Source organism: Pseudomonas sp. MF7453, from assembly GCF_016405455.1.
GTDB lineage: Bacteria > Pseudomonadota > Gammaproteobacteria > Pseudomonadales > Pseudomonadaceae > Aquipseudomonas > Aquipseudomonas paralactis.
In genome coordinates this window covers 1-57671 of record NZ_JAEKCN010000003.1, presented here as the reverse complement: position 1 = coordinate 57671, position 57671 = coordinate 1, and the positions used below count along the sequence as shown (strand labels likewise).

50 protein-coding genes (1 of these 50 running past the window's edge) are annotated in these 57671 nt (G+C 60.0%); 26 read left to right on the top strand and 24 right to left on the bottom strand.

Annotated features, from left to right (window positions below; translation table 11 throughout):
- The 6 genes from dinG to JFT63_RS06080 form a co-directional block, all read left to right on the top strand.
- Window positions 1–879: the final stretch of an ATP-dependent DNA helicase DinG gene (gene dinG / locus JFT63_RS06105; protein WP_005785803.1), read on the top strand. The gene continues 1266 nt to the left of window position 1, outside the view; 879 of the gene's 2145 nt are visible here — the last part of the coding sequence; its start codon lies beyond the left edge, outside the window; its stop codon occupies window positions 877–879.
- Window positions 880–967: 88 nt separating this feature from the next.
- Window positions 968–3265, top strand: a complete 2298-nt coding sequence (locus JFT63_RS06100) for a beta-galactosidase (RefSeq protein ID WP_057701282.1) — start codon at window positions 968–970, stop codon at window positions 3263–3265.
- Between the two features lie 82 nt (window positions 3266–3347).
- Window positions 3348–4493: a serine hydrolase domain-containing protein gene (locus JFT63_RS06095; RefSeq protein WP_198843596.1), complete on the top strand. Its 1146-nt coding sequence runs from the start codon at window positions 3348–3350 to the stop codon at window positions 4491–4493.
- A 142-nt stretch (window positions 4494–4635) separates the two neighbouring features.
- The gene (locus JFT63_RS06090) at window positions 4636–5781 is read left to right on the top strand and encodes an OmpA family protein (RefSeq protein WP_186562787.1); all 1146 of its coding nucleotides are present in this window, start codon (window positions 4636–4638) and stop codon (window positions 5779–5781) included.
- A 27-nt stretch (window positions 5782–5808) separates the two neighbouring features.
- Entirely contained in the window at window positions 5809–6456 is a 648-nt protein-coding gene (gene pdxH, locus JFT63_RS06085; RefSeq protein WP_057701280.1) for a pyridoxamine 5'-phosphate oxidase, read from the top strand.
- A 263-nt stretch (window positions 6457–6719) separates the two neighbouring features.
- A complete protein-coding gene (locus JFT63_RS06080) occupies window positions 6720–7184 on the top strand; it encodes a glycine zipper 2TM domain-containing protein (RefSeq protein ID WP_003189251.1) in 465 nt (154 codons plus the stop codon).
- 102 nt (window positions 7185–7286) lie between these two features.
- Here the strand turns inward: JFT63_RS06080 and nhaA are convergent, their stop codons facing one another.
- Entirely contained in the window at window positions 7287–8471 is a 1185-nt protein-coding gene (nhaA, locus tag JFT63_RS06075) for a Na+/H+ antiporter NhaA (RefSeq protein ID WP_198706995.1), read from the bottom strand.
- A gap of 215 nt (window positions 8472–8686) precedes the next feature.
- Between nhaA and JFT63_RS06070 the strand changes: the two genes are divergently transcribed.
- The gene (locus tag JFT63_RS06070) at window positions 8687–9781 is read left to right on the top strand and encodes a PLP-dependent cysteine synthase family protein (RefSeq protein WP_198843595.1); all 1095 of its coding nucleotides are present in this window, start codon (window positions 8687–8689) and stop codon (window positions 9779–9781) included.
- Window positions 9782–9843: 62 nt separating this feature from the next.
- Here JFT63_RS06070 and JFT63_RS06065 read toward each other — a convergent pair whose 3' ends face one another.
- Both JFT63_RS06065 and JFT63_RS06060 read right to left on the bottom strand, forming a co-directional pair.
- Window positions 9844–11457, bottom strand: coding sequence for an NAD(P)/FAD-dependent oxidoreductase (locus JFT63_RS06065; protein WP_057701277.1), 1614 nt, complete (start codon window positions 11455–11457; stop codon window positions 9844–9846).
- Between the two features lie 106 nt (window positions 11458–11563).
- The gene (locus tag JFT63_RS06060; RefSeq protein ID WP_057701276.1) at window positions 11564–12235 is read right to left on the bottom strand and encodes a COG3650 family protein; all 672 of its coding nucleotides are present in this window, start codon (window positions 12233–12235) and stop codon (window positions 11564–11566) included.
- Between the two features lie 136 nt (window positions 12236–12371).
- Here JFT63_RS06060 and JFT63_RS06055 point away from each other — a divergent pair, with 136 nt between their 5' ends.
- Window positions 12372–12761, top strand: a complete 390-nt coding sequence (locus JFT63_RS06055) for a hypothetical protein (RefSeq protein ID WP_198706996.1) — start codon at window positions 12372–12374, stop codon at window positions 12759–12761.
- A gap of 34 nt (window positions 12762–12795) precedes the next feature.
- On the opposite strand, the gene JFT63_RS06050 is transcribed toward JFT63_RS06055, so the two are convergent.
- Entirely contained in the window at window positions 12796–13395 is a 600-nt protein-coding gene (locus JFT63_RS06050) for a short chain dehydrogenase (protein WP_198843594.1), read from the bottom strand.
- Between the two features lie 212 nt (window positions 13396–13607).
- Between JFT63_RS06050 and JFT63_RS06045 the strand changes: the two genes are divergently transcribed.
- A complete protein-coding gene (locus JFT63_RS06045; RefSeq protein WP_057701273.1) occupies window positions 13608–14516 on the top strand; it encodes a LysR family transcriptional regulator in 909 nt (302 codons plus the stop codon).
- Here JFT63_RS06045 and JFT63_RS06040 read toward each other — a convergent pair.
- The 9 genes from JFT63_RS06040 to JFT63_RS06000 form a co-directional block, all read right to left on the bottom strand.
- Complete coding sequence (locus tag JFT63_RS06040; protein WP_186562777.1) at window positions 14513–14998, bottom strand: DoxX family protein; 486 nt, start codon at window positions 14996–14998, stop codon at window positions 14513–14515. The genes JFT63_RS06045 and JFT63_RS06040 overlap by 4 nt on opposite strands.
- Window positions 14995–15771, bottom strand: a complete 777-nt coding sequence (locus JFT63_RS06035; RefSeq protein WP_198843593.1) for an HvfC/BufC N-terminal domain-containing protein — start codon at window positions 15769–15771, stop codon at window positions 14995–14997. Before JFT63_RS06035 ends, JFT63_RS06040 begins: the two co-directional genes overlap by 4 nt.
- Window positions 15768–16646 carry an MNIO family bufferin maturase gene (bufB, locus tag JFT63_RS06030; protein ID WP_186562774.1) on the bottom strand — a complete coding sequence of 293 codons (879 nt, stop codon included), beginning with the start codon at window positions 16644–16646 and terminating at the stop codon, window positions 15768–15770. The genes JFT63_RS06035 and bufB overlap by 4 nt, the downstream gene beginning before the upstream one ends.
- Before the next feature lie 23 nt (window positions 16647–16669).
- Window positions 16670–16966, bottom strand: coding sequence for a BufA1 family periplasmic bufferin-type metallophore (locus JFT63_RS06025; protein WP_198843592.1), 297 nt, complete (start codon window positions 16964–16966; stop codon window positions 16670–16672).
- Window positions 16967–17207: 241 nt separating this feature from the next.
- The gene (locus tag JFT63_RS06020) at window positions 17208–17909 is read right to left on the bottom strand and encodes an ABC transporter ATP-binding protein (RefSeq protein WP_057701268.1); all 702 of its coding nucleotides are present in this window, start codon (window positions 17907–17909) and stop codon (window positions 17208–17210) included.
- Between the two features lies 1 nt (window position 17910).
- Window positions 17911–18678, bottom strand: a complete 768-nt coding sequence (gene livG / locus JFT63_RS06015; RefSeq protein WP_057701267.1) for a high-affinity branched-chain amino acid ABC transporter ATP-binding protein LivG — start codon at window positions 18676–18678, stop codon at window positions 17911–17913.
- Window positions 18675–19928 carry a high-affinity branched-chain amino acid ABC transporter permease LivM gene (locus tag JFT63_RS06010; RefSeq protein WP_057701266.1) on the bottom strand — a complete coding sequence of 418 codons (1254 nt, stop codon included), beginning with the start codon at window positions 19926–19928 and terminating at the stop codon, window positions 18675–18677. The genes livG and JFT63_RS06010 overlap by 4 nt, the downstream gene beginning before the upstream one ends.
- Complete coding sequence (gene livH, locus JFT63_RS06005) at window positions 19925–20848, bottom strand: high-affinity branched-chain amino acid ABC transporter permease LivH (protein ID WP_003193535.1); 924 nt, start codon at window positions 20846–20848, stop codon at window positions 19925–19927. The genes JFT63_RS06010 and livH overlap by 4 nt, the downstream gene beginning before the upstream one ends.
- Window positions 20849–21075: 227 nt before the next feature.
- Entirely contained in the window at window positions 21076–22203 is a 1128-nt protein-coding gene (locus JFT63_RS06000; protein ID WP_003193533.1) for a branched-chain amino acid ABC transporter substrate-binding protein, read from the bottom strand.
- A 341-nt stretch (window positions 22204–22544) separates the two neighbouring features.
- On the opposite strand from JFT63_RS06000, the gene JFT63_RS05995 reads away from it, so the two are divergent.
- Window positions 22545–22856 (top strand): DUF2288 domain-containing protein, encoded by a 312-nt coding sequence (locus JFT63_RS05995; RefSeq protein ID WP_057701265.1) that lies wholly within the window; start codon window positions 22545–22547, stop codon window positions 22854–22856.
- A gap of 251 nt (window positions 22857–23107) precedes the next feature.
- Window positions 23108–27310: a dermonecrotic toxin domain-containing protein gene (locus JFT63_RS05990; RefSeq protein ID WP_198843591.1), complete on the top strand. Its 4203-nt coding sequence runs from the start codon at window positions 23108–23110 to the stop codon at window positions 27308–27310.
- A gap of 63 nt (window positions 27311–27373) precedes the next feature.
- Here JFT63_RS05990 and JFT63_RS05985 read toward each other — a convergent pair whose 3' ends face one another.
- Window positions 27374–29638: a putative bifunctional diguanylate cyclase/phosphodiesterase gene (locus JFT63_RS05985; protein ID WP_057701263.1), complete on the bottom strand. Its 2265-nt coding sequence runs from the start codon at window positions 29636–29638 to the stop codon at window positions 27374–27376.
- A gap of 138 nt (window positions 29639–29776) precedes the next feature.
- Window positions 29777–30145, bottom strand: coding sequence for a YkgJ family cysteine cluster protein (locus JFT63_RS05980; RefSeq protein ID WP_186562768.1), 369 nt, complete (start codon window positions 30143–30145; stop codon window positions 29777–29779).
- A 252-nt stretch (window positions 30146–30397) separates the two neighbouring features.
- Between JFT63_RS05980 and JFT63_RS05975 the strand changes: the two genes are divergently transcribed.
- Complete coding sequence (locus JFT63_RS05975) at window positions 30398–31744, top strand: spinster family MFS transporter (protein ID WP_198843590.1); 1347 nt, start codon at window positions 30398–30400, stop codon at window positions 31742–31744.
- A gap of 712 nt (window positions 31745–32456) precedes the next feature.
- Here JFT63_RS05975 and rapA read toward each other — a convergent pair.
- Entirely contained in the window at window positions 32457–35303 is a 2847-nt protein-coding gene (gene rapA / locus JFT63_RS05970; protein WP_057701259.1) for an RNA polymerase-associated protein RapA, read from the bottom strand.
- Window positions 35304–35522: 219 nt separating this feature from the next.
- Between rapA and JFT63_RS05965 the strand changes: the two genes are divergently transcribed.
- On the top strand, window positions 35523–35864 hold the full coding sequence (locus tag JFT63_RS05965) for an aspartate-semialdehyde dehydrogenase (RefSeq protein ID WP_198843589.1): 342 nt from the start codon (window positions 35523–35525) through the stop codon (window positions 35862–35864).
- Here the strand turns inward: JFT63_RS05965 and JFT63_RS05960 are convergent.
- The 3 genes from JFT63_RS05960 to JFT63_RS05950 form a co-directional block, all read right to left on the bottom strand.
- Window positions 35861–37042 (bottom strand): aminotransferase class V-fold PLP-dependent enzyme, encoded by a 1182-nt coding sequence (locus JFT63_RS05960; RefSeq protein WP_198843588.1) that lies wholly within the window; start codon window positions 37040–37042, stop codon window positions 35861–35863. The two genes, JFT63_RS05965 and JFT63_RS05960, sit on opposite strands and share 4 nt — an antisense overlap.
- Window positions 37039–37509 (bottom strand): RidA family protein, encoded by a 471-nt coding sequence (locus tag JFT63_RS05955; protein WP_057701257.1) that lies wholly within the window; start codon window positions 37507–37509, stop codon window positions 37039–37041. The genes JFT63_RS05960 and JFT63_RS05955 overlap by 4 nt, the downstream gene beginning before the upstream one ends.
- Window positions 37510–37600: 91 nt before the next feature.
- The gene (locus tag JFT63_RS05950; protein WP_057701256.1) at window positions 37601–38473 is read right to left on the bottom strand and encodes a LysR substrate-binding domain-containing protein; all 873 of its coding nucleotides are present in this window, start codon (window positions 38471–38473) and stop codon (window positions 37601–37603) included.
- 133 nt (window positions 38474–38606) lie between these two features.
- On the opposite strand from JFT63_RS05950, the gene JFT63_RS05945 reads away from it, so the two are divergent.
- Window positions 38607–38768 carry a hypothetical protein gene (locus tag JFT63_RS05945; RefSeq protein ID WP_003193515.1) on the top strand — a complete coding sequence of 54 codons (162 nt, stop codon included), beginning with the start codon at window positions 38607–38609 and terminating at the stop codon, window positions 38766–38768.
- A 143-nt stretch (window positions 38769–38911) separates the two neighbouring features.
- Window positions 38912–39028 carry a cytochrome c oxidase subunit CcoM gene (gene ccoM / locus JFT63_RS29945; RefSeq protein WP_019817835.1) on the top strand — a complete coding sequence of 39 codons (117 nt, stop codon included), beginning with the start codon at window positions 38912–38914 and terminating at the stop codon, window positions 39026–39028.
- Window positions 39029–39768: 740 nt separating this feature from the next.
- Here the strand turns inward: ccoM and JFT63_RS05940 are convergent.
- Together JFT63_RS05940 and JFT63_RS05935 are read right to left on the bottom strand one after the other, a co-directional pair.
- Complete coding sequence (locus JFT63_RS05940; protein ID WP_003189291.1) at window positions 39769–41244, bottom strand: inorganic phosphate transporter; 1476 nt, start codon at window positions 41242–41244, stop codon at window positions 39769–39771.
- A gap of 332 nt (window positions 41245–41576) precedes the next feature.
- Entirely contained in the window at window positions 41577–41777 is a 201-nt protein-coding gene (locus JFT63_RS05935; RefSeq protein WP_057701255.1) for a hypothetical protein, read from the bottom strand.
- A gap of 568 nt (window positions 41778–42345) precedes the next feature.
- Here JFT63_RS05935 and pcaR point away from each other — a divergent pair.
- The 11 genes from pcaR (at window position 42346) to pcaC (ending at window position 53280) form a co-directional block, all read left to right on the top strand.
- Window positions 42346–43188, top strand: a complete 843-nt coding sequence (gene pcaR / locus JFT63_RS05930; protein WP_032877325.1) for a pca regulon transcriptional regulator PcaR — start codon at window positions 42346–42348, stop codon at window positions 43186–43188.
- A 145-nt stretch (window positions 43189–43333) separates the two neighbouring features.
- Entirely contained in the window at window positions 43334–44674 is a 1341-nt protein-coding gene (locus JFT63_RS05925; RefSeq protein WP_198843587.1) for an MFS transporter, read from the top strand.
- 407 nt (window positions 44675–45081) lie between these two features.
- The gene (locus tag JFT63_RS05920) at window positions 45082–45939 is read left to right on the top strand and encodes a CoA transferase subunit A (RefSeq protein ID WP_198707009.1); all 858 of its coding nucleotides are present in this window, start codon (window positions 45082–45084) and stop codon (window positions 45937–45939) included.
- Window positions 45939–46718, top strand: coding sequence for a CoA-transferase subunit beta (locus JFT63_RS05915; RefSeq protein ID WP_057701252.1), 780 nt, complete (start codon window positions 45939–45941; stop codon window positions 46716–46718). The genes JFT63_RS05920 and JFT63_RS05915 overlap by 1 nt, the downstream gene beginning before the upstream one ends.
- Window positions 46715–47917 (top strand): 3-oxoadipyl-CoA thiolase, encoded by a 1203-nt coding sequence (gene pcaF, locus JFT63_RS05910; protein ID WP_186561225.1) that lies wholly within the window; start codon window positions 46715–46717, stop codon window positions 47915–47917. The genes JFT63_RS05915 and pcaF overlap by 4 nt, the downstream gene beginning before the upstream one ends.
- Before the next feature lie 17 nt (window positions 47918–47934).
- Window positions 47935–48639: a protocatechuate 3,4-dioxygenase subunit beta gene (gene pcaH / locus JFT63_RS05905; RefSeq protein WP_057701250.1), complete on the top strand. Its 705-nt coding sequence runs from the start codon at window positions 47935–47937 to the stop codon at window positions 48637–48639.
- Window position 48640: 1 nt separating this feature from the next.
- Window positions 48641–49207: a protocatechuate 3,4-dioxygenase subunit alpha gene (gene pcaG / locus JFT63_RS05900; RefSeq protein ID WP_057701249.1), complete on the top strand. Its 567-nt coding sequence runs from the start codon at window positions 48641–48643 to the stop codon at window positions 49205–49207.
- 190 nt (window positions 49208–49397) lie between these two features.
- Complete coding sequence (locus JFT63_RS05895) at window positions 49398–50693, top strand: MFS family transporter (RefSeq protein ID WP_005785878.1); 1296 nt, start codon at window positions 49398–49400, stop codon at window positions 50691–50693.
- Window positions 50694–50703: 10 nt separating this feature from the next.
- Complete coding sequence (locus JFT63_RS05890) at window positions 50704–52068, top strand: 3-carboxy-cis,cis-muconate cycloisomerase (protein ID WP_198843586.1); 1365 nt, start codon at window positions 50704–50706, stop codon at window positions 52066–52068.
- Between the two features lie 10 nt (window positions 52069–52078).
- A complete protein-coding gene (gene pcaD, locus JFT63_RS05885) occupies window positions 52079–52870 on the top strand; it encodes a 3-oxoadipate enol-lactonase (RefSeq protein WP_198843585.1) in 792 nt (263 codons plus the stop codon).
- Window positions 52871–52881: 11 nt separating this feature from the next.
- Window positions 52882–53280 carry a 4-carboxymuconolactone decarboxylase gene (gene pcaC, locus JFT63_RS05880; protein WP_003189316.1) on the top strand — a complete coding sequence of 133 codons (399 nt, stop codon included), beginning with the start codon at window positions 52882–52884 and terminating at the stop codon, window positions 53278–53280.
- 128 nt (window positions 53281–53408) lie between these two features.
- Here the strand turns inward: pcaC and JFT63_RS05875 are convergent, their stop codons facing one another.
- The 3 genes from JFT63_RS05875 to JFT63_RS05865 form a co-directional block, all read right to left on the bottom strand.
- Complete coding sequence (locus tag JFT63_RS05875) at window positions 53409–54308, bottom strand: polysaccharide deacetylase family protein (RefSeq protein ID WP_186561122.1); 900 nt, start codon at window positions 54306–54308, stop codon at window positions 53409–53411.
- 205 nt (window positions 54309–54513) lie between these two features.
- Complete coding sequence (locus JFT63_RS05870; protein ID WP_186561123.1) at window positions 54514–56013, bottom strand: M91 family zinc metallopeptidase; 1500 nt, start codon at window positions 56011–56013, stop codon at window positions 54514–54516.
- Window positions 56014–56336: 323 nt separating this feature from the next.
- Window positions 56337–57587 (bottom strand): OprD family porin, encoded by a 1251-nt coding sequence (locus tag JFT63_RS05865; RefSeq protein ID WP_198843584.1) that lies wholly within the window; start codon window positions 57585–57587, stop codon window positions 56337–56339.
- Window positions 57588–57671 lie beyond the last annotated feature (84 nt).

Sequence of the window (57671 nt, the reverse complement as noted above, 5' to 3'; positions counted from 1 at the left end):
TGGGAACTATGGACGGCCTTTACCGTGGAGGACCCGGAAGACAACCCGCCCATGGCCCGTTGGCTGACCCTGTCGGAAAGCGGTGCGCTGTTTGATATCGAGGTCAACGCCAGCCCGATCCTTGCCGCTGAAATGCTACGTCGCAACTTGTGGAACGTGGCCTACGGCTGCCTGGTAACGTCGGCCACGCTGACCGCTTTAGGCACCTTCGATCGCTTCCGTATGCGCGCCGGTTTGCCGAAAAAGGCCGTTACCGCTGTGGTACCGAGCCCGTTTCATCATGCCGATGCCGGTGTGCTGCGCGTGCCGGACTTGAAGGCCGACCCACGGGATGCTGCGGCCCACACCGCGGCGATCATTCGCGATTTGCCATCATTGGTGGAGGGTTCGCGCGGCACCCTGGTGCTGTTCTCGTCGCGCAAACAGATGCAGGACGTGTTCGACGGCCTTGACCGCGACTGGCGCAAACAGGTGTTTATCCAGGGCAACCTGTCCAAGCAGGAAACCCTGAACAAGCACAAGGCGCGGGTCGACGGCGGTGATTCCAGCGTATTGTTCGGCCTGGCAAGTTTTGCCGAAGGCGTGGACTTGCCCGGCGCTTACTGCGAACACGTGGTGATTGCCAAGATCCCGTTCTCGGTGCCGGATGATCCGGTCGAGGCGGCTCTGGCCGAATGGATCGAAGCCCGGGGCGGCAACCCGTTCATGGAAATCTCGGTGCCGGATGCTTCATTGAAGCTGGTGCAGGCCTGCGGGCGCTTGCTGCGTACCGAGCAAGACCGCGGCACCATCACCTTGCTGGACCGTCGCCTGGTCACTCAGCGCTATGGCAAGGCTATCCTTAATGCATTGCCGCCGTTCAGGCGCGAAATTTCTTAAGCCACCGTGGGCGAATTCGCCCACTTCGTGGTCTATCTCATCACTATCACCGGGTCATTCACCGGCCGTTTGGGAGAACCTTGTTCGTATGATTCGCACGCTGCCCGCTCTTTTTGCCTTGCTGTTCGCCGCGCCGTTGATGGCTGCGCCTGCCGGGCAACAAACGCTGTTCAACTTCGTCCGGCCTGCCGATGTGGTCAAGGTGGCGACTCAGGACGCCAGCCTGCCTCAATACAACGCTGAACAAACTCCCGAAGGCGAGGTGCTGCGTCGTATCACCTTCAACCCGGCCGCCGAGCCGAGCCTTGTGCTCAGCCCGCAAACCGGCGTGTGGGACTGGTCGCAATCAAGCGCCATGAGCTTGCGTATCCAGAGTGCGATGAACTGGGCTCTGACGCTCTACGTCAAGGTGCAGAGCGCCGACGGCAAGACCCTGGTCAGCCGCATCGACCTGCCGGCCGGGCCTGCGCAGACCTTGCTGGTGCCACTGCAAGCCAACTCGCCACTGAGCCAGGGCATGAAGGCGGGCCCGCCGATGCCGATGACCGTGGATGGCCAGCGCGTGTTGCTGGCCGGCAGTGCTGGCGAAATCGACCGCAGCCAGGTGGTGTCGGTGACCTTGTCGATGATCAAACCCAATGCTGCCCAAAGCATCCTGCTGGAGCGTTTTGGCGTGCAGGACAGCGAACCGGTGATCAAGGCCGCCTACAGCGAACTGGTCGACGCTTATGGCCAATCCACCCGGGCGCGCTGGCCGGAGAAGGTCAGCAGTGACGAGCAGCTCAAAACGTCGGCGGCCAAAGAGCAACAGCAGCTCAACACCTGGTTGGCTGAGCGAGGCAAATCCTCCCTGGACCCGTACGGCGGTTGGAACAAAGGCCCGGCGTTCGATGCCAGTGGCTTTTTCCGCACCGAGAAACGCGATGGGCGCTGGTATTTGGTGACGCCGCAAGGTCACCCGTTCTACTCCCTGGGGGTCAACACTGTGGCCCCGGACAACAGCCAGACCTACGTGGCCGGGCGTGAATGGATGTTCGCGGCGCTGCCCAAGGCCGGCGAACCCTTCGACAAGTATTACGGCAGCAGCGATAACCGCACCGGCAACGGTGCCGGCGAAGGTCGCGGCTTTGGCTCGGGGCGTTGGTACGATTTTTATGGCGCCAACCTGCAGCGCACTTACGGCGGCGAAGGTTTGGACCAGAAACGCTGGGTGACGCACACCCTGGACCGCCTGCAAGCCTGGGGCTTCAATACCGTGGGCAACTGGAGCGATGAGGACCTGGCCACTGCCGACCGCGTGCCGTACACCTTGCCGCTGTCTATTGTGGGTGACTACGCCAGCATCAGCACCGGCACCGACTGGTGGGGCGGTATGCCCGACCCGTTCGATCCACGTTTCGCTATGGCCACCGAACGCGCCGTGGCCATCGCCGCTCGCGATCACCGCGATGATCCGTGGTTGATCGGTTTCTTTGCCGACAACGAACTGGCCTGGGCCGGTCCCGGCGACGATGCCAAATCCCGTTACGCCCTGGCCTACGGCACCCTGCGCATGACCACCGATGTTCCGGCCAAGCGCGCCTTCCTCAAGCAGTTGCGCGACAAATATCGCAACGAAGAAGGTCTGTCCAAAGCCTGGGGCATACAGTTGGCTGGTTGGGAACTGATGGAAGATCCCGGCTTCGAGCCACCGATGCCCAGCGCAGAGCACCCGGAAATCGAAGCTGACTTCAAATACTTCCAGAAGACCTTCGCCGACGCGTACTTCAAAACCATTTCCGACTCACTGAAGTGGCACGCCCCCAACCAACTGTTGCTGGGCGGGCGTTTTGCGGTGAGTACCCCGGAAGCCGTGGCGTCGTGCGCGCAGTATTGCGATGTGCTGAGCTTCAACATGTACACCCTCAAACCCCAGGACGGTTATGACTTCGCCGCCCTGCGTGCGTTGGACAAACCGGTGCTGATCACCGAATTCAACTTCGGCTCGGCCGACCGTGGCCCGTTCTGGGGCGGCGTGACGCAACTGGCCCGCGAAGAAGATCGCGGTACGGCGTACGCCACGTTCCTCAAGCAGGCCATGGCCGAGCCGTCGATTGTTGGCGTGCACTGGTTCCAGTACCTGGATCAGCCGGTGACCGGGCGTCTGCTGGATGGCGAAAACGGTCACTTCGGCCTCGTGGGCATCACTGACCTACCGTTCCAGGGGTTTGTCGACAGTGTGCGCAAGAGCAACCTGGCGGCAGTCGACCAGTTGGGCCGTGAGGCACAAAAAGCCAAGGCGACCCGCACGGCGCGTGAAAGTGAAGGCGCCAAGCCGGGCCAGGGCGGCAAAGCCGCAGGGCAGGGCGCCGGACATGCCGGTGGGCACTCCGGCAACGGCCATTGATTCGTCGTGGACGGGTTCACAAAACCTACAATGGCTGAAAGAATGGCGACCACTTTTCATGGTGTTTTGCGAGGGGATTCAGGTGCAGATTCAGGGTCATTACGAGCTGCAGTTCGAAGCGGTACGCGAAGCCTTTGCCGCATTGTTCGATGACCCCCAGGAGCGTGGTGCCGGGCTGTGCATCCAGATAGGCGGGCAAACCGTCGTCGATCTGTGGGCCGGTACTGCCGACAAGGATGGTGCCGAAGCCTGGCACAGCGATACCATCGTCAACCTGTTCTCCTGCACCAAGACCTTCACGGCTGTCACTGCCCTGCAATTGGTGGCCGAAGGCAAGCTCAAACTTGATGCCCCGGTGGCAGACTACTGGCCGGAGTTCGCGGCGGCGGGCAAGGAAGCGATCACGTTGCGCCAGTTGCTTTGCCACCAGGCCGGGCTGCCGGCCATCCGCGAAATGCTGCCTACCGAAGCCTTGTACGACTGGCAACTGATGGTCGACACCCTGGCGGCCGAGGCTCCGTGGTGGACACCGGGCGAGGGCCATGGCTACGAGGCGATTACCTACGGTTGGCTGGTCGGCGAACTGCTGCGCCGTGCCGATGGGCGCGGGCCGGGGGAGTCGATCGTGGCACGGGTCGCACGGCCGCTGGGGCTGGACTTCCACGTCGGTCTGGCGGATACAGAGTTTTATCGTGTGGCCCATATAGCGCGCAGCAAAGGCAATATGGGGGATGAAGCCGCGCAACGGTTACTTCAAGTAATGATGCGCGAACCGGCGGCGATGACCACACGTGCATTTGCCAATCCACCGTCTATTCTGACCAGCACTAATAAACCCGAATGGCGACGCATGCAGCAGCCCGCGGCGAATGGTCACGGTAATGCACGCAGCCTGGCCGGGTTTTATAGCGGTTTGTTGGACGGTAGTTTGCTGGAAAGCGACATGCTCGAACAATTGACTCGCGAACACAGTATTGGGCCGGATAAAACCTTATTGACCCAAACCCGTTTCGGCCTGGGCTGCATGTTGGATCAACCGCAGCTGCCCAATGCCACGTTCGGCCTCGGGCCACGCGCTTTCGGGCATCCCGGTGCAGGAGGCTCGGTCGGGTTTGCCGACCCTGAACATGATGTAGCGTTCGGTTTTGTGACTAATACCCTGGGCCCTTACGTACTTATGGACCCACGCGCGCAGAAGTTGGTCGGAATATTGGCCGGTTGTCTATAAACCCCTTGCTGTTTCACAATTTTTTGTTACAAAGGCAAGTATAAAAAGATGCTGAACGACGTGTTGTAACTTGAATGTTCTTTAAGCGTCTGTTTAACGGGTCACCAGGCCCCCTGGTTTTTTCTCATTTTGTGGATATCTCATGTTATCGAACAAGTCCTTGGCACTCGCGCTGTGCCTCACTATTACTGGTTGCGCACAAACTCCACAAAATGATGCCGAAGGTGGGCATTGGTGGTCATTTGGTTCGGACAAGGCTGCGACCAAGGACGCAGTGACCCAAACCGACGCCAAGCCGGATGCCAAGCCAGCAGCAGGCGCCAAGCCTGTTGAACCTGTCGCCGCTGCTGCTGCACCTGCCCCGGCCGCCAAGGCTGATAGCGGCTACAGCTGGTGGCCGTTCTCCACCAAAAGCGCCGAAGAAAAAGCCGCCGATGCCAAGGCCGACCTGAAAGCCGACCTCAAGGCCGCAACCCCGTCTTCGGACGCGGCACCTGTCGTCGCCAAGACCGACGCCGAACCGCGCTGGTGGTGGCCGTTCGAAAGCAAGCCAAAGCCTTTGGCCAAGGTCGACGTGACCAACGTACCAATGCCTGACCCGAAAATCACCCAAGCCTGGCTGGACGACTACGAGCCACGCCTGCGCGCCGCCATCAAGGACAGCAACCTGCAACTTGAGCGTCGTGACAACGTGCTGGTAGTGATTGCACCGGTAGACGGCTCCTACAACCCAAAACGTCCGGCAATGCTGTTGCCGGTGACCCTGGGCCCGTTCACCCGTGTGGCCAAGGCCGTTGAAGCTGATCCCAAGACCGCCGTACTGGTTCTGGGTCACGTCGATGCCACCGGCAGTGCTCCTGCGAGCCAGGCGTTGAGCAAGGAACGTGCGCAGTCGATTGCGTCGATCTTCAGCCTCAGTGGTTTGAAGCAGGACCGCCTGATGCTGCGTGGCATGGGCGACCTTATGCCGCGTGCCGCCAACGACAGCAATCAGGGCCGTGCGCTGAACCGTCGCATGGAAATTATGTTCACTCAGCGTACAACGATGTTGGCACTGCTGAGCAAATACAATTCGGGCAAGACGCCGCCTGTTGCGGAAATGGTTGCCGTGCAGAGTGCTCCAGCCCCGGCACCGGCGGCAAAAGCACCCGCCAAGAAGGCCCCGGCCAAGAAAGCGGCCGCCAAGCCAGCGGCTAAAAAGGCCGCGGCCAAACCCGCTGCGAAGAAGCCGGCGGCAACCAAAGCCAAGGCTGCTGCACCCGCTTCGAACGACCAGGCGAAAAACTGAGCCGTTGAACCACAAGGATAAAGCCGCATGACCCAGGCACTGGCTGATATGCGCCGTGACTACACACGGGACGGTTTGAGCGAGGCCCAGGCCCCCGACGAACCGTTTGCGTTGTTCCACCAATGGTTTGGCGACGCGGTGAAAACCGAACAGCCGCCGGTGGAGGCCAATGCCATGACCCTGGCGACGGTCGATCAGGACGGTCGCCCGCACTGTCGCATCCTGTTGCTCAAGGGCCTGGATGCACAGGGCTTTACCTTCTTCACCAACTACCAGAGTGCCAAGGGTGAGCAACTTGCGGCGCGGCCGTTTGCGGCCATGACCTTCTTCTGGCCAACCCTGGAACGGCAGGTGCGCATTGAAGGGCGCGTGGTCAAGGTCACGCCTGAAGAGTCGGATGCCTATTATCAGGTGCGCCCCTTGGGCAGCCGCCTCGGCGCCTGGGCATCCCCGCAGAGCAAGGTCATTCGTGACCGTGAAGAGCTGCAGGACCTGCTCAAGGCGACGCAGCAGCGTTTCAGCGATACTCAACCTGATTGCCCCGAGCATTGGGGTGGGTACCGTTTGCTGCCCGAGCGCATCGAGTTCTGGCAGGGCCGCGCCAGCCGCCTGCATGATCGTCTCAACTACCGCTTGCAAGGTGCTCAGTGGGTCCGCGAGCGTTTGGCGCCCTGAGCATCACCTTTCGTCATCCCGTGTGAATCATGTCCATTGCGCCGACGTCCCTACTCAGAGACTTCGGCGCTTTTGGTTGTGCGGCTACAATGATCAAGCAGCGGATGGCACCGTTCGGCACCACGGTTAGACTACCGTTGGTCGTCTTTTCTGGTGCTGGCAGTCTGTACTCAGGCTGAATGAAAGCAACTTTCTGCCCGGCTTGCCGTGACAGGCGCCAAGCCACAGCGTTTAATGAATACCTGTCCTTTGGAGTTGATGCTATGCGTAAGTCCGTTTTACTAGTTGCCTGCTTTACCACCCTGTCGTTGCTGCTGGGTGGCTGCGCCTCGAGTCTGACCGGCGACTCGTACTCCCGTGATGAGGCGCGCCGCGTCCAGACCGTGCGCATGGGCACCATCGAATCCCTGCGTCCGGTGAAAATCGAAGGCACCAAGACCCCAATCGGCGGCGCTGCGGGCGCAGTCATCGGCGGCGTTGGCGGCAGCGCCATCGGTGGCGGCCGTGGCAGCATCGTCACTGCGGTGATCGGCGCAGTTGCGGGCGGCCTGCTGGGCTCGGCCACCGAAGAAGGCCTGACCCGTACCCAGGGCGTGGAAATCACCGTGCGCGAAGACGACGGCAGCATGCGCGCCTACGTACAAGCCGTGCAGGAAAATGAAATCTTCCGCATTGGCGACCGCGTACGCATCATGACCGTCGACGGTACCAGCCGCGTTACTCGCTAAGCGTTGAGCTACAGGCGAAGAAAAACCCCCAACCGGGTGACCGGTTGGGGGTTTTGTTTGTAGGAGCGAGCAAGCTCGCTCCTGCAACTGACTGACTTCAAATCATGCAACGACGGCTTTCTTGCGACTCGCCATTGCCGTCACCGCATACCCGATAAAAGCTGCCAGGATCGACCCGGTCAGAATCCCCATGCGGTCTTCACCGGCAAACTCGCTGGCACCCGGCACAAACGCCAGGGAGCCGACAAACAGGCTCATGGTGAAGCCGATACCGCACAGAATAGCCACGCCAAGCACTTGGCCCCAGTTGGCGCCGCTGGGCAGGGAAGCGATGCCGGTCTTGATCGCCAGCCAAGTGAGGCCGAATACACCGATGGTCTTGCCGATCAACAGGCCGGCGGCGATACCCATGGGCACGGAGTGGGTGAAGCTCTCCAGGCTCACGCCGGTGAGGGAAACCCCGGCATTGGCGAACGCGAACAACGGCAGGATGGCGTAGGCCACCCACGGATGCAGGGCGTGTTCCAGCGTCAGCAGCGGTGAAGTTTCAGCGTTCCGCGTGCGCAGTGGAATGCAGAATGCCAGGGTCACGCCGGCCAGCGTGGCGTGCACGCCGCTTTTGAGCACGCACACCCACAGGATCAGGCCGATGATCAGGTAAGGCCCTAGCTTGATCACGCCCAGGCGGTTCATCGCAATCAAGGCAATCAAGCAAGCCCCCGCGCCCGCCAGGGAAGCGCCGGACAAGTCGGCGGAATAGAACAGCGCGATGACGATGATGGCACCGAGGTCATCAATGATCGCCAGGGTCATCAGGAACAGTTTCAGCGACACCGGTACGCGCTTGCCCAGCAGGGCCAGCACGCCCAGGGCGAACGCGATATCCGTGGCCATGGGGATCGCCCAGCCGGCGAGGGCGGCCGGGTTGTCCTTGTTCAGCGCCCAGTAGATCAGCGCCGGCACCACCATGCCGCCGATGGCTGCTGCGCCGGGCAGCACAACCTGGGACGGTTTGGACAGGTGACCATCGAGGAGTTCGCGCTTGACCTCCAGGCCGATCAACAGGAAAAACAGAGCCATCAGGCCGTCGTTGATCCACAGCAGTGCCGGCTTGGCGATTTTCAACGCGCCGACCTGAGCAACCACAGGCGTATCAAGAAACGCGTTGTACAGATGCGACAACGGTGAATTGTTGATGATCAGCGCCAAAGCGGCAGCGGCGATCAATAACAAGCCACTGGCGGCTTCCAGCTGGAAGAAACGGGTGAAAGTGCTACGCAGAGGCAAGGGATGCTCTCCATTCCAGGTTCAATAGGTGGGTACCCTAACCCGTACAGTTAGTTGTTAAAACAAAAGTTATATTCTTATTTGTTATAAGAGATGAGCCGGGTTGCCGATGCGGCTAAGACTAGCAATTGTGTGTCCAATTGAGTCGGTACTGTATCTGTGTGAAGTGTAGGAAACACCTTAAGATCAGGGCTGAAAACTTTAGAGAATTCACCATGAGCGACCACCGTACCTGGGCCCGCGAAGCCATTCGCATCATTGAAGCGGACTTCCAGCGGAGCGCCGACACCCACTTGATCCCGTTGCCGTTGCCCGGGTTGCCCGGCATCGAGTTGTACTTCAAGGACGAGTCCAGCCACCCCACAGGCAGCCTGAAACACCGGCTGGCCCGCTCGCTGTTTTTGTACGCGCTGTGCAATGGCTGGCTCAAGCCGGGCGCCCCGGTGATCGAAGCGTCCAGCGGTTCTACGGCCATCTCTGAAGCTTACTTCGCTCGCCTGTTGGGGTTGCCGTTCATTGCCGTCATGCCGGCCACCACCTCCCAGGAGAAGATCGCCCAGATCGCCTTCTACGGCGGCAAGAGCCATCTGGTCCAGGACCCGACGCAGATCTACGCCGAATCCGAACGCCTGGCCCTGGAAAGTGGCGGGCACTTCATGGACCAGTTCACCTACGCCGAGCGTGCTACCGACTGGCGCGCAAACAACAACATCGCCGAATCGATCTTCCAGCAAATGCGCTTTGAGCAGCACCCCGAGCCCAGCTGGTTGATTTCCAGCCCCGGCACTGGCGGCACCACCGCCACACTGGGCCGTTACGTACGTTATCGCCAGCATTGCACCCGCGTGCTGTGTGCCGATGCCGAGCGCTCGGTGTTCTTCGACTTCTACCAGAGCGGCGACGCCAGCCTGCGCCTGGAGTGTGGTTCGCGAATCGAAGGGATTGGTCGTCCGCGCGTTGAGGCATCGTTTCTGCCGGCGGTGATTGATGCGATGGTCAAGGTGCCAGACGCCTTGTCATTGGCGGCTATGCATTACCTGGCTGGGCGTTTGGGACGACGGGTCGGCGGATCCAGCGGGACCAACCTGATCGGCGCATTGATGGCTGCGCACCAGATGAAAGCGGCAGGAGAGTCAGGCTCGATCGTAGCGATCTTGTGTGATGGTGGTGAGCGTTATGCCACGACCTATTACGATCAGGCGTGGCTGGCGGGGCAGGGGTATGAGTTGGATGGGTTGATTGCAGCGGTAGCGGCGAGTGTAGAGCAAGGCGAGTCGCTGCCGACCAGCATCCTGCGCGCCAATATCTGACCCAACGCAAATCAAAATGTGGGAGGGAGCAAGGCCCCTCCCAAACTTGCATTGCGGTGTGATCAGGCCTCGATGCCGAGCATATCCCGCGCCAGCGCCTCGGCAATCCGAATCCCGTCAACACCCGCCGACAGAATCCCACCGGCATAACCCGCGCCTTCCCCGGCCGGAAACAGGCCTTTGACGTTCAAGCTCTGCATCGATTCGTTGCGGGTAATGCGCAACGGCGACGACGTGCGAGTTTCGATGCCGGTCAACACTGCATCGTGCAGCGAATAGCCTTTGATCTGCTTTTCGAACGCCGGCAAGGCTTCGCGGATGGCTTCGATGGCGAAGTCCGGCAGGGCCAGGGCCAGGTCGCCCAGAGACACACCGGGTTTGTAGGACGGTTCCACGCTGCCGATGGCGGTGGAAGGTTTGCCGGCGATAAAGTCACCCACCAGTTGCGCGGGGGCTTCGTAGTTGCTGCCACCGAGGATGTAGGCGTGGGACTCCAGGCGCTCCTGCAACTCGATGCCGGCCAGCGGGCCGCCCGGGTAATCCACTTCGGGGGTGATGCCGACCACGATGCCGGAGTTGGCGTTGCGTTCGTTACGCGAGTACTGGCTCATGCCGTTTGTCACGACGCGATTGGGTTCTGAGGTCGCGGCTACCACCGTGCCGCCCGGGCACATGCAGAAGCTGTAGACCGAGCGGCCATTCTTGGCGTGGTGCACCAGTTTGTAGTCCGCAGCACCCAGTTTCGGGTGGCCTGCGTATTTGCCCAGGCGTGCGGCGTCGATCAGCGACTGCGGGTGTTCGATACGGAAACCCACCGAGAACGGTTTGGCCTCCATGTACACGCCGCGATCATGGAGCATACGGAAGGTGTCACGGGCGCTGTGGCCCAGGGCAAGAATCACGTGCCTGGAGAGGATCTGCTCGCCGCCGTCGATGACCACGCCGTTCAACTGACCGTCTTCGATCAATACATCGGTGACCCGTTGTTCAAAGCGTACTTCACCGCCCAAGGCGATGATTTGCTCGCGCATGTTCTCCACCACGCCGGTCAGGCGGAAGGTGCCGATATGCGGCTTGCTGACGTAGAGGATCTCTTCCGGTGCGCCGGCCTTGACGAACTCGTGGAGCACTTTGCGGCCGTGGAACTTCGGGTCCTTGATCTGGCTGTACAGCTTGCCGTCGGAGAAGGTCCCGGCACCGCCTTCACCGAACTGCACGTTGGACTCGGGGTTGAGCACGCTTTTGCGCCACAGGCCCCAGGTGTCCTTGGTGCGTTGACGCACTTCCTTGCCGCGTTCGAGGATGATCGGCTTGAAGCCCATCTGCGCCAGCAACAGCCCGGCGAAGATCCCGCAGGGGCCAAAACCCACCACGATTGGCCGTTCAACCAAGCCTGCCGGTGCCTGGCCGACTACCTTGTAGCTCACATCCGGTGCGGGATTGACGTTGCGGTCGTCGGCAAACTTGAGCAGCAGGGCGGCTTCGCCCTTGACGTTCAGATCGACGGTGTAGATGAAGCAAAGCTCCGACGACTTTTTACGGGCGTCGTAGCTGCGTTTGAACAGGGTGAAATCGAGCAGGTCATCACTGGCGATGCCCAGGCGCTGCACGATGGCAGGCCGCAGGTCTTCTTCGGGATGGTCGATGGGCAGCTTGAGTTCAGTGATTCGTAACATGACAGGATCCGGTAGGCGGCGGGCAAGGAGGCCGGCTGTTTTGCAAACCGGCGATTATAAGCCCCAAAGGCGGTTTTCCGTCAGGTTAAAACAGCCCAAGGCAGAATCAGTCGTCCCGAGAGCCGCCAAACGCCGCGCAGCCACGCTGCACCTGGCCGTTAACCCGCAACTCGGCGCTCATGTGTTGCAGGCTGCCGCTCACACTGTCGACGCAGCGCTGGGGCGCTACCCACAGTTCGATGTGCTGGTTATTGGCTTCGGTCATCAGGTTGAAGCGCCCGTCGCCCAGTTGCTCTTCGACGTAGGGTACTGCCAGCGGTGGCTGGCCTTCACGTTCCAGCACCATGCCCTTGGCTGTGACATTCATTGCCCAGGCCGGCTTATGGCCGTTGGCGCGCAGGATCATGCGCTTGAAGTCCGGATCGTTGCAGGCGGAGGTCGAACGCTCTACACGATAGAGCTGTTGCAGGTCGAGCGAACCCTGGGTGCCGCTGGCAACCCCGGAAAACTTGCCGCGCAGGTCGGCAAACAACGCGCCTTGCTGGCCTGCCAGGGACGCGGCTTCCTGCAGGATGCTGGTGCCGCCGGTGTCGTTGACCACATAGTTGCGTTTGTCGCCGCACGGTTGGAACAACAATTTGCCTTCCACTGCGGTCAACTCACCCTGCATACGGGTCAGCCCGGCAGTAGACGGTTTGGCCGGCTCGCTCTCGAACATCTGGCAAGCGGTGAACAGGGGCAGCAGGGCAAACAGTGCAAGAGTACGGGCGGCGCGCATTGATCGGGTCTCCAAAACAAGTGCCGCCACGTTACGCAGCCTCGCGTCGCACCACAAGTGTGTAAACAGCTGGAAACCAATACCTGCGGCAGACGTCTGCCTTTAAGCCTTTACTGATGCAATGCTGGGGGGCGGTATGCAAGGGTTGATGACTTTGCCTGGGAGAGTTGCGATGACAAGTAGATGGAACCTATATGGACTGCTGTTCGTCAGTGTTTCGGTAGTTGCCGATGACGCCGCGAGACTGGAGTATTCGTCGGCTAATGACTTCACCGAGATCTCCCTTGAACTCAAGAGTAGCCACACTCTGGATGCAGATACCGTATCGGTCGGTATCACCTTGAGCGAAGAAGCCACGGCTCGTACCACAGCCATTACCACGCTTACCTACGGCAAACAGATGACGCTTTACATCGACGGCCGCCGTTTATCTACCAGCAACGTTAGAGGGATTATGGGCGGTCAATTCAGGGTCGACGTGCCCAAAGACCTGGCTGCCGAATGGGCAACCCGGTACCTCCAATAAAGGCGGCAGGTACCGAGAATCCCTATGCGGCATATCAGCCTACGATAAAGGTCTGGCCTGTCTGCAAGCCCTCGACACTTTTCGCGTAGGCCAATGCCACCTCCGCAGCGGGTACCGGTTTGTACCCGCGGAAGTACGGGGCATAGCTGCCCATGGCTTCCAGCAGCACTGTCGGGCTCACCGAGTTGATACGCAGGCCCCGCGGCAACTCGATCGCCGCGGCTTTGACGAAGGCATCCAGTGCGCCGTTGACCAGTGCGGCCGAGGCACCGGTACGGATCGGGTCGCGGTTGAGAATGCCGCTGGTGAACGTAAACGAGGCACCGTCATTGGCGTATTCGCGACCGATCAGCAGCAGGTTGACCTGGCCCATCAGTTTGTCACGCAGGCCCAGTTCGAAATCGCTGTCGCTCATCTCGCCCAGTGCCACGAAGTTCACACTGCCTGCCGCGCAGATCAGGGCGTCGAACTTGCCGGTCTGCTCGAACAGCCTGCGTATCGAGGCACTATCACTGATGTCCACCTGGAAGTCGCCGCTGGTACGGCCGATGCTGATCACTTCATGGCGTTGCGCCAGTTCTGTCTTGACCGCTGAACCTATGGTGCCGCTGGCACCGATCAATAGGATTTTCATCGCGCTGTTCCTCTGGGCTAATTGAAGGTAGGAGCGAGCGTGCTCGCGAAAAGCTCAGTAGCGCCGCCGTTTAGCCAGGCTTACCGAGTAATCGTTGACGATCTTCGCGAACAAGCTCGCTCCTACGGTGATTGAGGGTTCAGTTTAGTGTGGCTTTTCAGTCGAATAAACGCGCTAATAGGCAACCTTTGGTTTTCAAATGGAAACAATCGATGAGCGAAATGGATGACCTGGCAGCCTTTGCCGTGCTGATCGAAGCGGGCAGTTTCACCGTGGCGGCCGAGCAGTTGGGCTGCAGCAAAGGGCAGTTGTCCAAGCGCATCAGCCAGTTGGAAGCGCAGTTCGCCGTGGTGCTGTTGCACCGCACCACGCGCAAGCTCAGCCTCACCGCCGCCGGCGCGGCATTGCTGCCCCAGGCACAAGCGTTGGTAGTACAGGTGGAACGCGCGCGCCAGGCATTGGCGCGGCTCAAGGATGATTTGGCCGGCCCTGTGCGTATGACTGTTCCGGTGTCGCTGGGCGAAACTTTCTTCGATGGCTTGTTGCTGGAGTTCTCCCGGCAATATCCGCAGGTGCAGATCGAACTGGAGCTTAACAACAGCTACCGGGACTTGGCGCGCGATGGCTTTGACCTGGGCGTACGCGCGGGTGCTATCGAAAATGAACGCCTGGTCGCCAAGCCTTTGCTGGCCTGGCACGAGGTGACCTGCGCCAGCCCGGCCTACCTGGAGCAGCATGGCGAACCGCTGACCCCGGCGGACCTGTCGACACACAGCTGTTTGCTCAACAGTCACTACAGCGGTCGTGAGGAGTGGTTGTATCACCAGCAACACGAATTACTGCGCGTACGGGTGAGCGGCACGTTTGCCTCCAACCATTACAACCTGCTGAAAAAAGCCGCCCTGGTGGGGGCCGGAATCGCCCGCCTGCCGTCCTACGTGTTGCCCACGGAGTTGGCCGAGGGGCGATTGCGCTGGATCCTGCGCGACTATCAGACTCGCCGAATGCCGATGTACCTGGTTCACCCTTACCAGGGCGGCCTGCCGAGACGCACCCAGGTGTTGGCCGATTACCTGGTGGATTGGTTCAGGCGCAGCGGCGAGGCGCTGGATCGGCTTTAACGAATACGACGGGCAATCAAGTGGTCGATGGACAGGCAGCCTGGCCCCCTGGCGAGCAACAGCAACAACAGCGCGAGCCAGGTGCCGTGGGTGGGGTAGGCGTCCGGGTAGACGAACAGCTGAATGGTCAAGGTCATGCCGATCAAGGCCAGGGCCGAGAAGCGTGTGGCGAACCCCAGGAGGATCAATACCGGGAAAAAGTGCTCGGCAAAGGTTGCCAGGTACGCGGCCACCTCCGACGACACCAGGGGCAGCTGATATTCGTTGCGAAACAACCAGAGTGTCGAGGCGGCGAGCTTGGGTTCACCGATCTGGAATGTGCCGCTGATGAGATCTACGGCAAAGCCTTCGACCTTGGTCTGCCCGGATTTCCAGAACACCGCGGCAATGGAGAAGCGCGCAATAAAGGCGATCAGGCTGTAGGGGATTTTTTCAAACAGTGCGACGGTGCGCTTTACCAGGCATGGAGCTGAAGTGTTCATGGCGATACCTTTGGTGGCAGATGCAAATGAGTCATGGCGTCGTGGCTGATCAGCAGCGTCAGACACTGGTGCAAGTCGAATTCGGCCGAGGCTTGAAGGGCGTCAGCGATGGCCATTTCCAGTCCCGCGCCTTGATTGAGGCGGTTGATAAACGTCACCGATCCGCTGTCGATGGCGAACACCTTGACCGCCAACCCATGGCGCAGGACCAGCGCGCCTTGGGCGTACCAGGGGTTCAAGGTGGCGATCACCCCGTCGGTCTGATGCGCGGCCCAAACCGATACGATCGCGTAGGGAGATTCCACGGTTGCAAGCGAGGGATGTAGCCGCACACGCAGTTGTCCCAGCGCCTCGGCGCTTTGCAGTTGTTGAAGAACGCTGTGTTGATCAAGCGTCGGGTGATCCGCTGCGTGATAGGCCCGTACCCGCAGGCGCTCCAGCCGAGCGATATCTGCCAGGTAAGGCACGCTTGAGGCCGGTTCGAACCGCTGGATAAACTCAGCCAATGTGCTGCCGTATTCGCTGATCAACGGGCTGGTGGGCGGGTGAGCCTGGACGTACAGGCCGACCATGGCGTGGAAAAACTCATCGCCAACCAGTTGCCGCGTCACCGGATAGGCAGCGACGAGCGCATTGATCAACGCGCTGTGGACGTTATTGCGATACACCGCGAAGCGACTCGCCGGGTCGGCCCCGTTGCTGCTGAACATGCCCTGCGGGCAGGTCGCGCCCGGCGTCAGCAACGCGTGGGCGAAGGCCTGTTGAAGGCTCATCGCGTCACCTGCGACAAATACCATTGGGCCTGCCGCGCTTCGGCCTGCAATACGCTGAACGCCGGCACCTGGTTATCCCGCTCGATCAACGTGGCTACCGGCCCGGTCCGCGCCAGCACGTGCTCGTACAGTTGCCACACGGCGTTATCGATAGGCGCGCCGTGGTCATCGATCAGCAGGCGGTCGCCCAGGCTGTCGGTGTCTTCGGCGAAGCCTGCCAGATGAATCTCGCCCACTGCGTGCAAGGGCAGGGCGTCGATATAGGCCAATGGGTCGCGCTGGTGATTGATACAGGAAACGTAGACGTTGTTGACGTCGAGCAGCAGGCCACAACCGGTCCGGCCGATGACCTCGCTGATAAAGTCGGTTTCGTCCAGGGTTGAGCGCTCGAACTGCAGGTAGGTCGAGGGATTCTCCAGCAGCATCGGCCGCTTGAGCGTGCTTTGCACCTGGTCAACGTGGTCGCACACCCGGCTCAGGGTGGTGGCGTCGTAAGCCAGTGGCAGCAGGTCGTTGAGAAACACCGGGCCGTGGCTGGACCAGGCCAGGTGTTCGGAAAAAGACTGGGGTTGATAGCGCTCGATCAACGTGGCCAAGCGTGCCAGGTGGTCGCGGTCCAGGGCACCTTCGCCGCCGATGGACAGGCCCACGCCGTGCAACGACAGCGGGTACTGCTCGCGGATCAGTCCCAGGTAGTGATGAAACGGGCCGCCGGCCACCATGTAGTTTTCGGCGTGTACTTCGAAAAAACCAATATCGGGGCCGGTCTCAAGCACTTGGGTGAAGTGCTCGGTTTTCAACCCCAGCCCGGCCCGCAAGGGCAGGCCGGGCGCCTGAGCCGGTGAGACCGGGTGAGGGGATGTAGGCGTCATCATCAGTACTCAGGCTGCACGAGGTTTCAGGATTTGGCAGTGAATTCGATTTCCTGGCCGAAGCCGGTCGGTGAGGTGCTGCTTGGGGTCTTTGTGCAGGTCCCGGCGGGGACCAGCTTCCAGGCATTGGCCTGGTCCTTGGTTTTGGACGTGCCGGCGCAAGAGGTGCCGGCACCTGCGGCGCAATCGTTCTTGCCGGCTTCAGCCACGCCGAAGCATTTCTGCATGTCGTCGGCTGCGTGGGCAGTGGTGCTCAGGGCGGACAGGCTCAGGGCCGAACCCAGGGCGAGGACGAGGGTGGCGGCGGACAGTTTGGTGGTCATGGTGTGTCTCCAGCAGTGGTTGAATGCGCAGGCTTGATTGCCTGCATGCACCACTAGAGAGAGGGGGATAGAGTTCGTTACAAGATCAGTAGAAAAAAACTCCAAAGTTACGCCAAGCAAAATGTGGGAGGGGGCTTGCCCCCGATGACAGTGTGTCAGCCACAAGACATATGACTGATACCCCGCTATCGGGGGCAAGCCCCCTCCCACATTTTAGAGCCGGTTGCTGCCTTGAACTGGGTTAGCCGCCGAGGTACGCCTCGCGCACTTTGGGATCGGTCAGCAATTGCTCCCCCGTGCCCTGCATCACCACCCGGCCGTTTTCCAGCACATAGGCGCGGTCGGCGATTTTCAGCGCCTGGTTGGCGTTCTGCTCCACCAAAAACACCGTTACCCCGTCCTTGCGCAGCTGTTCGATGATGTCGAAGATCTGCTGGATGATGATCGGTGCCAGGCCCAGGGAGGGCTCGTCCAGCAGCAATAGCTTGGGCTTGCTCATCAGCGCCCGGCCGATGGCGAGCATTTGCTGCTCGCCGCCCGACATGGTGCCGCCGCGCTGGCTGAAGCGTTCCTTGAGGCGGGGGAACAGGTGCAGCACCTTGTCCATCTGCTCCTGGTAGTCGCCCTTGTCGGTAAAGAACCCGCCCATGGCCAGGTTCTCTTCTACGGTCAGGCGCGAGAACACGCGGCGGCCTTCCGGTACCACGGCAATGCTCTTGCGCATGATTTCGGCGGAGTGCTTGCCCACCAGTTCTTCACCCATGTAGCGGATGCTGCCGCTATAGGCTTGCGGCGAACCGCACAGGGTCATCAGCAAGGTCGATTTGCCGGCACCGTTGGCGCCGATCAGGGTGACGATCTCACCCTGGCGCACTTCGACATTGACGTCGTGCAGGGCCTGGATCTTGCCGTAGAACGTGGAAACGTTTTCGAACTGCAGCATTTTACGCTTCCCCCAAGTAGGCTTTGATCACTTCAGGATTGTCGCGGATCTGCTCCGGCGTCCCGTCGGCCAGCGGCGTGCCCTGGTTGATCACCACGATATGGTCGGAAATGCTCATGACCAGTTTCATGTCGTGTTCGATCAACAGCACCGTGGCGTTGTTTTCCTCGCGCAGCACGCTGATCAGCGCCTTGAGGTCTTCGGTTTCCTTGGGGTTCAGGCCGGCGGCGGGTTCGTCGAGCATCAGAATCCGCGGGCGGGTCATCATGCAACGGGCGATTTCCAGGCGACGCTGCTGGCCGTAGGCGAGGGTGCCTGCCGGGCGGTTGGCAAACTCGGTCAGGTTGACCTTGTCCAGCCAGTACGCCGCGTACTCCATGGCCTCGCGCTCGCTCTTGCGGAACGCCGGGGTCTTGAACAGGCCCGCAAAGAAGTTGGTGTTCAAGTGACGGTGCTGGGCGATCAGCAGGTTCTCGACCGCCGTCATGTCCTTGAACAACCGCACGTTCTGGAAGGTACGCACCACGCCCTTGCGAGCGATCTCGTGACCGGCCAGGCCCTGGATCGGCTGGCCGTCCAGCAGGATGCTGCCGCCGCTCGGCTTGTAGAAGCCGGTGAGGCAGTTGAACACCGTGGTCTTGCCGGCGCCGTTGGGGCCGATCAGCGCTACCACTTGTTTCTCTTTGACGGACAGGGCCACGCCATTGACCGCCAGCAAACCACCGAAGCGCATGCTCAGGTTTTCGACTTTCAGGATCTCGCGGCTCATTTGCGCAGCTCCATGTGTGGACGTTGCATGGGCAGCAGGCCTTGAGGGCGCCAGATCATCATCAGCACCATGAGGGCGCCGAACATCAACATGCGGTACTCACTAAAGTCGCGCATCAGTTCGGGGAGTAGTGTCATTACCACGGCTGCCAGAATGACGCCCAGTTGTGAACCCATCCCGCCCAACACGACAATTGCCAGAATGATCGCCGACTCAAGGAAGGTAAACGACTCTGGTGTAACCAGTCCCTGACGTGCAGCGAAGAAGCTGCCGGCAAAACCGGCAAAGGTCGCCCCGAGGGTGAATGCCGAGAGTTTGATGACTGTCGGGTTCATACCCAACGCCCGACAGGCGATTTCATCTTCACGAAGTGCTTCCCAGGCTCGACCGATCGGCATGCGCAGCAAGCGATTGATCACGAACAACGTCGCCAGCACCAGCAACAGCGCAATCAGATAGAGAAAAACTATCTTGTCAGATCCGCTGTAAACCAACCCGAAGTACTCATGGAACGTCTGCCCGCCATCAGGCGCGGTTTTATCGAGTGGAAGACCGAAAAACGTTGGCTTGGGAATGTTGCTTATGCCGTTTGGACCTCCGGTGAGGTCTGTCAGGTTGCGAAGAAATAGACGAATTATTTCACCGAAGCCCAGCGTTACGATTGCCAGGTAGTCGCCGCGCAGGCGCAACACGGGAAAACCCAGGAGGAAACCGAAGGTTGCGGCCATCATTCCCGCGATTGGGAGGCAGATCCAGAAGCCCCAGCCGAGGTAGTGCGATAGCAGTGCATAGGTGTAAGCACCAACAGCGTAAAAACCTACGTAACCCAGGTCGAGCAAACCCGCAAGCCCTACTACGATGTTCAACCCCAAGCCAAGCATCACATAAATCAGGATCAAGATGCCGATATCCACCGCGCCTCGGGAGCCAAAAAACGGCCATACGAGGGCGGCGGCGACTAGGGCGATGATGATGTAGCGCTGCGTGCGCGGAAGAGTCAGGAATTCGCTTACCTTGGGCGGAACCAACGGACCACGACTGCGCTTGAACAACGCACCCAGCTGGTGGGTCAACAGCACCCGCAAAAACATCAGCACCGAGCACACGGCAATCACGCTCAGCGTGAGCGGTCCAGTGCCATGCACTTCCAGATTGATGCCGACAATGCTCAGCTTGAGGCCGAGTACCGGGAAGGCCACGGCCCACACCAGCAAGGCGCTGAAAAACGCCGATTTAAGATATCTGCTCATACTTTCTCAACCTCCGGACGGCCCAGGATGCCGGTCGGACGGAACAACAACACCAGAACCAACAGGCCGAACGCGACGACGTCCTTGTACTGGTCACCGAAGATATCGGCGCCAAAGGCTTCGGCCACACCCAGCACCAGCCCGCCGAGCATGGCGCCCGGAATACTGCCGATGCCGCCCAATACCGCTGCGGTAAAGGCCTTGAGGCCCACCAGGAAACCGGCGTTGGGGTTGATCACGCCGTATTGCATGCTCAGCAACACGGCCGCCACGGCCGCCAGCGCAGCACCAATGACGAAGGTCAGGGCGATGATGTTATTGGTGTTGATGCCCAGCAGGTTGGCCATCTTGATGTCTTCGGCGCAGGCCCGGCAGGCGCGCCCCAGACGGGAGCGGGAAATGAACAGCGTCAGGCCCAGCATGGCCACCAGGGTGACCACGAAAACCAGAATCTGCATGTACGAAATCAGCACTTCTTGTGCGCCACCTGGGCCGAAGGAGATGCTCCCCGGGATCAGGTTGGGAATGGACTTGTCCTTGGAGTCCTGAGACAGCAGTACGGTGTTCTGCAGGAAAATCGACATGCCGATCGCGGAAATCAGCGGGATCAAACGGTTGCTGCCACGCAAGGGACGGTAGGCAACCCGCTCGATACTGTAACCATAGGCGCTGGTCACGATGATCGATGCCAGGAACGCAGCGGTCATCAACAGCGGCAGGGAGTGGATCCCCATCATGGCCAGCCCGGCAAGGGCGATGAAGGCCACGTAGGAACCAATCATGTACACCTCGCCATGGGCGAAGTTGATCATTCCAATGATGCCGTAAACCATTGTGTAGCCAATGGCTATCAAGGCATAGGTGCTGCCAATGGTCAGGCCATTAACCAGCTGTTGGAAAAAATGATAGATCTCAGGCATTACAGCGCTCCTAAAAACCCGATACGCATTTCACTGGTGGAGTCATTTCCGGCTCGGTGCCCTGTTCTGTGACCAGGTTGCACGAAGCGTTTGCCAGCGAACCGCTGGTGACGGTTTTAAGATTTTCAGGTGAGCCAGCGCCCGGATCGCGGGTGACATGGCCCATAAACCTCGTAAAACAAAGCCCACTGCTTGCACAGTGGGCTTGTTGACCAGTAACGCCTGGCTTACTGAGGGGAAACTTCGGTTTTTGGTTTACCGAAGTGCCATTCGTAGACCACGAACTTGAAGTCCTTCAGGTCGCCCTTGGCGTCGAAGCTCAGATCGCCGGTAGGGGTCTTGAAGGTACCGGCGTGGATGGCCTCGGCCACTTTGGCGGTGTCTTCGCTCTTCGCGGCAGCGATACCGCCGGCGATGACTTCAACCGCCGAGTACGCCGGGAACACGAACGGACCGGTTGGGTCCTGTTTGTTCTTGGCGAACTCTTCAACGATGGCTTTGTTGGCAGGGTCGGTGTCGAAGGATTTCGGCAGGGTCACCAGCAGACCTTCGGAAGCGCCCTGGGCGATTTGCGAGATGGAGTCGTTACCCACGCCCTCTGGGCCCATGAACTTGGCGTTCAGGCCTTTTTCCTTGGCTTGGCGCAGGATCAGGCCCAGCTCAGGGTGGTAGCCGCCGTAGTAGACGAAGTCGACGTTGGCTTGCTTGAGCTTCTGGATGATCGAGGAGAAGTCTTTGTCACCGGCGTTCAGGCCTTCGAAGACGGCAACCTTGGTGCCTTTTTCTTCAAGGGTCTTCTTCACGGCGCTGGCGATACCTTCACCGTATTGCTGCTTGTCGTGCAGGACGGCAACGATTTTCGGTTTCACGTGGTCGGCGATGTAGTTGCCGGCTGCCGGGCCTTGTGCGCTGTCCAGACCAATGGTGCGGAAGATCAGCTTGTAGCCACGGGAGGTGATTTCAGGGCTGGTGGCGGCTGGGGTAATCATGATGACGCCTTCGTCTTCATAGATATCCGACGCTGGCTGAGTGGAGCTGGAGCAGAGGTGACCGACTACGAACTTGACGCCGTCGTTGACCACTTTGTTGGCGACGGCAACGGCTTGTTTGGGATCGCAAGCGTCGTCGTATTCCTTGGCTTCAAGCATTTTGCCATCGACGCCGCCCTTGGCGTTGATGTCCTTGATGGCTTGCTTGGCACCCATGAATTGCATGTCGCCGTATTGCGTTACCGGACCGGTCTTGGGACCGGCGATGCCGATCTTGATGGTGTCGGCTGCGAACGAATGGCCGGCAACCCCAGCCAGGACCATAGCGGCAAACAGTTTGGAAATCTGCTTAGTAGCCTTATTCATAGTGCTCCACTCTTACTGTTGTATTTTTTATAGTTCTAGCGGCCTTGTGAGCTGCAGAACCGGATCAGATATCGCGGATATCCCCCCGGCATTGCCCTGGCAACTGTACCGGTACAGTGTAGAGCGCCGGTTGATCGCTTGAAAAGCTGGCAACGGGGGGCAAAACCCTGGCGTGTCGCTTAAATGAAAGAAAAAGACAGAATTGCGGCGGGCTTACCGCAGCCTTCTAGGCATTCCCTGGCTTTTCTGGCCCTTTCAATCGCTACCTCATTTGCTACTGGGTTTTTCTGCCTGAGTCAGAAGGCTATGATTGCGCCGATTTTTTACTCAGGTGAACTCCCATGTCGCAAGAACCTAGCACCCTCTATGCCAAGCTGCTCGGTGAAACCGCTGAAATTTCCTGGAAGGAGCTTGAGCCGTTCTTTGCCAAGGGCGCCCTATTGTGGGTCGACGTTGCCCTGGATTTGATCGAAGCGGCCGAGGCAATGGCCGAAGACAACCGTGACAAAGTCGCTGCCTGGCTGGCTTCCGGGAGCCTGGGCGAAGTGTCTGCGACGCGGGCGCTGGACCTGGTTGAGCGTGATCCGAGCTTGTGGGCAGTGGTGGTTTCGCCCTGGATTCTGATCCAGGAAAGGGCGTCAGCCACAGAATGAGCTCCATAATGGTGCGTCATTGAAACGAAGCGAAGTGTGTAGCGGAGTAGCGTGATGGCTCTTTGCCGTGGAGAAACGTCACACGCATGGGTGACGTTAACGTCACGGGAACAGTTATATGACTTCTCGCGGGTAGGTTTAATTGTTACTAAGTCCAACATCGACCCGGCAGTAAGTATGTGATGCACGCAAAAGTCGAAACATCGTGATTCTAGGCCCTGAAATCTTCAGTGATCAAACAGGGCACGACTATGCAACTGGCTCCACGATTGTCTTCCACACCCTCCGCGACGCTTGCGGCTTTGCAAGATAATGACTACAAGACCCATTACCGGGAGCAATTGGAGGCTGTCGGTAAAAGGTTGCAGATTCTCAGGCGGCGACCGACATTTTCAGCGTTTGTAAATGAGCGATTGAACGCTACGTTTACCTCAAGTGCCGGGTCGCTGGAAGCCTCTCGAATTTTCATCAGCAACGACTCGACCGACTTACCGGTTGCGCAGCCTTCCAACAACGCCACCGGGTTACTTCCCAGTTTGATGGATGCCGGGATCAAGCGAATCGTCGGCCAGCAGTCAGCACTTTTTGCCAGTCCTCAGACGCGCTTCACGCTCGGCCGAGATGCACAGGACGACGAGGATTTGCCGTCCTCACTCACCCCGACGGCCTTCAGCGTTTTTCTCGATGATCTCGCGGGCTCGCTCGATAGCGCTTACAAGACTCGCCTGGATGCGTTCTGGAATGAGGCTGTCAGTGCCACTGACCCCCGCTCCGTTAAACAATTGGTCATTGCATCGCGCAGTGACCAGTTGAGGTTGGAGGCTATATTGCTCCGGGCTGACGGTACTTTGAACTCCAATGGCGTGTTGCTGATTGAAGAGTTCATCGCATATCCGGATGCCAAGGCGCGGCACTCCCGACCTCGTCGGCCTGCCGCTTATACTGTGGTGCTCAAGGGCGAGGGCGCTGCACCTGACTTGTCTCTGCACGGTGCGTTGGTGCTCACGGTTCGCGATCAGTCCTACTCCGTCTCCGAGGCAAGCCCGCCTGACGCCGCGCCTAAGGTTCGGCCCATCGCAGTCGATGCCGATGTTGGTTTCGTCATTCTGTTTACTCCCAATCGTGGCCTGGAAGCATTCCCCTCCTTGGAGTCTCTGGATAAGGAACTGCATCGTCGGCTGAACACGGATAACGAATTCGATAGTCTCTTCGAGCTGTTGGCGGACAAAGATGTTGAGTCTGCAACCGATATTCGTGACAAGGCGCAGGTCACTGGTTGCTTTGACTACAAAGAGGTCTTGGGGCCAATCGTCAGCGTCAGTGTGAGCTCCCAATATGAAAAGCTGATTCACGATTTCAAGTTTATGGTGGCGCATTACCAGCAACGAGGCATACACGCAGACATCAGCCAACTGCCCGCCAGCCTTAACCTCACCACCGACATGGAGCGGTTATTCGGCGTTCGTGGGGTGATGCTGGCACGCGAAACCAAGCGTTCAAAGGCCGAGCTTGAGCAGTTTTTGAGTGCAGCATCGGAGCCCGATAAACAGGCTTGGGCTACGGCAGTGCGGGAGTACTTGAGTGAACTGCAAAATGCGCAGGCAGGAGATGGCCTGCCTTCGATCTCACAGTTCGGTGACCATGATGCGCTGCTGGCCTACAGCGACGAACGACTGGCCCAAGCCCTGGAGGACGAATATGGCATCGACGAGTCTCCTTCCGATATCAAGGTGACGATACGTCGGCCCAATCCGGCTCCCGGCATCTACTTTCCGGGCGCCAGGCCTAATCCGCAGGTCGGCCAGTCCCATTACTCGATTGAAACCAAGAGCCTGGCCGAGCTGGCCCTGGAAAACGTCGACTATCTGGATGAAGTGTTTGTCGCCAAGTCCCGACTGAGTCTGCATGGCAAACCCTTCACGCAATTGACCACACAGCAGGTCAAGGACCTGGTGCGTGACACGGATATTGGTGGTTCCTACATCGACTTTCTCAAACGGCATTTGCAAACGTCTGCCGAAGCGAAAAATCTCAAGCAGGACTTCGTTAATGTGATGCTCAAGCAACTCAGGGTCGACGCCATCGAGGCCAAGATATCCAGGGATTATTTACCGGATCCACAGGATCGCGGTTATCACCTTGTCGAAAACGTGCTCGACCACCCCACGGAAACCGCTCAAAGAGCAACGTTTGAAGGCCATAAAGTGACGGTTGCGGCACTCTATGTGCGTGATATCCATGTGCTGGGCGTCCTGGCTTTCATATCGTCTAGCCCCAAGATCAACGTCGTGGTGCTTTATACCCCCAGGGCCAAGGATGGGCGGGTGTTTCGTGAATATACCGGCATGACTCAACTGCTCGAACAATTCGTGAATAACACTGCCTGGCATGACTATCTGTATGAGCGAATGGATGGCGGCACCTTGCCGCGAATGCGTAGCACCTTCAAAAGAGGGATCTTTCGCGAAGAGGTTTCCCTGTCACCCATCAGGGGGAATTTTCTAGAGCGAACCTACGACTGGGAGACACGTGCCGCCATTGTCCGCGCCGACCGCAGGACTACCAGTACACATGAGTCAAATGTGCGCAGTGCCTGGACCGTCGTTGAGGGGCTGGTGGAAGTGGCGCTGGCCGTTTTTCCCGTCAAGGTGACCTTTGTCATTGGCCTGGTGCGCAGCGCAATGGCGTTGAGTGCTGCGCTGGACGCCCTGCAAAATGATGATTCGATAGGGGCGACCCATGAATTTGTAAAAGCCTTCACTCACTTGGTTGGGGCGCTGGTCGACGGTGCCGTGGGCGTGGCTCCGGTCCGTTTCACGCCGTCCAGGGTGAATGGATTGCCTCGCAGTATGGCCCTCAGGGCAGCGCCCAAAGATGTGACGCCGTTATCTGGGTGGGAAAGCCAGGGGATCTACACCCGTGCCGGAAAAGGCTCGACACCAGGACAGCATTTTCTCAAGGAGAAAGACCAGTGGTACAAGGTGGCCTATGACGAGACTTCGGGGACCGGCACCTGGCGCCTGAAAAAGCCTCGTCAAACGGGAGAGCACGCATATCACCAACCGCCAATCTCTCAGAACGCCTTGAATGAATGGGTCATCCGCTCGCCCCACTATGGCTTGCGAGGGGGCTATCACTCGCGAATGGCATGCGATGACCTGACCAGGTTCTACCCCGACTTGGATACGCTGCAAGCTGCAAGGGTGCTTGATTCATTTGAGTTCCCTGTAGGTCGTGAAAGGGCTATGGAACTTCGGTTCGTCAGGCATTTGGGGCGTAATTCACTGGAGTCGCAGGCCATAGGTCTGCGGGATATTCCCCGTGAGTTTCGTCAGTACCTCAATCCGGCCACGACCCTTGATCAGGTCAGGCTACGGCTTCAAGGTATCGAACCAAGTGCGTACGCGGTTCCTGTGGCCCTGCCTGCGGCGCGTCCGAGTGTCATTGTGACCAATCATTGGAAATCCTGGGGCCAGCAAATTCAAGCCGGATTGTTGAACAAAGTGCAGCATACCTACGGTGTGTTTGAGTACAAACCCGTTTTCACGGCAGAGGCTGGTTGGTCTCTGGTTGAAGGTACTTTCATTAAGTTAAATGATCGTTTTTACCGGACCACCTTTGATGTGCGCTGGTACGACACCACAGTAGCTATTCGAAACTCGAACGTCTCTTATGGCGATTTTGACAGTTTCGAGTTGATGTTGCGAAACAACCCCAGTGAACAGCCCATGATTGCAACCTATAACCGCGCTACGGCGGCCTGGGAGGTCCTGGAGCGAAGGCCTTTTGAAAAGAAAATTGCTGCTTACGTTGAAGATGCGTTTCCAGAAATGACACCCTCCAGCCGAACCCAGGTTGCCAGGGCGGTGTTCAATCGATATCAGAAAGATTTCAAATTTGTGGACATGCTACGTGTATGGCGCACGGGCCAAACGCACGTGGCTGATCCTCTGTCATTACTTGAGTTGACTCGCCGTACGAGAGGTGCGAATCGCAGATTACATATCGGTCGAGCTCATCGGGGCACTCAACCAACCGTCTGGCGTCGCTTGGATTTCGAGCCCGACAGTTTTCATCCGCATTACCATCAAGCCGTCACTCGCCAGGGACCGGTCACACTTCGGGCGCTTATGGTCGAGGTCATGCGCAGGGTCACGCGTGCTGAGTTCCTGGAGTCGACATCAGACGGTACTGCGCTTTTGTTCAGGCGGGTCGGGGACGATATGCTGTATTGCCTGCACCCAGTGGACGTGACGGAGCCATTCATCACCGCAAGGGTGGAGGGCTTCGCCGTGCCTCGAGATTTTTTCAGTTTCAGGAACAGTAGAGCACTCGTCGAATCGGCGCTGGGTGAGAACAAACTAATTAACCTGGTAGGAGGGGTTCAGCACAATCGGCATGGGGTACAGCCACCTCAACTGTTCATCATAAAGTTGGATGCCTTTGCCTCCTGAATGAGCGCTCGCAGCTTTACCGCGACTTGAGCCTGGGACGGTCAGTTTTAATCCTGTTCGGTGTCAACGAATTGGTCTGACGATGGCCGCCGGGCCAATGCGGCCTGCGCCAGGGTCTTTGGGTGCAGTGGCGTCTTTAGTGCCTTCCACGCTGAAGGGGTACAGCGGGTTGCGCATCGCGATGCCTTGCATCACGCCGATAATGTCGTTGAACGGCACCGCCGGGCTGAGCAGGTAACCCTGAATGAAGTCACAGTCGTGCTTGAGCAATAGCTCAAACTGCGCCTGGGTTTCCACGCCTTCGGTGACTACCTGCAGATGCAGGGTATGGGCCATGCCGATGACCGCCTGGACGATTTCGCTGTCTGCGGTGGATTTGGGAATGTCCTGGATAAACGAGCGATCGATCTTCAAGGTGTTGAGCGGCAGGCGCTTGAGGTAGGCCAGGGATGAGTAGCCGGTGCCAAAGTCATCGATCGCCAGGGACACCCCCAGGGCGCGAATTTGCCGCAACAGCGCCAGGGTGCTGCTGATATTGCCCATCAACGCATTTTCGGTGACTTCCAGTTCCAGGCGGTTGGCCGCCACGCCGGCAAAGCGCAGGGCGTCTTCAATTTCATCGGCCAACTCGTCTCGCGCCAGGTTCAGGGCCGAGCAGTTCACGGCCATGGTCAGCTCGGTGTAGCCCCGGTCAGACAACAGGCTCAGGTCGTGACAGGCCTGGCGCAATACCCAGTGATCCAGCTCGGCGATCAGCCCATTGTTTTCGGCGATGCCGATAAACCGGTCCGGGGCCAGCAACCCGTGCTGAGGATGTTGCCAGCGCACCAGCGCTTCCAGGCGCGTGACCTTGCCCAGTTTCATGTCGAAGATCGGTTGATAAAACAACACCAGTTGGGCGCGCGCGCGCAATGCGGCACGCAGCTCCTCTTCCAGTTGCAGTTCCAGGGAGGCGCGGGTTTTGAGGTTGGAGCTGAAGAAGTTCAAGGTGTTGCGCCCGGTGTCCTTGGATTGGTACAGCGCCAGGTCGGCAGTCTTCAGCAGTTCTTCGCAGGTTTGGCCATCGTCGGGGAACAGGCTGATACCGATGCTGGTGGTCATCACCATGCGGCGGCCGGCCAGCTCGATGGGTTCTTTCATTTTCTGCATGATGCGCTGGGCCATGTGCCGCGCTTCGTCACGGTGATGGATATTGATCAGAATGCAGAACTCATCGCCGCCAAACCGTGCGACCACATCCTCACGGCTGCGTATCGAGCCCTTGATATGCCCGGCCAGCACCGTGAGCAACTGATCGCCAGCGTCGTGCCCGAGGCTGTCATTGATGCGCTTGAAGTGGTCGATGTCGAGAAAAATCACCGCCATCATGCCTTGGCTTCGGGTTTTTTCTGCGACTTTCTCCGCGAAGATCTGATTGAAGCCACGGCGGTTGAGCAAGTTGGTCAACGCGTCAAAATGGGCCACTTGTTGCAGTGAGGCGCGGGCCTGGTCGAGTTCGCTGAGCAGCGCGTTGACTCGGCGCAGGTCACGCTCCTTGTGCTGCAGTTTTTTGTCGGCCAGGGCTGCGCTGACACCGCTGCCGATCACCAGCAGAGTAATTACCGCCACCGACAGGCCCAGTTGAATCGGGTTGTTGTCCACGGGCAACGACAGGTCCGCGCCGCTGGGCACCAGCATTTGCATGGCCGCCATGCCGGTAAAATGCATACTCAGGATCCCGGCGCCCAGCACCAGGCTGGCCGCGTATTTGAGCAGTTGGTGAAACACTCCGGCACCGTTGCGCAGGTAACTGGACAGCAGCAACGCCGCCAGGCTGGCACCGATGGCAATCGCCACGGAGGCCATGAACAACTGCGATTCAACGTACACCTGGGCCTGGGAGCGCATCGCCGCCATGCCCACGTAATGCATCAGCGCGATGCCCAGGCCCATCCATACCGACGCCAGCAGGTATTGGTGTAAACGCAGATGGGCATGACTGAGGGTTTTCATGGCGAACAGCGAGGCGACCAGGGCGATCAGCAGCGAGGCGAACGTGGTGAGCAATTCGTAATGAATGGCGATCGGGGCCTGGAAGGCCAGCATACTGATGAAGTGGGTCGACCAGATCCCGCCTGCCAGGCAGCCCGCTCCCAGCCAGCGCCAATGGCGGCGGGCGGTGGGGTCTTCTACATGGCCGACGCGTTCGGCCATGTCCAGCGTGCCGAAACCCGCCGCGCAGGCAACCAGGTACGCGAGCAGCACCAGAAAGGGGTTATGACTGCAATTGAGCAATAAATGCCCGCTGTCTGGAAGGTCGGTGAAAAAGTGCTGGCCCAGCCATTCCATAGCGTATCCCGTCATAGAGCCACGTCACTGCCAGAGGCGATGACCTACCCCGTTGAGTATAGAAGCCTCATGGGATTTGCCATGGATAATGGCATTTTGATCTCAATTAATTTGTCATGTTGTGCATAGCGTTTGGTGCTAAGCGCTGATGGGCAGGTCCATTTCAAAAGGAGGCGCTTGCAACGGGGCCAGGCCGAAGGCAGCACGGGCAGCATCGCAATCAACGTTCTGCACGCCTTGGCTCCACGAGGCGTCGAACTCGCGGCAGGGGCTGGAGCGTTGTTCGTAAATCGAGCAACTGGTGCTTTTGCCCACTTCGCCCTCAAGGCTGCAGCAACGTGCAGGCTTTTGGTCGGTTCCGATCATTGCCACCCGTGTGGGGTTGATCTGTACCACCAGATCATCGGGCACCGTGCCCCCCGATGAGGCGCACTCACCCCAAAAGAAAGACACGCGAAAGTGTGAACAGCAGGCACCGCAATTCAGACACGGACTGGCTTCGGACATGGGCGTCATCAATAAGAAAGTAGGTTGGGGGTGTTACAGGAAGGCTCGCCATTCTATCCGTGCCATGGCCGTTGGGAAGGGGGGCGCGAACTTATATTTTCGTGGGACAAATCCCCGTGTTGCCGGGTGAAATCATGCCCTATCAGCTTTACGAATCATTACAGACAACCCCGCCTTACCTGACTATGTTGCAGGTACCGGGCAGGATGCATCGGGCATCGCAGCGCTCATAACAATAAAAGAGACGGACCCATGCAGAACTCGACCCAAGCGGCGAATGCCTGGCGCATTCTGTTCCTGCTGTTCCTGGCCAACCTGTTCAATTTCTTCGATCGCACCATCCCCGCGATCATCATCGAGCCGATCCGCATGGAGTGGCACCTGAGCGACTTTCAGCTCGGTATCATCGGCACCGCCTTCACCATCGTCTACGCCATTGCCGGGCTGCCGCTCGGGCGACTGGCCGACACCGGCTCGCGCAGCAAATTGATGGGTTGGGGCCTGTTCGCCTGGAGCGGGCTGACGGCGGTCAATGGCATGGTCGGCAGTTTCTGGACCTTCCTGCTGGTGCGCATGGGTATTGGCATCGGAGAAGCCAGCTATGCGCCAGCGGCCAATTCACTGATCGGCGACCTGTTCCCCGCCCACCGCCGTGCGCGGGCCATGGGGATTTTCATGCTTGGCCTGCCGTTGGGGCTGTTGCTGGCGTTTTTCACCATCGGCGCGATGGTCAAAGCGTTCGACAGTTGGCGTGCGCCCTTCTTTATCGCCGCCGTGCCCGGAATGATCCTGGCGGTGTTCATGTTCTATATCAAAGAGCCCAAACGCGGTGCGGCAGAAACCGTGCAAGTGTCCCAAGAGCGTGTCGATCGCCCGATCCGCCGCGTACTGGCGGTGCCGACCTTCCTGTGGCTGGTGCTGGCCGGGTTGTGCTTTAACTTTGCCACTTATGCGTGCAACTCGTTCCTGGTGCCAATGCTGCAACGCTATTTCCTCCTGCCGTTGCAGGACGCGGCCGTTGCCACCGGTGTGATCGTCGGCTTGACTGGCCTGGTGGGCTTGACCCTGGGCGGCTGGGTGGCCGACAAGATCCATCAACGCGTCGCCAATGGCCGACTGTTGTTTGCCGCGTTCAGCTTGATTATTTCCACGGTCACCACGGCCTGGGCATTACATGCCGGGCGCATTGAGATTGGGGTGTTTGTCGCGCTGTTCAGCGTGGGCTGGTTGTTTGCCTACAACTTCTACACCTGCGTTTATACGGCGATCCAGGACGTGGTCGAACCGCGCCTGCGCGCCACGGCCATGGCGCTGTTTTTTGCAGGCCTGTATTTGCTCGGCGGTGGCATGGGGCCGGTGGTGGTTGGGGCGCTGTCCGATCACTTTGCCCACTCGGCGATGTATGCGGCCGGGGCAGAGCAAATGACCGAGGCTTATAAAGCTGTGGGGTTGCATGACGCCATGTACCTGATTCCGGTGGCGCTGTTTTTGACCATGCTGTTTCTTTTCCAGGCCTCGCGCAGTTTTGTGCGTGACGCCAAGCGCATGAAGGATGGGTTGAGTGGGGTTGAGGTGCCGGCTTCTGCGGTAACGGCATGAGACCGAGGTGACCCTATCGCAGGCAAGCCAGCTCCCACCTTTGACCGAGTTGACTGAACCTTGTGTGGTCAATTGTGGGAGCTGGCTTGCCTGCGATGGCAGACTTTCAGCTGACGCCTATCTACCTGGCACCCCACAATCCAACTGTGGGAGGGGGCTTGCCCCCGATGGCGGCCTGGCAGCCGGTCAGGATGTTGGATCAGATCGAGTACATATCCGTTGTTTGGGTAACGGCTGCTATGGGTTCCGCCCTTACGGCGGGTCACTTTTGGAAAAGAGCCCCAAAAGTAACCAAAAGGGCTCTTGCCCCACCACTCGGCACCTCGCTTAGGCTCGGTGTGCCCGTAATCCGCCAGTGATTTGGGGGGCCGCCACCACGCGCCATCCATGGCGCGGGGCGGCTAAACCGGCATCCCTGCCGGTTTACCCCCCAAATCCCTGTCGAATTCCGGCCAGCGTGGTTTGACGGGGCGCCTAAGATCAAGATCAAAAGCAGATCAAGAGCTGCTCGCTTCGCATCGTGGTTACGGTTGGCAGTGGCTACAAAAGTTGTGTAGATACCCATGCCTATCGGGGGCCAGTCCCCTCCCACATTTGACCGAGTTGTTTGAACTCTACTCGGTCAGTGTGGGAGGGGGCTTGCCCCCGATGAGGGCCTCAAGCCCAACAAAAAGGCCCGCACTAAGCGGGCCTCCTAATTGGCAGCGGATTATCAGCCCGCCACCAACACCCGGATCGCTTCCAGTCGCAGCGCTGCCTTGTCGAGCATGGCCAGGCCTTGCTCGCGTTGATTGCGCAAGGCAACCAGCTCGCTGTCACGTACGGTCGGGTTGACCGCTTGCAACGCGGTCAGGCGCGCCAGTTCTTCGTCGGTATCCGCGGCCAGGCGACGCTTGGCTTCGGCTACACGCTCGGCGTGACGCGGGGCGATCTTCTCTTCACCGGCATTGATGCGCGGGGTGAGTTGGTCGCGCTGCGCCTGTACGAATTTGTTCGCGCTGGCCCGTGGCACGCTTTCCAGCTGGTCATTCAAGGTTACGAACGACACGCGGCCCGACAGGTCATTGCCGTTGGCATCCAGCAGGCAGCGCAAGGCGGCCGGTGGCAGGTATCGGCCCAGTTGCAGCGAGCGCGGGGCGACCACTTCGCTGACGTACAGCAGTTCCAGCAACACGGTGCCCGGCTTGAGCGCCTTGTTCTTGATCAGCGCCACGGCGGTGTTGCCCATGGAACCGGACAGCACCAGGTCCATGCCGCCTTGCACCATTGGGTGTTCCCAGGTGATGAATTGCATGTCTTCACGCGACAGCGCCTGGTTACGGTCGTAGGTGATGGTCACGCCTTCGTCGTCGCCCAGGGGGAAGCTGGCGTCGAGCATTTTTTCGCTGGGCTTCAAGATCAGCGCGTTTTCCGAATGGTCTTCGCTGTCGATGCCGAACGCGTCGAACAGGGTTTCCATGTAGATCGGCAGGGCGAACTGGTCGTCTTGCTCAAGGATGTCCTCGACCAGCGCATCGCCTTCACCGGCGCCGCCGGAATTGAGTTCGAGCAAGCGGTCGCGACCGGTGTGCAGCTCCTGCTCCAGGCGCTCGCGCTCGGCACGGGCTTCGTCGATCAGGGCTTGCCACTCGCCGTCGTCGGCAGCTTCCAGCAATGGCAGCAGGCGCGGGCCGAACTGATGCTGCAAGGCGTTGCCGGTCGGGCAGGTGTTGAGGAAGGCGTTGAGCGCTTCGTGGTACCACTGGAACAGGCGCTCTTGCGGGCTGGTTTCCAGGTAGGGTACGTGCAATTCGATCACGTGTTTCTGGCCGATCCGGTCCAGACGCCCGATGCGTTGTTCCAGCAGGTCGGGGTGCGACGGCAGGTCGAACAGCACCAGGTGGTGGGAGAACTGGAAGTTGCGACCTTCACTGCCGATTTCCGAGCAGATCAGCACCTGGGCACCGAACTCTTCATCGGCAAAATAAGCCGCCGCGCGATCACGCTCCAGAATATTCATGCCCTCGTGGAACACCGTGGCCGGGATGCCGGAGCGCACGCGCAGCGCGTCTTCCAGGTCCATGGCGGTTTCGGCGTGGGCGCAGATCACCAGGACCTTGGTGCGCTTGAGCATTTTCAGCTGGTCGATCAGCCACTCGACCCGTGGGTCGAAGCGCCACCAGCGGTTCTCTTCCTCGATGTCCGGTTGCGCCTGGAAGCTGACTTCCGGGTACAGCTCGGCGTGTTCGCCCAGGGGCAGTTCGAGGTATTCGTCCGGGTTCGGCAGCGGGTAGGCGTGCAGCTTGCGCTCGGGGAAGCCTTGCACCGCGGCTCGGGTGTTGCGAAACAGCACGCGGCCGGTGCCGTGGCGGTCCAGCAGTTCACGGACCAGGCGGGCGCTGGCTTCGGTGTCGCCATCGTTGACGGCGGTGAGCAGGGCTTCACCTTCGTCACCGAGGAAGCCTTGAATAGTCTTGTGCGCGGTCGGCGACAGGCGGCCCTTGTCCAGCAGCTCCTGCACGGCTTCGGCCACCGGGCGATAGTTTTCGCTCTCGGCGCGGAAGGCCTGCAGGTCGTGGAAGCGGTTCGGGTCCAGCAGGCGCAGACGCGCAAAGTGGCTGTCCTGGCCCAGTTGTTCCGGGGTGGCGGTGAGCAGCAGCACGCCGGGAATCACTTCAGCCAGTTGTTCGACCAGCGCGTACTCGGCGCTGGCCTTGTCTTCATGCCACACCAGGTGGTGCGCTTCGTCGACCACCAGCAAGTCCCAGCCGGCGGCGAACAGCGCGTCCTGGGCCTTCTCGTCGTCCACCAGCCATTCCAGCGCAACGAGCGCAAGCTGGGTGTCTTCGAACGGGTTGGTGGCATCGCTTTCGATAAAGCGTTCTTCGTCGAACAGCGCCACCTGCAGGTTGAAGCGGCGGCGCATTTCCACCAGCCATTGGTGCTGCAGGTTTTCCGGGACCAGGATCAGCACACGGCTGGCGCGGCCCGAGAGCAGTTGACGGTGGATCACCAGGCCGGCTTCGATGGTTTTGCCCAAACCCACTTCGTCCGCCAGCAAGACCCGTGGCGCGATACGGTCAGCGACTTCACGGGCGATGTGCAGTTGGTGAGCAATAGGTTGAGCACGTACGCCACCCAGGCCCCACAGCGAGGACTGCAACTGGCGGCTGGTGTGTTCCAGTGTGTGGTAGCGCAGCGAGAACCACGCCAGCGGGTCAATCTGCCCGGCGAACAGACGGTCACTGGCCAGGCGGAACTGGATGAAGTTGGACAGTTGGGTTTCCGGCAGGGTGACCTGCTCGTTTTGCCCATTGAGGCCGTGGTAGACCAGCAGGCCGTCGACGTCGTCGACTTCCTGTACGGTCATTTTCCAGCCTTCGAAATGGGTGATGGTGTCACCCGGCGAAAACCTCACGCGAGTGAGGGGCGCATTCCGTAGCGCATACTGGCGGGTGTCGCCAGTGGCCGGATAGAGCACGGTCAACAAGCGCCCGTCCTGTGCCAGAACGGTGCCTAACCCCAGCTCTGCTTCGCTGTCACTAATCCAGCGTTGCCCCGGTTGATACTGCTGCGCCATGCTGCCTGACTCCCGCCGTGAAAAAGCCGACTATCTTAACGGAACAAGCCCTTACGCCCAAGGACTCTGACAAAAACTACTCCGTTTGGCCGGCGGGCAGAGTGCCGAATCGACGGGTGGCGGGCACTTGCGAGTGTCGACTGAGTCACAGCTTGGCACGCCGGTGCTCAAGTCGTCCGGCAATGCGCCGACAGCCTGTTGATCAGGAGAATAACTATCATGCTGCCACCCATGCTGCCCGTCAGTGTTGTGCCGGTTACGTCGCAACTCGATCCGGCACGTCAGAAGCCGGATATTCCGCCGGTGGTGCCCGTTCAACCGGGCTCCAACGAGAGCACGATCGACCTGAAAAAAGGCGATGCCGAGCAATCGACCTTTCTGTTGCGCGAAGAGCAGCGTCGTCAGCAGGAACAGCAAAAGCGTCGGCGCGAAGCCGACGAGGATGCGCAGCAGCACTTGCCTATCCCCGGCGACTTGCTCAACGCTGACAACACGGTGCCCGTGGCGCCGCTGATCGAAGACGCGCCGCGCCAGGGCTTGTGGGTGGACATCGAGGTTTAATCGTTCAATTCACCCAAGGCCTTCATCAGCACTTCGACATCGTCATCGGTGTTGAGCGGGCTGACGGATATTCGCGCAATACTGCTCAACCCGCGTGCTTGCATATCCAGCGGTGTATAGGCCACGCCGTTGGCGCCGATGTTGATGCCCTTTAACCCCAGGCGCCGCTTGAGTTCAAAGCTATCCCAGCCGGCCAGGTTGAATGCGATCAAGCCTGAATGTGTACTGCCCAGGTCATGCAGGCTAATTCCCGGGATCTGACCCAGCGCTGCGCGGATTCGTGTGCTGGTCTGCGAGACTCTTTCCCACACCCGCTCGATCCCCAGTCGATTGATCTCTTGCAATGCATTGCCCAGGCCTGCCAGCAGGGCGAAGGACGCTTCGCTGGTTTCGAAGCGCCGGGCATCGTTGCGCAGGTCGAAACCGTCGGCGGTCCAGGGTGCTGAAAACACGTCGCGCTGGGCCGGGTTCAGGTGCGCAAGAAAATCCGGCCTGACATACAGCAGTGCCGTACCGCGCGGGCCGCGCAGGTGTTTGCGGCCGGCGGATTTGAGCACGTCGCACTGCAACGCTTGCACATCCACCGGTACCTGGCCGACGGCCTGGCCTGCGTCAATAAAATAGGGGATGGCGTGGCGACGAGCCACTTCGCCAATGGCCTGGGCCGGGTTGATCAGGCCGCCGTTGGCCGGCAGCCAGGCAAGGTCGATCAGCTTTACCTTGGCATCCAGCATCGCTTCCAGTGCTACCGGGCAAACCGCACCGGTGGCATCACAGGGGATGACTTCCACGCGCGCGCCCGCCTGCACGGCCAACTCCATGCTCGCCAGGTTGCCGCCCCATTCGTGGCGCCCCACCAAAATGCGCTCGCCCGGCCGCCAAGGTCCCAGCGCCTGGAACGCCATGCTCCAGGCTGTTGAGCCGCTGCTGGCGAAGGCAATCGAGGAGGGCGGTGCGTTGAGCAGCTGCCCGGCGGCGCGGCGGGCGTTTTCCACCAGCACGGCGCCCTGTTCACCGGCTTCCATCGGGCCGTTGCGGGCTTCGTGTTGCAACTGTTCGATGATGGCGTCGAGCGTCGCCTGGCTGGGCAAGGACGCCCCGGCGTGGTTGAAGTGCACAATGCCCGACTGGCAACCGGGCGTGGCCTCTCGCAGTTGTTGGACGTCCAGCGGGCTCATGGCAGCAGCTCGAAAATGGCATCCACCTCCACGGCGACGCCAGCCGGCAAGCTGCTGACGCCTACAGCAGTTCGCACATGTCGGCCTTTGTCGCCGAGGGCGTTGACCAGCAGGTTCGAGGCACCATTGGCGACCAGGCTCTGGCGCTGGAAGTCGGCGCTGCTGGCGATGAACACGCCCAGACGCAGAATGCGCACCACCCGCGACAGGTCATCGCCCAGCGCATCGCTCAATTGCCCCAGCAGGCCCAGCGCCGCCAGTTCCGCCGCCTGGGCGCCTTCTTCATCGCTGACGGAGTCGCCCAGTCGGCCGATGTAGGCGGGTTTGCCATCGAGCATGGGAATTTGCCCCGAGATGAACAGCTGGTGTTGGCTGACCACATGATTGATGTAGTTGGCGGCGGGTTGGCTGGGCGTGGGCAGTGTCAGGCCGAGGGCGTTTACGCGCTGGCGGATGGAGTCGGTCATGGTGAAATCCTCTGGTGTCAGAAGATTCCAGCATGTGGGGGGTTGCGACGGGCGACAAACGGATAGATCTCAATCGACGTATCGAAAAAACTCACGGGTCGACACACGCCTGCTTCAACCACTGGCTGAAGCATTCAGCCGCCTCACTGAGCGGCCCCTGGGGGGCGATCAGCCAATAGCCGATTTCGCTGTGATAGGGCGGCCAGTCAAAGGCCTGCACCAGGCTGCCGTCCTGGAGCCTGCGTTCGATCAGGCGATGGCGGCCCATGGCGATACCCTGGCCGGCCACGGTGGCTTCGACCACGATGTTGTAGTCATGCAGCATCACCCTGGGGTGGCGGTCGAGGTTGACCTGGTAATGGGCGGACCAATCCGTCCACTCGAAAGGACGGTGCGAGGTCGCCATCAGCAAGGGGCCACTCGTCACCTGGCTGGCCTTGAACGCCGGGCTGCACACCGGTGACAAGGTTTCGGCCATCAGGCGCGTGGCTTGCACGTCGGGCCAATCGCCCTTGCCGTAACGGATGGCCAGGTCGACTTCGGCCGTCGCGACATTGGCCAGTTGAATCGCGGGCAGCAACTCCACCTGGATATGCGGGTAGCGCTGTAGAAACTCGGCCAGGCGCGGCGCCAGCCACAGCGTGGCGAAGGACGCCAGCAAGCCGATACGCAACACATTGGCGCTGGGCGCACCCCGTTGGTTGCGCGTTGCAGCGGCGATAGCGTCCAGGGCAGGGCGGATCTGCTCGTAGTACGCTTGCCCGGCCAACGTCAGGTCAATCGCACGGGTTCGCCGGATAAACAGCGGTTTGCCCAAGTGGTGTTCGAGCTTATGCACCTGGTGGCTCAGCGCACTTTGGGTCACCGACAACTCGTTGGCCGCCTTGATAAAACTCAAGTGCCGCGCCACTGCTTCGAAGGCGCGCAGGGCCAACAGTGGCGGAAGGTCGTTGTGCAAGGCCACCTGGATGCGCCTCCTGGGCAGGGTAGAAAGTGCCGATTCTGGTCGATGGCCTGCATTTTGTCGCCCGCTTAATTGCCGTCGGGCGAGGCAGGCCGCATTATTGAGGCATTACCGCCACGACGTAAGCCAAGCCATGAGTGATGACGACAAACTGATCGACCTGAATGCCGAACGCGCCAAGCGTGTGCACGACCTCAATGACAAGCGCTTGAATGAAGTGCGCCAAGCCTTTGAACAAGCCATGCCCCTGGGCAAACCCAAGAAAAAGCCCAAGAACAAACCGAAAAAGCGTTGAAACACCCTGCATCCGTTGATGCAGGTCAGTTATTCCCCTTCTTTACGCCCCGTTGTGGGCGACATTGATCCTGGTCAATTTCCCACCGCGCCTTCTCCATTAACTTAGCCCTATCGCAACAGGGCACGTGCAGGAGGCCGGTCATGTTTTTCGATAATGTGGTTTTTGCCGGAGTGCTGACTGTCAGCCTGATGGTGTTGTTTTTTGTAGGGTTTGGATTTTTTATCTGGAAAGACGCGAACAAGCGTAAAAAACCTTAAGTTTTTCCGGGTTACATGAGCACGCAAGGCATTTTGGGCGACTTCGGTCGCCCTTTTTTTTGGCTGTTAATTGATGGCTGAAGATAAAAAATGTGGGAGCTGGTTTATAGGTATCTACGCAATTTTGTAGGTTGTACCCGCCGACGGTAACCACGATGCGAAGCGAGCCGCTCTTGATCTTGATCTGCTTTTGATCTTAGGCGCCCCGTTAAACCACGCTGGCCGGAATTCGACAGGGATTTGGGGGGTAAACCGGCAGGGATGCCGGTTTAGCCGCCCCGCGCCATGGATGGCGCGTGGCGGCGGCCCCCCAAATCACTGGCGGATTACGGGCACACCGAGCCCAAGCGAGGTGCCGAGTGGTGGGGCAAGAGCCCTTTGGTTACTTTGGGGCTCTTTTCCAAAGTGACCCGCTGTCAGAGCGGAACCCTAAGTGGCCGTTACCTAAATAACGGATATGTACCTGGTCCAACTGTGTTGACTGCCAGGCCGCCTTCGCGAGCAAGCCCGCTCCCACAGTTTGATTGCGGGGTGTCAGGTAGATAGGCGTCGGCTGGCAGGCCGCCATCGCAGGCAAGCCAGCTCCCACAGTTTGATCGCAGGGCGTCAGGTAGATATGTGTCGGCTGTCCGGTCGCCACGGGGGCGAGATGCCTTGCCACAGGTGGACTACGGTGCGCTTGGAACATAAAAAAAGGTGCGACCCTCGCGGATCGCACCTTTTTTATTGCCGGCTGGCTATCAGTTGCCCAATGCCTTGGACGCCAACCAGAACAACCCGGCCGACAGGCCGACGGTTGCAGGCAGGGTCAATACCCAGGCCATCAGGATGGTCTTGACGGTGCCACCTTGCAGGCCGCTCTTGTTGGCAACCATGGTCCCCGCCACACCGGAAGACAGCACGTGGGTGGTGGACACCGGCAGGGCGAAGATATTGGCGAAGCCGATCATGGTGGCGGTGGTGATCTGTGCCGACATGCCCTGGGCATAGGTCATGCCCTGCTTGCCGATCTTCTCGCCAATGGTCAGTACCACGCGCTTCCAGCCCACCATGGTGCCCAGGCCCAAAGCCAGTGCAACCGCGAGGATCACCCAGAACGGGGCGTACTCGGTGGTGGCGGTCAGGTCTTTGCGCAGCTTGTCGAGGTCGGATTTCTCACGCGAATCCAGGCCAGGCAGCTTGCCGACTTTTTTCGCGGTGTCGTCCAGGCAGAGCAGGTAGCGACGCACTTCGATGCGATGGTCGGCGGTCAGCGAGTGGTAGTCCGAGACACCCTTGAGGGTGCCCAACAGCGCGTTGATCGTCGGTTCGGTCTGCTGCGGGTTGCAGCGGAACTTGCCCGGCAGGTCATCCTTCACGCTTTTGCCCAGGGCCAGGAACTCGCCGAGGGTCTCGTGGTTGCGCTGGTAGAACTGGTTCAGGTGCAGGGTTGCGTCGCGGGTGCGTTCGATCTGGTAAGTGGTGCTGCCCAGGTCCAATACGAACTGCGCCGGCACGATACCGATCAGCACCAGCATGATCAGGCCGATGCCTTTCTGGCCATCGTTGGAGCCGTGCACGAAGCTCACGGCCATGGCCGAGATCACCAGGACCAGACGGTTCCAGAACGGCGGGTGCTTTTTGTCGTCGAGCTTGCGGCGCTGGTCCGGGGTTTTGTGCATCTTCGACAGCGGGCGCCACCACTTCAGGCCGATCAGCACCAGGGCTGCGACCAGGAAGCCGGCCATCGGCGAGAACACCAGGGACGCACCAATATCCACGGCCTTCTGCCAGTTCACACCGTCAGCCAGGGGGATGTCGTTGATCAGGGCGTTGGCCAGGCCGACACCGAGGATCGAGCCGATCAGGGTGTGGGAGCTGGAAGCAGGGATACCGAAGTACCAGGTGCCCAGGTTCCAGGTGATCGCCGCCGCCAATAATGAGAAGACCATCGCCAAGCCATGGCCGGTGTTCACATTGATCAGCAACTCCACCGGCAGCAAATGCACGATGGCGTAGGCGACACCGACACCACCGAGCAACACGCCGAGGAAATTGAAGACCCCGGAGAAGAACACGGCCAGGTGTGGCGGCATGGCTTTGGTATAGATGACTGTGGCCACCGCGTTAGCGGTGTCATGAAAGCCATTGATGAACTCGAAGGCGAGGACAAAGGCCAGGGCGAGCAGCAGGCTCACTAGAACCCAAGCATCCAGTCCGCTGAATAAATCGATCATGAAGGTTTTCTGACCCGGTCGTAAGGGGGCGCGATTATGCCAGAAAACATCGGTAATCGATGCATTAGCTGCTCATCGGTAACAAACTTCGTCGCACAGGCGCAGGCAAAGCGGACGCATCCCAGGGTTTTCGGGGCTTTGGCAAGTCTTTGATTTATAAAGCGCAGGCCGCAAAAGGCCGGCGTTTGTCATGAAAACGTCACCCCTGAAACATTTGTATGAAATTTCGTGCGTGGCTGTAGGCGACTGACCGGCGGACGCTGACGGGAGGTGATCCCTGCCGGTGTGGACCGGCAGAGACAGCAGGGCTCTGCCTACTCGAACCGAAGCCCTTATGGCTCTTCGGTTTTGAGTTCCTGTTCGATCTTTTGGATTTCCTGGGCAAAGGCCTGATCCAGCAGGCTGGCGCGTTTGCGCCATGGCTTGCGTTCCGGCTCAGGTTGCGCGGCGTAGGTGGTGATTTCCCCGCCGTAGACGTCCTTGTAACGTTGCTCCTGGCGCTCAAGTTCGGCGCGCAGTTCATCTTTCGTCACAGTATTACCTAATGATGTGAAGTTTATTGATTGCGCAGTGTCACGCTTCAACAGTCGTCCTCGCACGATTCCAAATAAAACAGTCAAAAACCGTTCAAGTTGAAAAGCGGGCCTGAGGGCAGTTCTTTTAAGCGGCTACTTGTGGCCGGCGCGCGGAATTGATCCTGCAAGGCCTGGTGAGCTCCCATCCCGACAGTGAAACCGGGCCGACCTCTGCACAGGTTGCATTATAGCGGCGCATTTGAATAACACTATCATCATAAAGTTAAAAAGCGTCAACGTTGTAATGGGAGGCTGTTATGGGGGACATCATTATTTGTGAACAGCGTCATCATACTGTCGCCACCTGTTCTAAATAAAAGGGTAACCGCCCACACTTCCCCGGCTCATCAGGCAAATCTGAAACTTCGCCGCAGCGGCGGCTGCGCTGGCCTGACAAATTGCGATAATCGCATGATCGTCCGATAATCGCCCAATGTTGCCACCTCTGGCTTGTGCATTGCGACCGGCCCGGCTTGTAATAGCGGCCAACCCTCCCGTGGTAAGAACAAGAGACAGGACCCTGGAAATGAACGATCAATTGCGCAACTCCTTTGCATCAGTGGCGCCACCGATCGTGGCTTCACCGGCCAAGCGCATCCAGGCGTTCACCGGTGACCCGGACTTCATGACGTCTCTGGCCCGTGGCCTGGCCGTGGTGCAGGCGTTCCAGGAGCGCAAGCGTCACCTGACCATCGCCCAGATCAGCCACCGCACGGAAATCCCCCGCGCCGCCGTGCGCCGTTGCCTGCATACCTTGATCAAACTGGGCTACGCCACCACGGATGGGCGCACCTATTCACTATTGCCTAAAGTGCTGACGCTCGGTCATGCCTATTTGTCCTCCACACCGCTGGCCGTGTCGGCTCAACCTTATTTGGACCGCATGAGCGAGCAGCTCCATGAAGCCTGCAATATGGCTACCCTTGAAGGCGACGATATTCTCTACATCGCGCGTTCGGCCACCACCCAGCGCCTGATCTCCGTGGACCTTTCGGTCGGCGGGCGGCTTCCGGCCTATTGCACATCCATGGGGCGCATCCTCCTCGCGGCCCTGGATGACGCCTCGCTGCAGGATTACCTCGACCACGCCGACCTGCAAACCAAGACCAGCCGCACGCTCACCACCCCCCAAGCCTTGTTTGAGTGCCTGCAGCAGGTGCGTCAGCAAGGCTGGTGCATTGTCGACCAGGAACTGGAGCAGGGCCTGCGTTCCATCGCGGTGCCGGTGTATGACGCGTCCGGCCAGGTATTGGCCGCACTCAACGTCAGCACCCATGCCGGGCGCGTCAGTCGCAGCGAGCTGGAACAGCGTTTCCTGCCGAGTATGCTCACCGCCAGCCGTGAGTTGAGCGCGCAACTGTTTGCCTAAGCTGTTCGGTGACCGCACAGATCCCGGTCGGCTCGATTGACGGTGTTTCCCCTGGCTTATTAATGTGCGGCAGCGCTTCAAAGCGCCGCCTAACAATAATGATGACCTGAGGTCATCGGCCCGCCATCGGTGTGGAATAAAAATAATGAATCAGCCTTCTGTCGGTACCCCCCTGGACGTGCAGTCCTTCATCAACACCCAGCCATTGTCACGCTACCAGTGGCGCGTGGTGATCCTGTGTTTCCTGATTGTCTTTCTCGACGGCCTCGATACGGCGGCGATGGGTTTTATTGCGCCGGCTCTGTCCCAGGATTGGGGTATCGACCGCGCCAGCCTCGGCCCGGTGATGAGCGCCGCATTGATCGGGATGGTGTTCGGCGCACTGGGGTCCGGCCCCCTTGCCGATCGCTTTGGCCGCAAAGTCGTGTTGGTCGGTGCGGTACTGGTATTTGGTGCGTTCAGCCTGGCCTCGGCCTACAGCACGAATGTCGACCAGTTGCTGGTGCTGCGCTTTCTGACCGGGCTGGGTTTGGGCGCGGGTATGCCCAATGCCACGACCCTGCTCTCCGAATACACCCCCGAACGCCATAAATCGCTGTTGGTGACCAGCATGTTCTGCGGTTTCAACCTGGGCATGGCAGGCGGTGGGTTTATCTCGGCCAAGCTGATCCCGACGTTTGGCTGGCACAGCCTGTTGCTGATCGGTGGCATCCTGCCTTTGATCCTCGCGGTGGTGCTGTTGGTGTGGCTGCCGGAGTCGGCGCGTTACCTGGTGGTGCGCAATCGCGGTACCGACAAGGTCCGCAAGACGCTGGCCCCCATCGAGCCCGGTATCGTGGCCCAAGCCACCAGTTTCAGCGTGCCGGAGCAAAAAACCGTCAAGGCCCGCAACGTGTTCGCGGTGATTTTCTCGGGCACCTACAGCACCGGCACCTTACTGCTGTGGCTCACTTACTTCATGGGCCTGGTGATTGTTTACCTGCTGACCAGTTGGCTGCCCACCCTGATGCGCGACAGTGGCGCGAGCATGGAGCAGGCGGCGTTTATCGGCGCGTTGTTCCAGTTTGGCGGAGTGTTGAGCGCAGTGGGCGTGGGCTGGGCGATGGACCGGTTCAACCCGCACAAAGTCATCGGCACTTTCTACCTGCTGGCCGGGGTGTTTGCCTACGCGGTAGGGCAAAGCCTCGGCAATATCACTTTATTGGCAACGTTAGTGCTGATCGCCGGCATGTGCGTCAACGGTGCGCAATCTGCGATGCCGTCCCTGGCCGCGCGTTTTTACCCCACCCAGGGGCGTGCCACCGGCGTGTCGTGGATGCTTGGCATCGGCCGCTTCGGCGCGATCCTGGGCGCGTGGATGGGCGCCACCTTGCTGGGCCTGGGCTGGAATTTCGAGCAAGTGCTGACGGCACTGGTGATCCCGGCGGCACTGGCGACGGCCGCGGTGTTGATCAAAGGCATGGTCAGCCATGCCGATGCCACCTGAGCCCCGGTACAGGTTGAACATGGTGGGGGTAAGCCCCCAATGCCAGTCCGCTAAGCGAACGCAATGCTCAAGGCAGCGAAGATAAAATGTGGGAGCTGGCGTGCCTGCGAAAGCGGTCGTGCAGTAACAGATGGAGTGACTGACACACCGCCTTCGCGAGCAAGCCCGCTCCCACAGTTTGATCGCGGAGTGTCAGGTGGGAAGTGTCGGTTATCAGGGCGCCATCGCAGGCAAGCCAGCTCCCACATTGGCGGTGTTCTTCCTGATGATTAGCCAGACAACAATCCGTTCGATAATCGAACGCTCAGTCGATTATCGGATTGTTCGGCCCATTTCCCCAGCTTAATCTTCAAGCACTTCGGCGCCACCTCAGCGCCTTTTTCGATCAACACCGGGAGCCCAACCCCATGGCTGAAATCCTCACCCTGCGTGATGCGGTCAAGCGCTTCGTGAACGACGGCGATACCGTCGCCCTCGAAGGCTTCACCCACCTGATCCCTACGGCCGCAGGTCATGAAATCATTCGTCAGGGCAAGAAAGACCTGACGCTGGTGCGTATGACCCCCGACCTGATCTACGACCAATTGATCGGGGCCGGCTGCGCGCGCAAGTTGATTTTTTCCTGGGGCGGCAACCCGGGCGTGGGCTCCCTGCATCGCCTGCGCGACGCGGTGGAGAAGCAATGGCCGCAACCGCTGGAGATCGAAGAGCACAGCCACGCCGACCTGGCCAATGCCTACGTCGCCGGTGCCTCGGGCCTGCCGTTCGCGGTGCTGCGTGCCTACGCCGGTTCCGACTTGCCCAAGGTCAACCCGCTGATCAAGACCGTCACGTGCCCATTCACCGGCGAAGTGCTGGCGGCGGTGCCGTCGGTACGTCCGGATGTCACCGTGATTCACGCACAGAAAGCCGACCGCAAGGGCAACGTGTTGCTCTGGGGCATTCTCGGGGTACAGAAGGAAGCGGCCCTGGCGGCCCAGCGTTGCATTGTCACCGTGGAAGAAATCGTCGATGACCTCAATGCGCCGATGAACAGCTGCGTGCTGCCGACCTGGGCGCTGACGGCGGTGTGTCACGTACCCGGTGGTGCCCATCCTTCCTACGCGCACGGCTACAACGAGCGGGATAACCGCTTCTACCAGGCGTGGGACCCGATTGCCCGCGACCGTGGCACCTTTACCGCCTGGATAGACGAATACATCCACGGCACTGCCGACTTCAGTGAATTCCAGGCCAAGCTGGCCGCCGCGCAGGAGGCTAAGTAATGGCTTACTCCACCAATGAAATGATGACCGTCGCCGCCGCACGCCGCCTCAAGAACGGCTCGGTGTGCTTCGTCGGCATCGGCCTGCCATCCAAGGCCGCCAACCTGGCGCGCCTGACGTCTTCACCCGATGTGGTGCTGATCTACGAGTCCGGCCCGATTGGCGCCAAGCCCAGCGTGTTGCCGCTGTCCATCGGCGATGGCGAGTTGGCCGAGACCGCCGACACTGTGGTGCCCACCGGTGAGATCTTTCGCTACTGGTTACAGGGCGGGCGCATTGATGTCGGCTTTCTCGGTGCGGCTCAGGTTGACCGTTTCGGCAATATCAACACCACCGTGGTCGGTGACTATCACCAACCCAAAGTGCGTTTGCCGGGTGCCGGTGGCGCGCCGGAGATCGCCGGTTCCGCCAAGAGCGTGCTGATCATCCTTAAACAGTCGTCCCGTTCGTTTGTGGACAAACTGGACTTCATCACCTCCGTCGGTCACGGCGAAGGGGGCGACTCGCGCAAGCGTCTGGGCCTGCCCGGTGCCGGCCCCGTCGGCATCATTACCGACCTGTGCATCATGGAGCCGGAGGAGGGCAGCCATGAGTTCGTGGTCACCGCGCTGCACCCCGGCGTGACCCGCGAGCAAGTGGTGGCCGCCACCGGCTGGGCAATCCGTTTTGCCGACCAGGTCAGTACCACGGCTGAACCGACCGAGACAGAGCTGACCGCGCTGCGTGAGCTTGAAGCACGCACCGCCGCCGCCCATGGCCAAGCACCGGGAGAAGCCTGATGCGCGATGTATTTATCTGTGATGCCATTCGCACACCTATCGGCCGTTTCGGCGGTGGCCTGTCGACAGTGCGTGCCGATGACCTGGCGGCGCTGCCGATCAAGGCCCTGATCGAACGCAACCCGTCGGTGGACTGGAACGCGGTGGACGAAGTATTTCTTGGCTGTGCCAACCAGGCCGGTGAAGACAACCGTAACGTGGCGCGTATGGCGCTGCTGTTGGCGGGGTTGCCGGACAGCATTCCGGGCGTGACCCTCAATCGTCTGTGCGCCTCGGGCATGGATGCCATCGGCACGGCCTTTCGCGCCATTGCCAGTGGCGAAATGGAGCTGGCGATTGCTGGCGGTGTCGAATCCATGTCCCGTGCACCGTTCGTGATGGGCAAGGCTGATGCAGGGTTTTCGCGCAACATGAAGCTGGAAGACACCACCATCGGTTGGCGTTTCATCAACCCGTTGATGAAGGCCCAGTACGGCGTGGATGCCATGCCGCAGACCGCCGATAACGTCGCCGACGACTATCAGGTTTCCCGCGCCGACCAGGACGCCTTCGCCTTGCGCAGCCAGCAGCGTACCGCCGCCGCACAGGCCGCCGGCTTCTTCGCCGAAGAAATCGTACCCGTGCGTGTTGCCCATAAAAAAGGCGAAACCCTGGTGGAACACGATGAGCACCCGCGGGACACCAGCCTGGAAGCCCTGGCCAAACTCAAGCCGGTCAACGGCCCGGACAAGACCGTCACCGCCGGCAATGCCTCAGGCGTTAATGACGGTGCTGCCGCGCTGATCCTGGCGTCCGCCGAAGCCGTCAAGCAACACGGTCTTACTGCTCGCGCCCGCGTGCTGGGCATGGCCAGTGCCGGTGTCGCACCGCGGGTGATGGGCATCGGCCCGGTGCCGGCGGTGCGCAAGTTGGTGGAGCGCCTGGGGTTGGCGGTCACCGACTTTGATGTGATTGAGCTCAACGAAGCCTTCGCCAGCCAGGGTCTGGCGGTGCTGCGCGAGCTTGGCATTGCCGACGATGCACCCCAGGTCAACCCGAACGGCGGCGCCATTGCACTGGGTCATCCCCTGGGCATGAGCGGTGCGCGGCTGGTGTTGACGGCCCTGCATCAGTTGGAAAAAACCGGCGGCAGCAAAGGCCTGGCGACCATGTGCGTGGGCGTCGGCCAAGGCTTGGCCCTGGCGATTGAACGCGTCTAATAAAAGAGGACTGCTCCATGAGTGACAAGCCTGGTTACCGGCGCCCGCAAGCGGGCACTCAACCTGATTACCTGCACCCGGCGTATCAGTCGACGAACCTGCGTTCGCCGTCCCAGCCTTTGGTGTTTCTGCCCCATTCCTTGTCGGAAATCACCGGCCCGACGATCGGCGCCGAGCGCATCACTGACAAGGACAACGACCTGACCGCCCAGCATGAGGGCGAGCCCCAAGGCGAGCGCATCATCATTCATGGCCGTGTGCTCGATGAAAATGGCCTGCCGGTGCCGGGCATCCTCGTGGAGATCTGGCAGGCCAACGCCGCCGGTCGCTACAACCACAAGCGTGACCTGCACGACGCACCGCTTGACCCGAACTTCACCGGCACCGGGCGTACCGTCACCGACGCCGATGGCTGGTACCAGTTCCAGACCATCAAGCCCGGCGCCTACCCGTGGGGCAACCATCACAATGCGTGGCGCCCGGCGCATATCCACTTTTCGCTGTTCGGCCCCAGTGTGCTGACGCGCCTGGTGACGCAAATGTATTTCCCAGGCGACCCGTTGCTCGAATACGACCCGATCTACAACTGTGTGCCGGATACCCGCGCCAAGGAACGCCTGATCGCGCGTTTCGACCTGGAAAAAACCGTCCCTTCCTACGCCCTCGGATACCGCTGGGACATCGTCCTTCGCGGCCGTGACGCTACGCCGATGGAGAAATGAGATGACACTCAACGCGACCACGTCCCACACCGTCGGGCCGTATTACCACATCGGCCTGACCTGGCTGAACCGCGAAGACATGACCGTAGCCGCCACCCTCGGCGAGCGCGTGGCGATCAGCGGGCAAGTGCTGGACGGCAACGGTGATGTCGTCAACGACGCCATGCTGGAGGTCTGGCAGGCCAATGCTGCCGGCAAATACGACCACCCTGAGGATGAACAGGACAAGGCGGTCGACCCTCATTTTGAAGGTTTTGGCCGGGTGCCGGTGGATGCCGAAGGGCGGTTCCGCTTTACCACCATCAAGCCGGGTTCGGTGCCGGGCCTGAAGGGCACCACCCAGGCGCCGCACCTGGTGGTGCTGGTGTTTGCCCGTGGGTTGGTGAAGCACTTGCTGACCCGGATTTATTTTGACGGTGAGGCGCTCAACGGCGATGACCCGCTGTTGGCGTGTGTGCCGGCAGAGCGTCGTAGCACCTTGATTGCCCAGGCGGATGCGGCAGGGGTTTATCAGTGGAATGTGATTTTGCAGGGCACAGATAAGGAAACGGTGTTCTTCGACTATTGAGTTGGCTGTAGGGGCCTCATCGCAGGCAAGCCAGCTCCCACCTTTGAATGTGTTCACAACACAAAATGTGGGAGCCGGGCTTGCCCGCGATGAGGCCCTCTCAGGCTCCACCTATCCAAAAGTCTGCTTGCGGAACAGGGTTGTTGCAAAGTATGTCTAGGCTATAACCGTTCCCACTGAGTAAAAAACCATGACAACAACAACCAGTCACTACACCGGAGAAGAACGCCGCAAACGGATTTTTGCGATAGTCGGGGCTTCCTCCGGCAACCTGGTCGAATGGTTCGACTTCTACGTCTACGCCTTCTGCGCGATTTATTTCGCCCCGGCGTTTTTCCCCTCGGACGACCCCACGGTGCAACTGCTCAACACCGCCGGTGTGTTCGCTGCCGGGTTCCTGATGCGGCCGATCGGCGGCTGGCTGTTTGGCCGGGTGGCCGACAAGCACGGACGCAAAAATTCGATGATGATCTCGGTGCTGATGATGTGTGCCGGCTCCCTGGTCATCGCCTTCTTGCCCACCTACAACGACATCGGTGCCTGGGCCCCGGCGCTGCTGTTGGTGGCGCGGCTGTTCCAGGGCTTGTCGGTGGGGGGCGAGTACGGCACCACGGCGACCTACATGAGTGAAGTCGCGCTCAAGGGCCAGCGCGGTTTTTTCGCCTCGTTCCAGTACGTGACCCTGATCGGCGGCCAGTTGCTGGCGGTGCTGGTGGTGGTGATCCTGCAGCAGATCCTCAGCGAAGAAGAACTGCGCGCCTGGGGCTGGCGTATTCCGTTTGTGATCGGCGCCATCGCTGCGGTGATCTCGCTGCTGCTGCGTCGCACCCTGAAAGAAACCACCAGCAAGGAAATGCGCCAGGACAAGGACGCCGGCAGCATCGTCGCGCTGTTTCGTGACCACGGCAAAGCCTTCATCACCGTGCTGGGCTACACCGCCGGCGGCTCGCTGATTTTCTACACCTTCACCACTTACATGCAGAAGTACCTGGTGAACACCGTTGGCATGCACGCCAAGACTTCCAGCTACATCATGACCGGCGCGCTGTTTCTGTACATGTGCATGCAGCCGCTGTTCGGGATGCTGGCCGACAAGATCGGCCGACGTAATTCCATGCTCTGGTTCGCGGGCCTTGGCACCTTGTTCACTGTGCCGATTCTGTTGACCTTGAAAACCGTGACCAGTCCGTTCCTGGCGTTTGTGCTGATCACTTTGGCGTTGGCGATTGTCAGCTTCTATACCTCGATCAGTGGCCTGGTCAAAGCCGAGATGTTCCCGCCGCAAGTGCGTGCCTTGGGTGTAGGCCTGGCATACGCCGTGGCTAACGCGGTGTTTGGCGGTTCGGCGGAAGTGGTCGCACTGAGCCTGAAATCCATCGGCATGGAAAACACCTTCTATTGGTACGTCACTGCGATGATGGCGGTGGCTTTCCTGTTCAGCTTGCGCCTGCCTAAACAGGCGGCGTACCTGCATCACGATTTGTAAGGGAAGAGTTATGACGCTGCGCACGAGCAATCAACTGTTCGACGCTTACTTCACCGCCGCCAGCATGGCCGAAGTGTTCTGTGATCAGGGGCGCTTGCAGGGCATGCTGGATTTCGAGGCGGCACTGGCCCGGGCCCAGGCTCGGGTCGGGTTGATTCCGCAAAGCGCCGTCGCGCCGATTGCCCAGGCGTGCCTGGCTTCGCTGTATGACGTCGATGCGCTCGGCGCAGCGATTGCCACGGCGGGTAATTCGGCGATTCCAGTGGTGAAGGCGCTGGGCAAGTTGATCGCCAGCGAAGATGCCGATGCCGAGCGTTATGTGCATCTGGGCGCGACCAGTCAAGATGTGATGGACACCGGCCTGGTGCTTCAAGTGCGCCAGGCGCTGGTGCTGATCGAGGCGGATTTGGCGCGGCTGGGGGACGTGCTGGCTGCCCAGGCGCAGCGTTACGCCGCCGTGCCGTTGGCCGGACGCACCTGGCTGCAGCACGCGACGCCGGTCACTCTGGGCATGAAAATCGCCGGTTGGCTGGGCGCCGTGACGCGCAGTCGCCAGCGCCTTGCCGAGCTGAAACCGCGCCTGTTGGTGCTGCAATTTGGCGGGGCGTCCGGCACCTTGGCCGCGCTCGGTGAGCACGCCATGCCTGTGGCCGAGGCCTTGGCCGCCGAGTTGCAACTGGGCTTGCCGGAACAGCCCTGGCATACCCAGCGTGATCGTCTGGTGGAGTTCGCCAGCGTGCTTGGCCTGATCGCCGGCAGCCTCGGCAAACTGGGGCGCGACATCAGCCTGTTGATGCAAACCGAGGCGGCGGAGGTGTTTGAGCCCGCCGCGCCGGGCAAGGGCGGTTCATCGACCATGCCGCACAAACGCAACCCGGTAGGCGCCGCCGTATTGATCAGCGCTGCCACTCGCGTACCGGGCCTGGTGGCGACGATGTTCAGCGCCATGCCCCAGGAGCACGAACGCAGCCTGGGCTTGTGGCACGCCGAATGGGAAACCTTGCCAGAGATTTGCCGCCTGGTGTCCGGCGCCTTGCAACAGGCGCTGCTGGTCAGTGAAGGGCTGGAGGTCGACGCCGAGCGCATGACACAAAATCTTGACCTGACCCAGGGCCTGGTGCTGGCCGAAGCGGTCAGCATCGTACTTGCCCAACGCCTGGGGCGCGACACCGCGCACCATTTGCTGGAGCAATGCTGCAAGCGCGCCGTGGCCGAACAGCGCCACCTGCGCGCCGTGCTGGCCGATGAGCCCCAGGTGACTGCCGAGCTGTCGGCGGCTGAACTGGACCGCCTGCTCGACCCGGCTCACTACCTGGGCCAGGCCCAAACCTGGGTCACCCGTGCCGTGACCGAACACTTTGCTTTGACTGCCTGAGGAGATTGCTGTGGCTTTTGTACAACTCGCCGAGGGCGAACTGCATTACCAATTGGACGGGCCGGTGGACGCGCCGGTGCTGGTACTGTCCAATTCCCTGGGCACCGACCTGCATATGTGGGACGTGCAGATCCCGGCGTTCACCGAGCATTTTCGTGTGTTGCGTTTTGATACTCGCGGTCACGGCAAGTCCCTGGTGACCGAGGGGCCGTACAGCATCGAACAACTGGGCCGAGACGTGCTCGCGTTGCTGGATGCGCTGGATATCCAGCGTGCGCATTTTTGCGGCCTGTCCATGGGCGGCTTGATCGGCCAATGGCTGGGCATCCACGCCGGCGAGCGTTTGCAGCGCCTGGTGGTGTGCAACACCGCCGCCAAAATCGGCACGCCCGAGGTCTGGAACCCCCGCATCGAAATGGTCCTGCGTGACGGCGTCGCTGCGATGGTGGCCCTGCGCGATGCGTCGATTGCGCGCTGGTTTACTGCGGACTTTGCTGCGGCCAGCCCACACCAGGCCAAGCAGATCACCGACATGCTCGCGGCCACGTCGCCCGAGGGCTACGCCGCCAATTGCGGCGCCGTGCGCGACGCGGATTTCCGTGAGCAACTGTCGTCGATCAAGGTGCCGACCCTGGTGATTGCCGGCACCGAAGACGCGGTGACACCGCCGGCTGGCAGCCAGTTTATCCAGCGCCATGTGCAGGGCGCCGAGTACGCCGAGTTCTACGCGGCGCACCTGTCCAATGTGCAAGCCGGCGCTGCCTTCAGCGACCGTGTGATCAACTTTTTGCTGGCCCGCTGAGGAGCGTTTTTGTGGACGAGAAACAACGTTACGCCGAGGGCCTGCAGGTGCGCCGCGAAGTGCTGGGTGATGCCCATGTCGACCGCAGCCTCAATGCCCTGACCGAGTTCAACAGCGAGTTCCAGGAAATGATCACGCGCCATGCCTGGGGCGATATCTGGACCCGCCCCGGGCTACCTCGGCATACCCGCAGCCTGATCACCATCGCCATGTTGATCGGCATGAACCGCAGTGAAGAACTGAAACTGCACTTGCGTGCGGCCGCCAGTAACGGTGTGACCCGCGCCGAGATCAAGGAAGTGCTGATGCAGAGTGCGATTTACTGCGGGATCCCGGCGGCGAATGCGACGTTTCATCTGGCTGAGTCGGTGTGGGATGAGTTGGGTGTGGAGTCCCGCCAACAAGACTGAATGTGAAGGCGATCAAATCTGGGAGCTGGCTTGCCTGCGATTGCAGCGACGGGGTCTGACTGAGGCACCGCGTTGTCTGCATCGCAGGCAAGCCAGCTCCCACGGGGGATCGTCACAAGTTCAGGGCATTAGTGGGAATCAGCATCCCACAGCCAATTCCACACTCCTGGCAGGTGCACCGGCTCGTTCGCATCCTTGACCGTACGGGCCAGCGCTGCGCGTTCGAGCGCGCCGTGGTCGGTGTAGAACGGCTCGGCAGCGGTCCTCAAGCTGTTGACTCGCGCGCTGTCCATCAGGATCTGCAAGTACTCCTGCATATGCCGCGCGGTGTAGCGGTTGATGTCATGAAAGGTCACCACTACCGGGATCACACCCTCCACTGTCGGTAGTTCACCCAAGGCGATGCGTTCGCGCACCACCGACAGCTGCCGATACAGGTTGGCCCGCCGACGCGGGCTGGCGTTGAAGCCCCAGATCTTGCCGTCATTGGCACTCAAGTCCGTCAGCAGTACGTGCATACCGTGGCGTTGGTAGGCGGCGAAGGTGCGCTTGTCGTAGTTCCAGAACGGCGGGCGTACCAGCACGGGGCGCGCGCCCGTGATGGCGGCAATATCTGCGGCACCTTCGGTAAGGGTGCGTTCAAGCGTGGCGTCGTTCAACCAGCGATGATTGGTGTGAAACGCCGTGGCCGTATGAAAGGCCAGGATATGACCGGCGGCGTATTCACGCTCCATGGTTTTGCGGCCCCGGGCACTGCCGCCGGAGCGAGCCGCTTCGGTCTGCAGAAAAAATACCGCCTTGATCCCCGGCAATACCGGGTTATTCGCCAGATCAGCTACTACCGAACGGCTCGGGTTGTTATAGCCCGAGGCGCTGGGGCCGTCATCGAAGGTCAGCAGAAAGCGGATCGGCGCCTGGGCTTGCAAGCGTTTCTGGGTCGTTGGGGTCAGGGCAAGGGGGGCACCGATGCAGCCACTGAGGCACAGGGCCAGGGCAAGCATGGCGGATGCGATGATAGAAGATTTCATGGTGTGCGCAGGCTCAATAGAGGGCACCGAGGGGCAATCAGCAGTGTCAGGCGCGCACCATACAGCAAGATCATTGGCATGGAGTCATGGGCAGATAAACGTAGCCGATGCTTGCGCCAGAGAGGCCCGCTGGAGCGGGTCATTAATCAAATTAAGAGGCAGCATCCCTGCTGCGCGAATATACGGTTACGTCAACTTTCTTGTGTCAGTATTTCAGTCGCGGTGAGAGCCCCATTTCCTCGCGCAACGCATTCTCGGTGAATGGGGCTGGGTTCGTGGACGTCGGCGGGGTGGTGGGATCGTTGTCGAAGTCGAAGGGTGGGGCGTTAGTCGACAAGCCGACAGCCTGCGGTTCGCCATTGGCCAGGCCTGGACTCGTAGGGTCATCGGATGTGCCTGCCAGAAATGTACCGTTGGCACCGTTCCAGGCGTGTGCCATCTCATGGTAGAGCGCGACAATTGGAGAGGTAATGTCCTCGTCTCCAATGCTCAAGATCATGCTCCGCATATAGTCGATTATGCCTTGATCCGCACGGGCGCCAGGCTCCCCATCTTTTATTCCACCCATCCTCGGGGCGCCCTGAGGGATCTCTTCCCGCTCTTGCTTGCTTAATTTTTGCAGCTCACTGCTGTTGAACGTGTAACTGGAACTACCACTTTTGGTTTCCCCGATGGTGACTGGAGCACCATTTCGCTCAGCAGCTTTATCCATTTCCTCCAGCATTTTCCTCCCCACGGGTGAGGAACGCAGCAGTGCCAGGTCATCTTCGACCCGTTGTTTGAATTCATCCGAACCTACGATTTTAAAAGCTTTTTTACCCGCTTCGCTCGGCTCCATCCTCGTGATATTCGATTGCTCTGTGCCTGGCAGGTAATCATTGTTCTGGGCATAAATGCGCGCTTTGGTAAGGTTGCCCCATACGGTATCGGATCCCTTCCCCGTGTACACGGTGGTATTGGCGTGAGCAACTATTTGGTCATTACCGTCGCCGCCATTGATCACTGTATGCCCGTCGCCAGCGTATAACTGGTCGTCGCCCTCTCCACCATCCAGGTGGCTTTTTTTGGAGGCGAGTCCAGCCCCTGCATACAAACGATCGTTACCCTTGTTCCCGTACATCACGGAGTGTCCCGAGCCGCCAATTATCGTGTCGTCACCGTCGTTGCCCTCGACGTAGCCGTCGCCTTTACCCAAGCGAATAGTGTCATTCCCGCGTCCGCCATAAATGTCGGGATTCCCCCCTTCGGTTTGAACGGTGTCATCTCCGTCACCCGCTTCGATCTTTACGTCAACAGTGACGTCAGGGGCCAGGGTGATGTTGTCATTGCCTGCGCCGCTCTTAATGTGCAGGCGGAATTGAGGTGGCACGCCTTCCGATGACGGATTGTTTGGCGAGTGTTTATTGCCGTTGAAGGTGTATTCCTGGCCATTTACCGTTACCTGCAGTTGGCCGTTCGGGTCCTGGCTGATATGGATGACGTCCGATTTATCACTCGTTTCGAGTGTCAGGGTATTGCCTGCGCGCGTTAGCTTCTCGGGGGATCCATGGTATTCGGAGGTTTCCTCACTCGCTTTGAGGTTACCGTCATCCACGAGCATCTGTGTCTTTCGGCGAATGAGGTTGTCGCTGGGAGGTGGAGTTTTGTCTGCAGTTGCGGAAGGCGCAGTTACGGCTGGAGCGGTTTGCGTGCCTATCGTAGTCATGAACGGTTACCTCTCTTGAGCTAAATGTAGTCGATTGCCCAGTCCCTCGTTGCCTTGAAGGCAAGGAGATCAATGAGTTGCATCGCTGGAGGTAACCGTTCCCTGCTCGATTGATACCGAGTACTACAGAGGGCGGTAAGTAGGCATCAGGTTTTCTGAAGATTGATAGGCCTTATCAAGTAGGAAAATGGGCTTTCGTCGTGGTGCGGGGAACCGAATAGCCGGCATTGGAGGTAGTTGGGTGCATGCGATGAAAGAGCGCACAGGCGCACAACGATCGCACCGTGTGCGCCTGAACGTTTGGTTATCAATCCGATGGGTTTTCACAGCAGGCTTATGGGATAGCTGACGATCAACCGGTTTTCATCGAATTCGTTGTTGCTGTAATCCCTGCGCATACTGGAATTGCGCCAGCGCACGTTTAGATTTTTCAATGTGCCGCTCTGCACCGTATAGCCCACTTCGCTCTCGCGGCCCCATTCCTTGCCGTCGGTGATAGTGCCGGTGTGCACATTGCTGCCGCTGATGTAGCGGTTCATCAAGGTCAGGCCCGGTACGCCCAGGGCGGCGAAGTTGTAGTCGTGGCGCACTTGCCAGGATTTTTCCTCGGCGTTGTCGTAGCTGGAGTTGTAGCTGTCGTTGGCCAGGGTACCGCCGCTGGTGCCGTTGACGCGCATCCACGCGCTGTTGCCGGTGAGTTTTTGCAGGCCGACATAGAAGGTGTTGCCGCCGTACCGGGCCGAGAACAGGCCGGACCAGGTTTTGTTGTCCAGGCTACCGGCGCGTGCGCTGCCGTCGTCCTTGCCGTAGAAAAAACCCAGGTTGGCGCCGAGGGTCCAGTCGCCCACGGGCTGGCTGTGGATCAGGTTGAGATACTGCTGGCTGTAGATGTCCTTGAGCTGGGCATTCCATACGCCTACCTGGGTGCGCTTGTCGTTGAACGCGTATTCGGCGCCCTGAAAGTTGAAACGGTCGGAGGTGAAGGCGGCTTTGCCGAACATCGACATGTCGCTCATGCTGCCGTCGTCCCGCGGGCTGTTGGCGCGGAACTGGCCGCCATACAGGGTCAGGCCGTCGATTTCCTTCGAGGTGATCTGCCCGCCGCGCAGGGTCTGTGGCAGGGAGCGGCCATCGTCGGAACGCAGAATCGGCAGCACCGGCATCCATTCGCCCACCTTCAGCTCAGTCTTGGAAAAGCGCGCCTTGAATGCCACGCCGAGCCGGCCGAATTCATCGGCTGGCCGGCCGTCATGGTCCAGCGGCAGCAACTGCGTGCCGCCTGTGCCACGCCCGCCATCGAGCTTGAGCGAGTACAGGCCCAGCACGTCCACACCAAAACCGACTGTGCCCTGGGTGAAACCGGACTTGGCGTCGAGGATGAAACTTTGCGTCCACTCCTGCGCGCCACCCTGGGCTTTGGTCGGGTTGGTGAAGTTGCGGTTGAAGAAGAAGTTACGCAGGTTGAGGTTGGCGCTGGCGTCTTCGAGAAAGCCGTGCTCCTGGGCGAAAACGGGCAGGGCAGAACTGGCGACAGCAGCCGCCAGCAACAGCTGGCGCGGTTGGAAAGTGCTCATGGTGTGGACCTGTTGTTATTGGGTTTATGCAGGTGGCGGCCATGGTGCGCGGCGGTGCGGGGGCGATGAAAGTGGGGGAGGGCG

Excerpts from the sequence above, each read along its gene's own strand:
- livG (WP_057701267.1), bottom strand. The coding sequence starts at position 18,678 with ATGAGCCGCGAGATCCTGAAAGTCGAAAACCTGAGCATGCGCTTCGGT.
- JFT63_RS05865 (WP_198843584.1), bottom strand. The coding sequence starts at position 57,587 with ATGAGCACTTTCCAACCGCGCCAGCTGTTGCTGGCGGCTGCTGTCGCC.
- JFT63_RS06010 (WP_057701266.1), bottom strand. The coding sequence starts at position 19,928 with ATGAGCAGATATCTTAAATCGGCGTTTTTCAGCGCCTTGCTGGTGTGG.
- JFT63_RS05960 (WP_198843588.1), bottom strand. The coding sequence starts at position 37,042 with ATGAGCCCGCTGGACGTCCAACAACTGCGAGAGGCCACGCCCGGTTGC.
- JFT63_RS05895 (WP_005785878.1), top strand. The coding sequence starts at position 49,398 with ATGACAACAACAACCAGTCACTACACCGGAGAAGAACGCCGCAAACGG.
- JFT63_RS06080 (WP_003189251.1), top strand. The coding sequence starts at position 6,720 with ATGCGTAAGTCCGTTTTACTAGTTGCCTGCTTTACCACCCTGTCGTTG.
- JFT63_RS06040 (WP_186562777.1), bottom strand. The coding sequence starts at position 14,998 with ATGAACACTTCAGCTCCATGCCTGGTAAAGCGCACCGTCGCACTGTTT.
- JFT63_RS05995 (WP_057701265.1), top strand. The coding sequence starts at position 22,545 with ATGTCGCAAGAACCTAGCACCCTCTATGCCAAGCTGCTCGGTGAAACC.
- pcaG (WP_057701249.1), top strand. The coding sequence starts at position 48,641 with ATGACACTCAACGCGACCACGTCCCACACCGTCGGGCCGTATTACCAC.
- JFT63_RS05890 (WP_198843586.1), top strand. The coding sequence starts at position 50,704 with ATGACGCTGCGCACGAGCAATCAACTGTTCGACGCTTACTTCACCGCC.
- livH (WP_003193535.1), bottom strand. The coding sequence starts at position 20,848 with ATGCCTGAGATCTATCATTTTTTCCAACAGCTGGTTAATGGCCTGACC.
- JFT63_RS06050 (WP_198843594.1), bottom strand. The coding sequence starts at position 13,395 with ATGAAAATCCTATTGATCGGTGCCAGCGGCACCATAGGTTCAGCGGTC.
- JFT63_RS05870 (WP_186561123.1), bottom strand. The coding sequence starts at position 56,013 with ATGACTACGATAGGCACGCAAACCGCTCCAGCCGTAACTGCGCCTTCC.
- rapA (WP_057701259.1), bottom strand. The coding sequence starts at position 35,303 with ATGGCGCAGCAGTATCAACCGGGGCAACGCTGGATTAGTGACAGCGAA.
- JFT63_RS06065 (WP_057701277.1), bottom strand. The coding sequence starts at position 11,457 with ATGTTACGAATCACTGAACTCAAGCTGCCCATCGACCATCCCGAAGAA.
- JFT63_RS05920 (WP_198707009.1), top strand. The coding sequence starts at position 45,082 with ATGGCTGAAATCCTCACCCTGCGTGATGCGGTCAAGCGCTTCGTGAAC.
- pcaH (WP_057701250.1), top strand. The coding sequence starts at position 47,935 with ATGAGTGACAAGCCTGGTTACCGGCGCCCGCAAGCGGGCACTCAACCT.
- JFT63_RS05980 (WP_186562768.1), bottom strand. The coding sequence starts at position 30,145 with ATGTCCGAAGCCAGTCCGTGTCTGAATTGCGGTGCCTGCTGTTCACAC.
- JFT63_RS05945 (WP_003193515.1), top strand. The coding sequence starts at position 38,607 with ATGAGTGATGACGACAAACTGATCGACCTGAATGCCGAACGCGCCAAG.
- JFT63_RS05915 (WP_057701252.1), top strand. The coding sequence starts at position 45,939 with ATGGCTTACTCCACCAATGAAATGATGACCGTCGCCGCCGCACGCCGC.
- JFT63_RS06060 (WP_057701276.1), bottom strand. The coding sequence starts at position 12,235 with ATGCGCGCCGCCCGTACTCTTGCACTGTTTGCCCTGCTGCCCCTGTTC.
- JFT63_RS06055 (WP_198706996.1), top strand. The coding sequence starts at position 12,372 with ATGCAAGGGTTGATGACTTTGCCTGGGAGAGTTGCGATGACAAGTAGA.
- JFT63_RS05975 (WP_198843590.1), top strand. The coding sequence starts at position 30,398 with ATGCAGAACTCGACCCAAGCGGCGAATGCCTGGCGCATTCTGTTCCTG.
- JFT63_RS05965 (WP_198843589.1), top strand. The coding sequence starts at position 35,523 with ATGCTGCCACCCATGCTGCCCGTCAGTGTTGTGCCGGTTACGTCGCAA.
- JFT63_RS06070 (WP_198843595.1), top strand. The coding sequence starts at position 8,687 with ATGAGCGACCACCGTACCTGGGCCCGCGAAGCCATTCGCATCATTGAA.
- pcaR (WP_032877325.1), top strand. The coding sequence starts at position 42,346 with ATGAACGATCAATTGCGCAACTCCTTTGCATCAGTGGCGCCACCGATC.
- JFT63_RS05985 (WP_057701263.1), bottom strand. The coding sequence starts at position 29,638 with ATGGAATGGCTGGGCCAGCACTTTTTCACCGACCTTCCAGACAGCGGG.
- JFT63_RS05955 (WP_057701257.1), bottom strand. The coding sequence starts at position 37,509 with ATGACCGACTCCATCCGCCAGCGCGTAAACGCCCTCGGCCTGACACTG.
- pdxH (WP_057701280.1), top strand. The coding sequence starts at position 5,809 with ATGACCCAGGCACTGGCTGATATGCGCCGTGACTACACACGGGACGGT.
- JFT63_RS06035 (WP_198843593.1), bottom strand. The coding sequence starts at position 15,771 with ATGAGCCTTCAACAGGCCTTCGCCCACGCGTTGCTGACGCCGGGCGCG.
- JFT63_RS06045 (WP_057701273.1), top strand. The coding sequence starts at position 13,608 with ATGAGCGAAATGGATGACCTGGCAGCCTTTGCCGTGCTGATCGAAGCG.
- JFT63_RS06025 (WP_198843592.1), bottom strand. The coding sequence starts at position 16,966 with ATGACCACCAAACTGTCCGCCGCCACCCTCGTCCTCGCCCTGGGTTCG.
- JFT63_RS06100 (WP_057701282.1), top strand. The coding sequence starts at position 968 with ATGATTCGCACGCTGCCCGCTCTTTTTGCCTTGCTGTTCGCCGCGCCG.
- JFT63_RS05875 (WP_186561122.1), bottom strand. The coding sequence starts at position 54,308 with ATGAAATCTTCTATCATCGCATCCGCCATGCTTGCCCTGGCCCTGTGC.
- JFT63_RS05940 (WP_003189291.1), bottom strand. The coding sequence starts at position 41,244 with ATGATCGATTTATTCAGCGGACTGGATGCTTGGGTTCTAGTGAGCCTG.
- JFT63_RS06090 (WP_186562787.1), top strand. The coding sequence starts at position 4,636 with ATGTTATCGAACAAGTCCTTGGCACTCGCGCTGTGCCTCACTATTACT.
- JFT63_RS05925 (WP_198843587.1), top strand. The coding sequence starts at position 43,334 with ATGAATCAGCCTTCTGTCGGTACCCCCCTGGACGTGCAGTCCTTCATC.
- ccoM (WP_019817835.1), top strand. The coding sequence starts at position 38,912 with ATGTTTTTCGATAATGTGGTTTTTGCCGGAGTGCTGACTGTCAGCCTG.
- JFT63_RS05990 (WP_198843591.1), top strand. The coding sequence starts at position 23,108 with ATGCAACTGGCTCCACGATTGTCTTCCACACCCTCCGCGACGCTTGCG.
- JFT63_RS06020 (WP_057701268.1), bottom strand. The coding sequence starts at position 17,909 with ATGCTGCAGTTCGAAAACGTTTCCACGTTCTACGGCAAGATCCAGGCC.
- JFT63_RS06000 (WP_003193533.1), bottom strand. The coding sequence starts at position 22,203 with ATGAATAAGGCTACTAAGCAGATTTCCAAACTGTTTGCCGCTATGGTC.
- bufB (WP_186562774.1), bottom strand. The coding sequence starts at position 16,646 with ATGATGACGCCTACATCCCCTCACCCGGTCTCACCGGCTCAGGCGCCC.